Here is a 55188-nt window from a genome sequence, read left to right as displayed (position 1 = left end):
TTGACCATGCCGTTCGCGGCTTCGGGACGGCCGCGGCGTCCTGGCAACTCCCGTCGAGTCCGGCCCGAAGCCGACATTCGTTCCTGGCGCCGATGCCGCACCGCGGCGTCTCGAGACCGGCCATTCAAGCATTGTGCGGCATTTCCGAGGTGTGAAGGTCTTCTGAGCGAACTTCTCTTCCGATCGCCGAATCCGCAGCCTTCACCGCGCCCGGCATCCGCGAAGCGCAGTTCTTACGACGCCGATCCGTCGGCTTAGGGTCCAGACCCATTGATTTCGGGCGGTTCGCGTGATTCAGGCCTCGCAAGGAGACCTGACCGATGAGCAACCTCCACTGGCTGTCCGAAGCGCAAATGGAGCGCCTGAAGCCATTCTTTCCGAAGAGCCATGGCAACAGGGCCAGAACGGCCGGGCCGATGCGCGGCCCCGTGCGTTGCTACAGCAAATCCTGCAGCACCGGAATCAGCGGCAGATCGGCCGGGGGCATCGGGAAATCGCGCAGATCCCGCGCATGCGCCCATTTCAGTACCTGACCCTCGCGGGGCTGGGGCTGGCCCTGCCATTTGCGGCAGGCAAACAGCGGCATCAGCAGATGGAAATCTTCATAGGAATGGCTCGCGAAGCTCAGCGGCGCGAGGCAACTTTCCCAGGTGTCGATGCCAAGCTCTTCCTTCAGCTCGCGCTTCAGCGCGGCCTCGGGGGTCTCGCCCGGCTCGATCTTGCCGCCGGGAAATTCCCAAAGGCCCGCCATGGCCTTGCCCGCGGGGCGTTGGGCGAGAAGAACCCGCCCATCCGCATCGATCAGGGCCACGGCGGCCACGAGGACAATCTTCACGACCGGTAATCCGCGTTGATCTCGATGTAGCGCTTGGTGAAGTCGCAGGTCCAGACCGTCGAGGCGCCCTTGCCAAGGCCCAGATCCACCCCGATGACCAGCTCCTCACGGGTCATGTAGGCGGCACCCACCTCTTCTGCATAGCTTTCGGCGACCCAGCCCTTTTCGGCGACGAGGATCTCGCCAAAGCGGATCGACAGAAGATCGCGGTCGGCCCTGGCGCCCGACTTGCCAACGGCCATCACGATCCGGCCCCAGTTCGGGTCCTCGCCCGCGATGGCGGTCTTGACCAGCGGCGAATTGGCGATCGACATCGCCACCTTGCGGGCATCGGCCGGGCTGGCCGCGCCGGTCACCGCGACCTCGACGAACTTGGTCGCGCCCTCGCCATCCTTCACCACCTGATGGGCCAGATCCAGCATCACGCCCTTCAGCGCCTCCTGGAAGGCGCGCCCGGCCGAGCTGCGCAGATCGGTGATCTCGGGCACCTTCGACTTGCCGGTAGCCGCGACGATCAGCGTGTCCGAGGTCGAGGTGTCGCCATCGACGGTGATGCAGTTGAAGGTCTCGTCGGTCAGCTTGCCCAGCATCTTCTGTAGAAGCGGCTGGCCGATCTTCGCATCGGTGAAGATGTAGACCAGCATCGTCGCCATGTCGGGCGCGATCATGCCGGAGCCCTTGGCGATGCCCGCGATGCGGATCTGCTGTCCGTCGATCTCGACCGTGGCGGTCGCGCCCTTCGGGAAGGTGTCGGTGGTCATGATCGCCCGCGCGGCCAGCGGCAGCGCCTCGGGCGACAGCCGCGCCGCCAGATCGCCCAGAACCGCCGAGATCCGCTCATGCGGCAGCGGCTCGCCGATCACGCCGGTCGAGGCGGTGAAGACCCGCGCCTCTGGCACAGCGGCGGCCTCGGCCGCGGCGGCACAAAGCGCCGAGACGGCCCCGGCCCCGGCGGCGCCGGTGAAGGCGTTGGAATTGCCCGAATTCACCAGAATCGCCGCGCCCTGTTTCTGTCCGGGCTTGGCCGCGATCTTGGCCTCGCAGTCCAGAACCGGCGCCGAGCGCGTCGCCGACCGGGTAAAGACGCCGGCCACGGCCGTGCCGGGGGCCAGCCGGGCCAGCATCACGTCAAGCCGCCCCTTGTAGCGCACCCCGGCCTCGGCCGCCGCGAATTCGGCACCCTCGATCACCGGCAGCGCCGGGAACCCGGCCTCGGGGGCGAGCGGCGAGATCACCGGCGTCTTGGCGGGAACCTTTTCGGCAACCGCCACCAGCTGCGCCCGCAGGCGTTCGATCTCGCGCTTCAGCGGCTTGATCTTGGCCTTTTTCTTCTTGGTCTCGCCCGTATCGACCTTGTTCTTCTTGTCCTTGGCCATCTGTCCCTCTTGGATTGGCACCTATTGGTCGAGCAGCGACTGGTCTTTCAGGATCGCCGGGTCGACCTCGATCTCGTTCCGGGTGACGTCTGCCTCTTCGGTGTATTTTTCAAGCGCCTGCTCCATCGCCTCGCGCTGGATCCTCTGCACCAGATCGCCGCGGACATCGTCCAGCGCCGGGGCGTCTTTCAACCGGCTTTCGTAAAGCTTGATGACGTGCCACCCGAACTGGGTCTGCACCGGGGCCGAAACCTCGCCCGGATTCATCGCAACCACGGCCTCCTCGAAGGGCTGGACCATCATCCCTTCCGAGAACCAGCCCAGATCGCCGCCATTCGGACCAGAGGGACCGGTGGATTTCTCCTTGGCGAGTTCGGCGAAATCGGCACCGTTCGCCAGCTCGGTCTCGATCGCCTTCGCCTCGTCCTCGGTTTCCACCAGGATATGCGCGGCATGGTATTCGTTGATCGGATGCGCGGCTCCATAGGCCGCGTCATAGGCGGCCTGCACCGCCTCGTCGGTCACGGCCTCTTCCGCGACGCGCGACAGCGCCTCGCCCGCCACGAAGGACCGGCGTTCGTTTTCAAGCGCGAGGCTCGCGCCCTTCGAGAGGTCCGTCCCGATGGCCTCGCCCACCGCGGTCTGGCGGATCAGCTGGTCGAGCACCGCCTGATACAGCACGTCGTCGGGAAGCTGCTGATAGTCGGGCGGAAGCTGGGCGCGCAGCACGATCATGTGCCCGATGGTGATCTCCTGATTGCCCACCCGCGCGACGACCGTGTCGGGGCCGATATCCGCGGCCAGCGCGGGCAGCGCCATCCCCGCCGCGAGGGTCAGCGCGGCAAGCGGTTTGAGGGCAAATGTCATGGGGCTCTCCTTCTCGCCGGGCACTTGGCGGCGTTGACACCATTCCGGCCTCCCCTTACATCGCAACTGGTTCTCGGGGTCGGCCTTATTTCCTTGGCCACTTCTATTGCCGCATTCTCAGGCGGGCAAGCGGTCCGTCGTACAAGATCCTGTCAGATACGCATCCGCGCGGAGAGAACATGCTGGGCATCGGAACACTCACCCGTAAGGTCTTCGGGACCCGGAACGACCGGCTGGTCAAGAAGGTGCGCCCGCTGGTCGCCCGGATCAACGCGCTGGAGCCCGAGTTTCAGGCGCTGGACGACGACGGGCTGAAGGCCAAGACCGCGGAATTCCGCCGCCGGGTCGCCGAGGGCGAGGCGCTGGACGACATCCTGCCCGAGGCCTTCGCCAACTGCCGCGAGGGCGCGCGCCGGGCGCTGGGGCTGCGGGCCTTCGACGTGCAGCTGGTGGGCGGGATCTTCCTGCACCGGGGCAATATCGCCGAGATGAAGACCGGCGAGGGCAAGACGCTGGTCGCGACCTTCCCGGCCTATCTGAACGCGCTGACCGGCGAGGGCGTGCATATCGTCACCGTCAACGACTATCTGGCCAAGCGCGACGCCGAGTGGATGGGCAAGGTCTATGCCATGCTCGGCATGACCACGGGCGTCGTCTATCCGTGGCAGCCCGAACCCGAAAAGCGCGCGGCCTACCGCGCCGACATCACCTACGGCACGAACAACGAGCTGGGCTTCGACTACCTGCGCGACAACATGAAGTCCGAGCTGAAGGACATGGCCCAGCGCGGGCATTATTACGCCATCGTCGACGAGGTCGACTCGATCCTGATCGACGAGGCGCGCACGCCGCTGATCATCTCGGGGCCGAGCCAGGACCGGTCCGAGCTGTACATGACCCTCGACAAGGTCGTGCCCGACCTGACCGACGAGCATTACAAGCTCGACGAAAAGATGCGCAACGTGACCTTCACCGAAGAAGGCAACGAGTTCATGGAGAAGCGGCTCCATGAAATGGGCATCCTGCCCGAGGGGCAGTCGATGTACGACCCCGAAAGCACGACCATCGTCCACCACGCCCAGCAGGCGCTGAAGGCGCACAAGATGTTCCTGAAGGACAAGGAATACATCGTGCGCGACGGCGAGGTGATGCTGATCGACGAATTCACCGGGAGGATGATGCGCGGGCGGCGGCTGTCCGACGGGCTGCACCAGGCCATCGAGGCCAAGGAAGGCGTCCAGATCCAGCCCGAGAACGTGACCCTGGCCTCGGTCACCTTCCAGAACTATTTCCGGCTGTACGACAAGCTTGCGGGCATGACCGGGACGGCCGCGACCGAGGCCGAGGAATTCATGCAGATCTACGGGCTTGGCGTGGTCGAGATCCCGACCAACCGCCCCATCGCCCGGATCGACGAGCATGACGCCGTCTACCGCACCGCAACCGAGAAATACGCGGCCATCGTCGAGTCGATCAAGGACGCCCACGGGCGCGGCCAGCCGGTTCTGGTCGGCACCACCTCGATCGAGAAATCCGAGATGCTGTCGGACATGCTCAAGACACAGGGCATCCCGCATAACGTCCTGAACGCGCGTCACCACGAACAGGAAGCCCAGATCGTGGCCGATGCGGGCCGCTTCGGCGCGGTCACCATCGCCACCAACATGGCCGGGCGCGGCACCGACATCCAGCTGGGCGGCAATGCCGAGATGAAGGTCATGGAGGCGCTCGACGCCGACCCGACCGCCCATCCCGACGCGGTGCGCGCGCGCATCGAGGCCGAGCATGCCGAAGAAAAACAGAAGGTGCTCGAGGCCGGCGGTCTTTACGTGCTGGGCACCGAACGCCACGAATCCCGCCGGATCGACAACCAGCTGCGCGGCCGCTCGGGCCGTCAGGGCGATCCGGGCCGGTCCTATTTCTTCCTGTCGCTGGAAGACGACTTGATGCGGATCTTCGGGTCGGAACGGCTGGACAAGGTGCTGTCGACGCTGGGAATGAAGGATGGCGAGGCGATCATCCACCCCTGGGTGAACAAGTCGCTCGAGAAGGCCCAGGCCAAGGTCGAGGGCCGCAACTTCGATATCCGCAAGCAGTTGCTGAAATTCGACGACGTGATGAACGACCAGCGCAAGGTCATTTTCGGCCAGCGCCGCGAGATCATGGAAGCGGACGACCTGTCGGATATCGTGCAGGACATGCGCCACGAGGTGATCGACGATCTGGTCGAGACCCATATCCCGCCGCGGTCCTATGCCGATCAATGGGATGCCGAGGGCCTGCAGCGCGCGGTGGCCGAGTCGCTGAACCTCGATCTGCCGATCGTGGACTGGGCCGACGAAGAGGGCGTCGACGACGAGACCATCGCCGAACGGATCGCCGATGCCTCGGACAAGGCGATGGCCTCGAAGGCGGCGCAATTCGGCCCCGAGGCGATGCGTAACATCGAAAAACAGATGTTGCTGCAGACCATCGACACCAAGTGGCGCGAACATCTGCTTAAGCTCGAACACCTGCGCTCGGTCATCGGCTTCCGCGGCTACGCCCAGCGCGACCCGCTGAACGAATACAAGACCGAGAGCTTCGCGCTGTTCGAATCGATGCTGAACAGCCTGCGCGAGGATGTGACCAAGAAACTCGGACAGATCCGGCCGCTGACCGAAGACGAGCGGAACGAGATGATCCGCCAACTGGCCGAACAGCAGGCCCGGCTGGCCGAGGCGACGGCACAGGCCCAGCCCTCGCATGCCGACGCGCCTGCGGACGGGACCGAACCCGCCCCGGCGGCGCTGGCCTCTGCGGCCCCCGGTTTCGACGAGAGCCGCCCCGAGACCTGGGGCAACCCGAACCGCAACGATCCCTGCCCCTGCGGGTCGGGCAAGAAGTTCAAGCATTGCCACGGTCAGCTGGTCTAGGACCGGCGGCCGTCCGGCGGCCCTGTTGAAATCGGCGCCGCCAGCCCCGACACTCGGGCCCGACAAAGGCAATGCGGTCCGGTTGAACATGCGCTGTCTGCCCGGCATCCTGCTTTGCGCGGCGCTGTGCCTTCCGGTCGCCCGGCCCGCCCTGGCCGGGGACGTGACGCTGATGTCGCGCGACGGCGCGGTCGAGATCGGCGGCCACCTGCTGGACTTCGACGGCGGGACCTATCGGCTCGACACGATCTATGGCCCGCTCGCGGTCAACGCCGATGCCGTGACCTGCAAGGGCGCCGCCTGTCCCGGCGCCGAGGCGCGTGTCGCCCGGTTCGCGCTTTCGGGGACGCCAGCGCTGGGCGCTGTCGCGATGCCCGCCCTGATCGAGGGCTTCGCTGCCGCACGCGGGATGACGGTCGAGCGGGCTGCCGACGGGCGGCGGGGTCTGTTCCGGCTGCGCGACCCGGACGACGGGACGCTGCGTGCCGAAATCGCCCTGACCACCGGCAGCACCGGCGAGGGCTTTGCCGATCTTCTGACCGGCGGCGCCGATATCGCAATGGCCGACCGCGCCATCCTGCCCGAAGAGGTCGCCCATGGACGCGAAGCCGGGCTTGGAGACCTTTCCGCAAGCCACCGCCGCCGGCTGATCGCGCTCGACGCCATCGTGCCGGTGGTGGCCCCAGACCCCCGGATGGGGGACCCCGGGCGCGGCCTTACGCTTGAAACCCTCCGCGGGCTGCTGACCGGCGAGATCGTCGACTGGTCCCGGATCGGCGGGGCGGAAGCCCCGGTGACGCCCCATCTGCCGCGGCCCGGCGCAGGGCTCGGCCGGACCCCCGAGGCGCGGCTTCTGGAGGGACAGGCGCCGGGTTCTTCGGCGCGCCAGCACGCCGATGCGGCGGCGGTCTCGGGGGCGGTGGCGGCCGACCCGATGGGGGTCGGACTGACCCGGCTCTCGGCGCTCGGCGGCGCGGTTCAGGTGCCGCTGGCCGCCGGATGCGGCACCCGGCTTCTGGCCTCGCGCCAAGGCATCAAGACCGGCGACTACCCTTTCGTGGTGCCGCTTTTCCTTTACCTCGGCGCACCGCAGCTGCCGTCGCTTGCCGGGGCCTTCCTCGACTATCTTGCCACGCCCGCGGCCCAGATCGCGATGCGACGGGCGGGCTTTGCCGATCTCATGCGCGAGGAAATCCCGCTTGCCCGGCAAGGCGACCGGCTGGCCCTGGCCATCGCCGAGGCCGCGCCCGGGTCCGGTCTGGCAGAGTTGCAGCGGATGATGTCGGTTCTGCGCGGCGCGGTGCGCCTGACCGAAACCGTCCGCCCCGGCCCCGAAACGGACGAAGCCCTGTCGCAGTCTGGGATCGAGGCTCTGGCGCGGGCGCTGGAAGCCGGAACCTTCGACGGCCACACCCTGATCCTTGCGGGCTTTGCCGATGGCGGGGACGGTCCCGATGCCGACCGCGCGCTGGCCCGAAAGGACGCCGAGGCCGTGCGGGACGCCCTGCGTGCCGCGGCGACGGCCGCCGATTTCGGCCGGGTCCGGCTGGAAGTTGTGGCATTCGGCGCCCTGCTGCCGCTGGCCTGCACGGGCGGGCTGCCCGAAGACCGGCTGCCCGAAGCGATGGCACACCGGCTCAATCGCCGGGTCGAGATCTGGCTGCGCTAGGGCTCCCCCCGGGCCGAATTGCGACGATTCCGCCGCAGGCCGATGCGGGCCCGCGTCACATGGATGTTGCACGAACCGGGTATCCGGTTCCGAATGGAGTCTACATCATGGGTCCCGCTATGGAATGTCGCACCATATTTATTTCTGACATCCATCTGGGAACGCGCGGATGTCAGGCCGGGATGCTTCTCGATTTCCTGTCGCATCACAGCGCCGAGCGGATCTTTCTGGTGGGCGACATTGTCGATGGCTGGCGGCTCGAACGCACCTGGCACTGGCCCCAGACCCATAACGACCTGGTGCAGGAAATCCTGGCCCGCGCCCGGAGCGGGGTCGAGATCGTCTACATCCCGGGCAATCACGACGAGATGCTGCGTGCCTATCTGGGCACCCATTTCGGCGGCATCGAGGTCAAGCGCCAGGCCGTCCATGTGGCGGCCGACGGGCGGCGCTATCTGATCACCCATGGCGACCAGTTCGATTCGATCGTCATGCACGCCAAGTGGCTGGCGCATCTGGGCGACCGGGCCTACGGGGCGGCGCTGGGGCTGAACACCCTTCTGAACCGGGCGCGGCGGATCTGGGGCGGGCCCTACTGGTCGCTGTCGAACTGGGCCAAGCAGCAGGTCAAGCAGGCCGTCAACTACATCAGCGAATACGAAAACGTGCTGGCCGCCGAGGCCCGCCGGGGCGGGTATGACGGCATCGTCTGCGGCCATATCCACAAGGCCGAGCTGTCGACCGTCGACGGGCTCGCCTATGTCAATTGCGGCGACTGGGTCGAAAGCTGTACCGCCGTGATCGAGCATCCCGACGGCCGGTTCGAGCTGATCGACTGGGCGGCCGAGATGCGGGCCCGGGCATTGCACCGCGACCGTCTGCGCCTGCTGGGCGGGCGTCGCCGCAGCCAGGACCGCGAGGCAGCATGAGCGATATCTCTGTTCCCCCCGCATCGGTCGAAGCCCAGCTCGGCGCGGCCGTCCACCAGAACCGTGCCCTCTCCGCCACGGGCCTGCTGGAACGGGCCTTCTCGCGGCTTTTTCAGGGGCTGGTCTATGTTCAGATCTGGGAGGACCCGGTCGCCGACATGGCGGCGCTGGATCTGGCAGAGGGCGACCGGGTGGTCTGCATCGCCTCGGGCGGCTGCAACGTCATGTCCTATCTCACCCGGCGCCCGGCCGAAGTGGCCGCGGTCGATCTGTCGCCCGCCCATGTCGCGCTTTTGAGCCTCAAGCGCGCGGCGGCGCTGCACCTGCCGGATCAGGCGGCGTTCTTCACCTTCTTCGGCGCGGCCGACCGCCAGTCGAACGTCCGGGCCTATGACAGGTATCTGGCACCGCATCTGGACGCGGCATCCCGGGCCTGGTGGGAGGGTCGGGTGTTCGGCCGCCGCCGGATCGAAATCTTCGCGCGCGGCGCCTATCGCCATGGCCTGCTGGGCCGGTTCCTCGGCGCGGCCGGGCTGGTGGCGCGGCTGGGCGGGGTCGATTTCGACCGGCTTCTTGCGGCCCAAAGCCTGGAGGATCAGCGCCGCTTCTTCGAAACCGAGGTCGGCCCGCTTTTCGACCGGCCGCTGGTCCGCGCGCTGGCGCGGCGGCGGGCGGCGCTGTTCGGGCTGGGCATTCCGCCCGCCCAGCACGACAAGCTGGCCGCCGATGGCGGTGGCGACGTGATCCCGGTGCTGCGCGAACGCGTGCGCAAGCTTTTCTGCGACTTTCCCGTGGCCGAAAACTACTTCATCTGGCAGGCCTGCAAACGGCGCTATGGCGGGGTCGCAGGAGGCGCGGTACCGCCTTACCTCGACCCCGCCGCCTTCGAAACGGTGCGCGCGATGGCCGGACGCGTCTCGGTCAGGAACCGCTCGGTCACCGACTATCTGGCCGAACGCCCCGCGGGGTCGGTCGACTGCGCGGTGCTGCTCGATGCGCAGGACTGGATGACCGATGCCCAGCTGACCGCGCTCTGGACCGAACTGACCCGGGCCGCGGCGCCGGGCGCGCGGGTGCTGTTCCGGACCGGCGGCGAACCCGACATCCTGCCCGGCCGGGTGCCCGACGCGATCCTGGGGCGCTGGACCTATGACACCGGGGCGTCGCGCCGCGGCTCGGCTGAAGACAGGTCGGCGATCTACGGGGCGGTCCATCTTTACCGGCTCCGGGGCTGACCCGATGACCGATACGCCCGAGCACGCGGCATTGATGGATGCGACCTACCGGCATCAGCGGCTGATCTACGATGCGACCCGGGCCTGGTTCCTGCTGGGCCGCGACCGGCTGATCGCCGATCTCGCCCCACCCCCAAAGGGCCGGGTGCTGGAGATTGCCTGCGGCACCGGCCGGAACCTCGCCCGGATCGGCGCGCGCTATCCCGGCCGGCGGCTGTTCGGGCTCGACATCTCGCGCGAGATGCTGCGCACCGCCTCGGCCCGGCTGAACGGTCGGGCGCTGCTGGCCGAGGGCGACGCGCGCCGCTTCGATCCCGAATCGCTGTTCGGCACCGGCGCATTCGACCGGATCGCAATTTCCTACGCGCTTTCGATGATACCCGACTGGCCCGAGGCGATCCGCGAAGCCGTGCGCCATCTGGCCCCGGGCGGTACGCTGCACATCGTCGATTTTCACGATCAGGCGGGACTGCCAGAGGCTTTCGGAAAGGGGCTTCGGGCCTGGCTTGCGCGGTTCCATGTGGAGCCCCGCACCGACCTCGCCGGGGTCGTGGGTCGCATCGCGGCCGAGACCGGCGGCGAGGCAACCCATCGCGTGCTCTTCCGCGGCTATGCCCAGATCGCCGTCATCCGGCAAACGTCCCGGGGCCTTCGCTGAGGATCGGCGCCGCGCCTTCTTCGCGCTGTGCCCTCGACGCCAGCGTCAAGGCGCAGGAAGCCAGCAGGCAAGGAACCGTGTGGCGGACCACAACCGAATCCGTCCTTGCCGGATTCCGGATGCCTCGATCCCGGGCGCCGTCGCCAGTTGCCGCTCGAACCGAAACCGCCCCATAAGGCGACCGCGCGGTTTCTCGTCGACCTCCCGCAGCGCGCCGTACCCGGTGGTCTGGCCCCAGCTGCCGCGCGGCTTTCTGATGCTCGGAGTGGATCCGGAGCGAGTGTCTCGATGGATGCCCTATTGAAGGGTCTCGTGGACCGAGGAGCGCTCGGCGCGGCCGCAAATGGCCTGATGCCGTGAAGGCGCGGATCCGTGGCCAAAACCCTGCGCCCGGTGTGACCGTGGCCGCTGTGGCGCGTCAGCACGGCGTCGAGGCGCCCGGTGATCGACTTGGCGGCCCCTGGCCCGGCCGGGCAAGCTCGTGCTGGCAGCCCCGGAAGACGAAGTCGAGTTCGCGGCAATATGGGTCGCGACCAAGCCTGTGGACTATCGCAAAGGGCACGACGGGCTGGCGGTGCCGGTGAAGAACGGGTTTTCGAGCTGCGGCCGGTCTTTGATGCGCTGATGGCGGATTGAAGCGCTCGTCCAAGCTCTTTAGGGACGCGACCCGCGCCCCGGTGCTCGGCCCGGGGCGGCGGAGAGCGAAAACCGGTGCTTCCTGGACCCTGGAACGGGACGAGCGTCCATCAGGCGGCGGGGCACCGCCCGGTGTAGCCTCCTGCTCTGCAGCGGGACGCGGTGGCCAACAGGCCGAGCGCATCCTGCAAGGTTCTGGTGGCGCCCCGCAGGAGGACAGCTATCCCGGTTACACCTGGATCCCGAGATCAGGCTGGCTATCCTTGGGTGTGTGCCAGGCGCAGGCTGGTGAAGATCGCCGGGACCGGCTCCGCACCAATCGCCGAGAATGCACACAGCGCATTGGTGGGCTCTATCGCATCGCATCCCCGGCCTCGATCCCACTGCGCGTCTCGCCGCAAGACACGTGCGTTCGGTGCCGTCCATCGGCGACTTCGAGGAAGGACCCTCCAAGCATCGCGCCCCTGTCCCGAGGCAGTCGCCCCTCGGCGCAAGGCCGACCCGCATCGCGAGATACTGCAACGGCCTCCGCCTGTTCCTGACCGTTGGCCGGATCGAGCTTGACAACACCACCGTCGAACGCCCCATCGGTCTGAACCCGAGGACAGCCCTCTTTGTCGGCCATGACGCAGAGGCCCAGATCTGGGCGGCCATCGCGTCGCTGATCGAGACCCGCCACTTGCACCCGGTCGACCCGCGCGGGTGCCCTTCGCGATATCTCCGCCAATTGCCATCATCTCACGATACACTTGCCTTTCTTCTCAGGCAGATGCCCCGGTTTCAGGCGCGCGGGACGGGTCGCCTGATTTTCGGGTCCGTTCTTCAGAAGCGCACAGTCCGGTCGGCCGATGCGGTTGGCCAGCGCGATGGCGGCCTGTTCGGGCTTTTTGCGCTCTGTGATCATCCACAGCCAGTCCTCGCCCGGTTCTCCTCGGCGGCGCGCACCGACCGGGGCAATGGTGCCGAGAAAAAGCAGGCGCCGCGAATCCCGGTTGCCCGTCTTCAAGATCCGGCCCAGCCGCCCCTTGCCACCGGTGGAATGCGGTTTCGGTGTGAGGCCGATCCGGGCAGCCAGGTCCCGACCCGACCTGAAGCCCGACGCCTCCCGCAGCGCCGCCACCAGCGCGCTGGCCGTGATCCTGTCGATGCCGGGGATCGTCCGAGGGCGCTGCGCGGCGTCGTTCGCCTTGGCGTCAGCGTGGATATCTGCGATCAGCCGCGCGATCTTCTCCTGTGTTCCGACCGACCCGTCGGCCGGCAGTGTCAGCGCCTCGCGCGCCGACACCGGAACGTCGGCCCGGTCGCAGGCCGCAATCAGCCGGTCGGCATTGTAGATACCCTTCGCCACTACAATCCCGGATCCGCCCGGATCGCGTTCACGGTCAGGGTCCGCTGGCGGACGAGGAACTCCCGCGCCTTGTGGCCCATCAGAAGGTCCCGCCTCTCCTCGGCTTTCACCGGATCGAAGTGCATCGACAGCCAAGACACCGCCCCGCAGATCGACTCCGCATCCGCCTTGTCGGTCTTTCCTCTCTTCACATAGCCCTTGACGCAGGACGGCTGCATCAGCCGATCCCCGTGCCCGAGCTTCGTCAATTCCCGCGCCCAGCAGCGCGCGCTGGCACAGTCTTCCATGCCGACCAAACTGTCCGGCAGGTTGTGAAAGACCTCCAGCATCCGACCGCGCCGAAGCTGACGGCGCGAGACCGAGCTTCCCTTCATCGTCGACACCGTGGAACTGAAAAACACTCTTCGCCAGATCGACCCCGATCGTGCCACGCCCGCTCGTGGATAGCTCCCCTCATTGGTGACTTTTCACAGCACCCAATGTGGCACATTGCGATGCCGGGAGCGGGCGCCATCCTCTTGGTCAATGGCGGGCATGGATCTCTTCACGAGGCGTATGCTCAGGGCATCGCGACACGGCCCGTCGATCGCCTCGGCAAGGCGAAGGGCATGTCGGGGATAAGCAGAAACCAGGTCTCGCGGCTCTGCGAAAAGATCGACGGCAAGATGAAGGCGTGCCTGAACCGCCCCCTCGAAGGTGACTGGCCTTGTCCCTGGATCAACGCCACCTCCCTCACGGCGCACCGGGGCGAGCGGATCGTGTCGGTTGCCGGCATCATTGTCATCGGGGTGAGCACCGACCGACAGATCGAGGTTCCGGGCTTGCCAACAGGTATATCCGAGGTCGACCGATCTGGACCGAATTCTTGCGCAAGCTCACAAGGCGTGGTCTGCGCGGCGCAACGCTGTCGATCTTGGATGCCCATGCGGGCATCAAGACCGCCATCTCCAAGGTTCTCAGCGCCACCTGGCGGCGCTGCCGCATCCATTTCCAGCGCAACGCCTTTCTGCCCTTGCCGGAACAAGCGGGCGTCTCGGCTTTCATCGCCACCGCCTTTGCCCGGACACTGACGACGCGGTCACCCCGCAGCGGCGCGCAGTCGCCGATCAGCTCCAGCCCAAAGTGCCCAAGTTCGCCACCATCATGGACGAGGCCGAGCATGACGTCCTGGCCCGCATGTCTTTCCCCAAGGCCCATCGGGCACGGCTGGACTCGACAAACCCGATCGAGAGACTGAACGCCGAGATCAAGCGTCGCACCCAGATTGTCGGTATCTTCTCCGACTATCAAGCCGTGGTCCGCCTGGTCGGCGCCCTGCCGCCGGGGCAGAATGATAACGCGCCATCCAGCGTACCCGATCCGTAACGCCAGCAATGATAGCACCTTAGGCGATCATTCCGTCATCGGCCTGCCTGCCGTGACATCCCGATCAAGCAGGCCCGCACCGAGCATCACGGCCAGGACCGGCGCGAAATACAGAATGCCTCGGGACAGAGGATCACGATACTGGGATCACCGGACGACAAAATCCGCATGCAAAGCCCCAGCTGCCTTGATGCTCTTGAGAATGTCGATCATGTCGCGCGGAGAAACCCCCAAGGCGTTCAGCCCCGCGACCACTTCTGACAAAGATGTTCCTTCGTTGATCTCGGCCAGACCCGTTCCCGGATCTTCTTCAATTTCCGCCCTGGTCCGCGGGACGACCACGGTCTGCCCTTGCGCGAAGGGGTTCGGCTGAATGACCAGTGGCTCTTCCTGCACGCGCAACGTAAGATTCCCTTGAGACACCGCCACGCGAGAAATGCGTACGTCTTCCCCCATCACGATGGTCCCCGATCGTTGGTCGACCACGACCGTCGCCTTCTGCTGAGGCTCGACCATGATCCCCTCGATGCGTTGCAGAGCATGGGCAGGCGACGCCGCGCGGGTTGCACCAATGTCAAGCACGACGGTGCCCGAATCGACCATGCGTGCAACACCGCGGCCGTAATCATTGTTGATCGCGGCTTCGATCCGCCCCGCCGTGGTAAAGTCGGGGTTGCGCAGCGCCAAGCGCAGGCGATTGAGCGACCCGAAATCGAAATCGATTTCACGCTCGACCCGCGCACCCGAAGGGATAACGCCCGACGTCGGAACGCCTTCGACGACCTTCGCGCCGTCGCCCTCCGCAGAAGCGCCGCCAGCGATCACGGCCCCTTGCGACACCGCATAGATCTGACCGTCGGCCGCGTTCAGCGGCGTCATCACCAAAGTGCCGCCCAAAAGGCTTTTGGCATCGCCGATGGCCGAAACGGTCACGTCGATCTGAGACCCGGCGCGGGCAAAGGGCGGCAGGCTGGCGGTGACCAGAACCGCTGCGACGTTCTTGGGCCGGAACTGCTCTCCGGTAACGTTAACGCCAAGCCGTTCGAGAATGTTGGACATGATCTCTTCGGTGAAAGGCGCATTTCGGATCCCGTCGCCGGTCCCGTTGAGACCGACGACGAGGCCGTATCCGACCAGATCATTGCCCCGAACCCCATCGAACTCCACCAGATCCTTGATACGGATCGGCGCCGAAAAGGCCGGAAAGGCAAGAAGAAGGGTGGCGAGAAGAAGGGTCAGGCGGCTGATCATGACATGTAGTTCGTGAAGCTGAGGCGCGCCAGGCGTGCCGTGACCGTGTAGAGCGTATCGATCTGGGATTCGACGGCTTCCATCTGGGTGGCGGTTTCATAGGGATCGACGCCAAGAACGCCTTCGCGGGCAAGCAACAGCATTGTCCGATTGGCACTGTTTTCGGTTTCGATCGATTCGATCTTTTCCTGGCGGACACCAAGCAGCGCCCGAAGGTCGGTCAGGGCACTGTCGGCTGTCAGAAGGCCTTCGCCCGCAGATTCCGCCAGAAGCGACCGCTGCACCGGGTTCCCGGAAAGGAGCGCCGGGTCCGCCAGAAGTGCACCGGTCGCCAGGGACTTCAGCACATCGCGGATGGCCGGGTCCGTGGCGGTGATGTCAAGGCGAACGGTCTCTGTTTCGTTGAGGCGAACCGTCCCGACTGCGGTTGTCGAGCCCTGATAGGCAACAGTGTCGAAACCGCCGGGTGTATTGAACCAGTTGTCGATTGCCGTTTCGATGTCGGTGACGCTGGTCAGGCCGCTGATCGCGGTCCCAATCGACGACAGGATCGTATCGGCACTTGCCAGCGCCGGCGAGTCGGTCGCATCGCCAGCGAACAACGACCGCCCGGCAAATCGCGTGTTCAGAGCGGCAACAACCTGACGGAACTGTTCTTCCGCCTCCTGACCCGCCGCGGCGATCATGTTTTCGTGCTGACCCGACGAACCGCTGATCAGGGTCGCCCCTATGTCCTTCGCCGTATCGCTGAGAATCCCCAGCGCCGCCTGCATGACGTCGGCCGTCGATTTGGTTTCGGAGGTGGCTAGGTCATAGGCGTCTAGCATCGTCAAGCTGCGCTCGATTGCACCGAGAGGGCGGAAATCGCCCCGCACCCGGGCCGCCGGATCAGAGGTTACCCCGCTGACCATTTCCTCCGCCAGCCGTGTGAATTGCGCCTTGACCTCGGCATTACGCGTGCGAAGTCCGAGGCTTTGCGCCAGATCTCCCATAGAGATTAAAGACATGACTCAAAGCTCCATCAACAGGTTGATCAGTTCGTCAATCGTCTTCATGACCTTCGCGTTGGCGGCGTACGCCTCTTCGAAGAGCATCAGCATCTGCAGTTCGTGGTCCGTGTCGACACCGTCGGCGAGTTCAGCTTCCCGAAGCGTCGCGGCACGGGCCGTGCTGAAAGTGGACTGGTCGATGGCCGATTGCGCGCGAACCGAGATGCCGGACACCACTTCGGACGCGAGATCGGCCATGGTGAAGGCCTGAGTCGTGTAAGAACCGGAGCTTGGGGTGCGGCTGGCTGTCAGGGCATCGGACATCGAATTGAGCAGGCTCGCATCTCCAACCGAGCCCGCCGACCCGGCCATCAGCCCGCTGCGGAGCCGCCAGAGCGCACCGCCCTGATCCGGGTCGACAAGGGCGTTCACGCCGATCCGCGTGGACAGTCCGGTCTCCGCATTGGGATCGGAAACAAGGTCGAAGGCGGCCCCGAAATTGGTGAAGAGACCCGCATCGGTCGCCCCAAGCGAGGCGTCGACCGCCGGATCCTGAAAACGTTCGATCAGGTCGCGCGTGAGCGCGTCGAGATCGGTCTGCGCCTGGACCGCGGTGACGTCACGCTGTTCGAACAGGGCTTCTAGACTGCCGCCGCCCATCGCCGCGTAGGTGCCCGACACCTTGACGGGTTTGCCGTTCATGTAGAGGCCATTGAGGGCCCCGCCTTCGACCGTCATTTGGGGAACGATCACGCCAGCGCTTGAGAAGGAGAATTCGGCCGGAGGGCCGTCAATCAGGGCAGCGCCGTTCTCGGTGTAAAGAGCCACCATGCCATTGTCGCGCGGGATCTCCCGGATCGGGACGATCTCGGCCAACTTGTCGATCAGGATCTGGCGTTGATCGACAAGCGCGTTGGCGTTGTTGTTGTAGGAATATTGCTTGCAGATCTCGGTGTTGAGCTCGGCGATCTGCTGAAGCGTATCGTTCAGGGTCTGCACGGTCGAAGCGATGCCGGATTCCGCATCCATCCGCGATTGCTGGATGGCATCGGCCGCATCGTTGATCCTGCCGGTGAGACTTTGGGCTGCCGAAAGCACGGTTGCAAGCCGGGCATCGCTGTCAGGTCGGCTGGCCGCGGCGGTAAGCGCGGATTCGAAGGCGGCAATGCTGCCGGAAATCGAATCGGCGCTGTCTGCCGTTCCAAAGGCGGCCTCAAGCTTCGAGAGACCGTCGGCGCGGGTTTCGGCCTCGGCCGAGGCCGCATCTGCGAAGCGCCGGTCGCCGATCAGCTGCTGGTTCACGTCGCGGCGCACCCCCACGACCTTCACACCGCTGCCCGACGTCGAGACGGTGTTCGGCGTGGTTTCCAGAACGCGCCGGCCATAGCCTTCGGTCAGCGCGTTCGATACGTTCGACGAAACGACCTGGGCACCGCGGGAAGCGGCATTGAGGCCGGATAGGGCGTTGGCCAGGCTCGCGCTCAGGCTCATGTGTCACCTCCTCTTCCCGCCGCCGGGACAGATTACCGTTTGATGTTAGTCGTTTCCTGGAGCATCTCGTCGACGGTCTGGATCACCTTCGCGTTCGACGAATAGGCCCTTTGGGTCTGGATCAGTTCGGTCAGTTCGCCGGCGACATCGGTCGCCGATTCCTCAAGCGCATAGCTCACCACATCGCCGGTCGGGCCGTCGCCGGCATCCCACATGAAGAACGAGCCGCTGGTGTCGGACTGGCTGTAGCATTGGTTGTCATGGGTATAGAGGCCGTTCGGGTTCGACACGTCGACGATCGGAACCTGATACAGCGTGCGGGTAATCCCGGTGTCGAAGTTGGCGCGGACGAACCCGTTCGAGTCGATCTCGATCGAGGTCATGTTGCCGACCGGGAAACCGTTCTTGGTGATGCTGGTGGGCGCGAAGCTGTCCGACAGCTGGGTCGTGATCGACCGGCTCTGGAAGGCGCCGATATTGATCGACATCGTGTCCGCGTTGGGGCCGACCTGCACCGTCAGGATACCGGTCGCCGGATCCCAGGCGCCGCCAGTATTGTCGGTCACGCTCAACAACGTGCCGCCATAGGTCTGGCTGTCGTCGAAGACGAGATCGTAATCGCCCACCACCGCGCCGGTGGCCGAGTCGGTCAGCTGCATGTTCCAGGTGTTGGACAGGCCCGCGACCGACGTATCGGGCGTATAGACGATGTCGATGCTTTGCGAGGTGCCGAGGTTGTCGAAATACTCGACCGACAGGGTCAGCGGATCGCCCGTCGCAGAGGCCGAGTTGAAGGCCGTCTCGGTCGCGGGCAGGTTGACGCCGAGGGTCATTTCCGTCGTCGGTTCGGTCGCGAACTGGTTGGTCTGGATCTGGATCGGCACCAGGTCGTCGGTCGTGTCGCGGGAATAGGACGGGATCGTGCCGCTGGCATCGGCGGGCCAGCCCATCAGGACGAGCCCGGTCGAGGTTTTCAGATACCCATCCTCGTCCGTGCGGAACGACCCGGTCGTGGTCATGTACATGGTGTAGTTGCCGACGTTCGAGATCAGCTCGGACTCGGTCATCACCGGCAGGAAGCCCCGGCCGCGCACCGCGAGGTCGGTCGCGTTGGCCGTGGTCAGAAGCGCCCCGGACTGGTCGATCATCCGGGTGGTCGTGGTCCGGACGCCGCCCGCGGAGTAGCTTCCGCGCGACCCGTTGATCACCATAGAATGAAAATCGGCCTCTGCCGTCTTGTAGCCATAGGTCGAGGAGTTCGCGATGTTGTCGGAAATCGTCGCCAAGCGAGTGGCGTTCGCCGCGAGACCGGCGACGCTTGCGTTGAGCGAGGAAGAAATCGTCATTTGGGGGCGCCTCTTTGCTGCTGTTCCCGTCAGGCCAGAGGTACGATCCTTGTCTTTAACGCGGCCCTAACATTCAAAATTTTCTTTAGTTTCTCAGATCCGACCTCAGCAGCGTCAGTTCGATCCGGTTGTTGCGCACCGCCATTGGCCGCGAAACCGCGGGTTTCCGGTCGGCAAAGCCGGTGACACGCTCGATCCGGGCCGGGGCCACGCCTTGGTCCTCCAGCATCTTGCGCACCGTCTGCGCACGGAGAGTCGAGATGTCCCAGACCGGATTGTTCAGCAGAACGACGGGGCGGGCGCTGACATGACCGGCGACCGACACCTTGTTGCGCACCACGCCGAAGGCGCCGCCGATCACCTCGGTCAGCTGTTCGAGGATCTCGGTCGGACGATCGTTCGCATCGAAAAGCGGGACCCCCTCGATATCGAACAGCTCGATGATCAGCCCCTCATCGGTGAGTCGCGTCACGATGTGCCGCATCATCTGCTCGCTCAGGATCGTCTCGCCGCTTTTGCCGTTGATCATGTCCTCAAGCTTCTTGAGAGCCTGGGTCTCGGCCTCGGCATCGGCGGAATTGGTTCCCTTGTCGTCTTTCTGCTCGACCGGGCCGCTGCCGATCTCGCCCTTCGCCTGACGGTCGGGCGAGGGGCTGGGCTGGGTCGCCCCGGTGCCCCGCTGGATCAGCGTTTCCTCGGAAAAGATCGATTCGCCGCCGAAAGCGCCTTCGCCGCCCCCGGACACACGGTTCACCGGAATTGTCGGATTGAAGTAATCCGCAATGCCCTTTCGCTGTTTCTCTGTCGTCGCGTTCAACAGCCACATCAGCAGAAAGAAAGCCATCATCGCCGTGACGAAATCCGCATACGCGACCTTCCAGGCACCGCCATGATGCCCGCCGCCACCGACAACCTTCTTTCGTTTGATGATGACCGGCGCGTTGGTTCCAACGGCCATAGCACCACCTCGATTCACCCGCCCCCAGCTTTAGAACGCGGACATGAACAGGGACTTAACCCGCAAAAATGGCATAAATCGGGAGAGAAAAACCGAGACGTCGGGAATTGCGAAACAACCGCAGCAGCATTTCCTGTCCGGGCTCCAAAGGGCCGGATGGCGGGTGCCGGGGCACGCTTCGGACACTACGGGCCAATTTCCGGCCTGCTTGCGCACCGCTGGCCGCGCGCTGCCGCAGAACGGAGGGCCGTGCCGGCTAACGGGCGATCTCGATGCGGACCGGAACGCGTCCGCTCTTGAGAAGAGCGCCGAACTCCCCGTCGAAGGCGCCAAGCCGGACAAGCCGCGAGGGGGCGCCGAAGGGTTTGACGAAAATCGCAAGATTGCCCCACGGGGCATAGGTCGTGATATCGCCCGGGCGCGCGGCAAGGCGGGCAGGCGCCCCGTGGGGCCGAAGCTTTCGCGGCAGATCCGACACCTTCTCGCGGCCGCGATAATCGCTCAGTGTCACCTCCTTGGGCCGCGGCGCAGCGAAGGGCGTGTCGTCCAGCGTGGCGGGCAGCACCGCGTCTCCGGCAATTAAAGTGATCCTGGTCATGTCTCGGGGCTTGCCTTCCTGCGGGATGTGGACCCAGGACCGGCCGCATCTTGCGCGTCGCGGTCCTGGGGAAAGGACCTGCGGGCAGATACGCAGAGGATGAGCCCCTGCGTGCTGCTTGCGCACATGGCGGGCTCTCATGGATGCGGCCGGGGGACCGTGCCGGTCAGGCGGCGGTCATGTCGATGACATGGCGATAGCGCGCCTGCCGGTTGACCAGCTTCTCATAGGAATCGGCGATCTGGGCTGGCGTGATCATCTCGCAGATGGCCGCGATGCCGGGACGGGCGGCGACGTTGATCACCGCCTGGGTTTCGGCGATGCCGCCGATCATCGAGCCGGCAAGGCTCTGGCGGCCAAAGCCCATCGGCATGCCCGGCGCGCCCTAGACCAGAAACAGCGCACCGATATTGACCCGCGTCTTGCCCAGATTCAGCAGGTTGAGGAACTGCTGCATCGGATAGGCGACCGGCACGGTCGCCACCATCAGATCGAAGCTGCCCGTATTCCGCGCCATCGCGGCCTCGTCCGACCACAGATAGGCCTCGACCGCGCCAAAGCCCCTTTCATCGGCGATCTTGTCTTCCGAAGTGGAAAAGACCACGACCTCGGACCCCTTGGCGGCGGCAAGCTTCACCGCCATATGGCCGAGCCCGCCCATGCCGATCACGCCGATTCTCTCGCCGGGTTTCAGATCCCACAGGTTGATCGGCGAGAAGGTGGTGATACCGGCGCACAGAAGCCGCGCGGCGCCCGGCAGGTCGCCCCCCGGCGGAATGCGTCGGGCCAAGTCTTCCTTCACGACGATCCTCTTCGAAAAGCCGCCATAGGTGACCCCGCCCAGGAGCTTGTCTTCGGACCCGTAGGTAAAGGTGGTGCCGTTCAGGCAGTTATGCCTGCGGCCCGCCATGCGTTTTCCCGCGCCCCGCCCGACCCATGCCGGAGACTCCGATTGCACCGATCCGAGCAAGGAGGCCCCCGCAGTGAAACGGCCCCTGGCTGTTGGCGCTCGTTCTGGCGGCCCCGATGGCAGGATAATGATTGGCCTCATGAGCACAGATCATATATCGCGAACGCATCCGTCATGATCGACGATCCGCAGATCCGGTCCTCTCACATGCTTCGCGAAAACATCACCGACCTCGTCGCGCTTGCCGCCGTCGCGGAAGAACGCAGCTTCACCAAGGCCGCTGCGCGGCTGAACGTGTCGCAATCGGCGCTGAGCCACACCATCAAGGGGCTCGAGGCGCGGCTTGGCCTGCGGCTGCTGACCCGCACAACCCGGTCGGTCGCGCCGACGCTCGAGGGCGAAGACCTGCTGGCGACGCTGACCCCGTGCTTCGAGAAGATCGAGGCACGGCTGATGGCGCTGAACGAGTCCCGCGACACGCCGACCGGGACCGTGCGCATCGTCGCGGTCGAATATGCCATCGAGTCGCTGCTTTGGCCCAAGCTGTCGCCCATGCTGAAGAAATACCCCTCGGTCAATATCGAGCTGGTGATGGATTACGGCTATACCGATCTCGCCAGTTCGCAATGCGATGCGGGCGTGCGCTATGGCGAGCAGGTCAGCGAGGGCATGATCTCGATGCGGATCGGCCCCGACGAACGGATGGTCTGCATCGGCGCGCCCGATTACTTCGCCGGGGCCGGGGTGCCGGAAACTCCGCAGGACCTGACCGGGCATCGTTGCGTGAACCTGCGCCTCTCGACCCATGGCGCGCTTTATGCCTGGGAATTCGAAGAGGCCGACGGCACCGAGATCCGGGTCAAGGTCCAGGGTCAGGTCTGCTTCAACACCGTCAACCCGGTGCTGCGCGCCGCGGTGGACGGGCACGGTCTGGCGCTCGTCCCCGAACGGCTGGCGGCCGATCATCTGGCGGCGGGTCGGCTGGTCACCTGTCTCGAAGACTACTCGCCTTGTTTTCCCGGCTTCCACCTCTACTACCCCAGTCGGCAACGGCCGTCCTCCGCGTTCGACGCGGTTCTGGAGGCCCTCAGGGACCGCGGATAGGGGCCTATGAATATGCCGCATAAGTGCCGTGACGAGTCCGGGCATTAAGCCCGGCCCGGATGGCGCCACATCTGCCGGGTGAACTGGACTTTCCCGACAGGAGCGCCTCATGCCCCCCCATATCGCCGCGGCGGCCCTTGCCGTGATCTCGTCCGCTGCGGCCACCGACGGTGCAGGCCTCCGGCTGCCCGAGGCGGTCGGCCGCGTTCCCCCCGCGCTCCGTTTCCCCCGCGCTCGAGGCCTATTCGAAGACCGATCTCGTCGGGCCGGTCTGGACCGGCGCAGAGCTTTCGCTGCGCGACCGCGCGCTTGTCACCTTCGCGGCGCTGATGACCCGGCACGAGACCGACACCCTGCAACGCCATGTCACGCTGGCACTCGACGTGGGCGTGACCCCGGCCGAGCTGTCCGAGACGATCACCCATCTGGCCCTCTATACCGGCCGGGGCAACGCCATCGCCGCAACCGAGGCCGCCGCGCCGGTCTTTGCCGCGCACGGTATCGCCCCCGCAGACCTGCCCGCGGTCGATCCCGACCTGCTGCCGCTGGACGAAGAGGCCGAAGCCGCGCGCGAGACCCCGGTGCGCGGCACCTTCGGCAATGTCAGCACGGGCGGCGCCGACACCACGCGCAAGCTTCTGTTTCGCGACCTCTGGCTGCGCCCCGACCTCGCGCCCCGACCTCGCGCCCCGGGACCGCAGCATGGTGACCGTCGCGGCGCTGATCGCGGCGGGCCGGCCCGAGCAGATAACCTTCCATCTCGACCGCGCGATGGATAACGGCCTGACCCAGGCCGAGGCCGGCGCGATCCTGTCGCATCCTGCCTTCCATGCCGGCTGGCCCAGGGTCTTGTCGGCACTGCCGGTGGCGAAGGCCGTCTTCGAAAGCCGCAACCGGGAGCGCCCGCGCGACTGCAGGAGCGGACCATGAGGATCGGCATTCCCGAACCGGGGCATATGAGCGGCGGGCGCGGGCGGCTCTGGGCCGCCTGCGGTCACGAGGTCGTTTTCGCACGGTCCCGCGACCCGGACCTGCCCGGCCCCTCTCGCCCGGGACGAAAACGCGATGCTGTTTGGCCCGGATGCGGCCCCGCATCCGACGGTCCAGGGCGACGATACCGGGGCCACGGACATCGCCGCCGACCTGATCCGCGCCATCGGCTTCAAGCCCCTCGATGCGGGCGGATTGCGGACCGGCCGGTTCGCGGCCCCCTTCGCCTTGGGGACCGCAGCACGCGCCTGCATTCAGCCCGGCGGCGCGGCCCTGATCTGCCGTTTCGACAGTCTGCGCGGCTGATTCCCGCGCCCATTCAAAGGAGAAAGACCATGAAAATCATCCGCTCGGGCAGCAATGCCTCGATGAAAGGCCCCGAGGACTGGTTCACCGGCACCGTCCGCGTCGACATGCTGTTCCAGGCCGAAGAGCCCGGCCGCACCGGCGGCAGCCATGTGACCTTCGAACCCGGCGCGCGGATCGCCTGGCACACTCATCCCGCCGGGCAGACCCTCATCATCACCTTCGGCCGCGGTCGTGTGCAGCGCGAGGGCGGCCCGGTGGAAGAGGTCAGCCAGGGCGATGTCGTCTGGTTCCCGGCGGGCGACAAGCACTGGCACGGGGCCGCGGCGGAAACCGCGATGAGCCATATCGCCATCCAGCAAAGCATCGACGGATCGCCCGTCACCTGGTTGGAGAAAGTCGCCGACGCCGACTACAACGGCTGACCCGACCGCGGCCGGGCGTCTAGACCTCAGGCGGCGGGCAGGACGGCGCGTCGGGCTGGCGCGGGCACGCATCGGTGACCGGCGTCCGAGTGGGCGCAAGGCCGATCCAGTCGGCCACGGCCGCCTGATCGAACCCCGCCATCCGCGCCTCGCCCACCTGCATCAGCGGCCGACGGATCAGCAGCGGATCGGCCAGCATCAGGTCCATCGCCTCGGCCTCGCTCAGCGCCTCGGGCCGGATCTCGCCCGACTTGACGCGCGGCGCGCTGGCGTTGACCCACTCGGCGACCGGCCGGTCGCCGAAGAAGGGGCGCAAGGTTTCTGCCGTCCATCCGGCGCTCAGGATGTCGCGACGGTCAAGCGCGTGGCCCGAGGCCGTCAGAACCGCCCGCTGCCGCGCATTGCCGACACAGCCCGGCTTCTCATAGAAGATCACTTGGGCCATCGCCGTCACCGATCCCTTCGCCTCACGCCATGCTCCGCCGCCGGAAGGCCAGCTGCCGCAGCGCCGGCGGCAGGAACAGCGCCAGCCCGACCACGGTCGCCCCGGTATCGGGTGCGACCAGCAGCAGCGCCGCGATCACCAGCAGGATCCTCTCGGCCCAGTGCAGCGGCGCGAACAGCCAGTTCGACACCGCAGCCGCCAGCGCCCAGATCCCCATCACCGCCCCGAAGGCGGCCAGGAAGAAGGCCGACCAGGTGAAGCCGTCGGTCACCAGCAGCAGCGCGGGCTGGAAGGCAAAGACGAAGGGTACCAGCACCTTGCCCATCCCCAACCGGAACGCGGTATTCCCGGCCTTGAAGGCGTTTGCCCCGGCGATCCCGGACGCGGCATAGGCGGCCATCGCCACAGGTGGCGTGATGTCGGCCAGAACGCCGTAATAGAAGACAAAGAAATGCGCCACCAGCGGCTGCACCCCCAGCAGGCCGAGGATCGGCGCGGCCACCGCCACCATGATGATGTAATTGGCCGTCGTGGGAATGCCGCAGCCCATCAGGATGCAGACCACCGCCGTCAGCATCAGCGTGAACAAGAGCGTCAGCGTCGGCACCGTCATCAGCTCGACCGGCAGCACCGCCAGCCAGCCATGGACGTCATTGGCCCAGCCGCTGGCGACGCCGGTCACCATATAGGCGATCTTGAAGCCGACGCCGGTCAGGGTCACGACCCCGATCACCACGCCCACCAGCGCCGCAGCGGCGGTGACCGCCAGCGACTGGCGCGCGCCCAGCACAAAGCCTTCCCAGACCTCGTAGGCGGCGGCCCGGACCCCGTCGACCAGCCCGGATGCCAGAACCTTCTGGATCAAAAGCACGCCGATGCAGGCGGTGATCGACCAGAAGGCGGCGGCAAAGGGCGTACGTCCCGACAGCAGGATCGCGATCAGCAGGATCAGCGGCAGGACCGACAGCCAGCCCTTGCGGAACACCCGCCACGCGTTGGGCAGCTCGGACGGGTGCAGGCCCCGCAGGCCGAGGCGGCGCGCCTCGAGATGAACCTGCACCAGCACGCCGAAGAAATGCATGAAGGCAGGCACAAGCGCCGCGGTCAGGATCGTGGTCAGCGGCACGCCCAGATATTCGATCATCAGGAAGGCGACCGCGCCCATCACCGGCGGCGTGATCTGCCCGCCGGTGGACGAGGCCGCCTCGACCGCGGCGGCGAAGTGACGGGGATAGCCGATCCGGATCATCGCCGGGATGGTCAGCGCGCCGGTGGTCACCGTATTGGCGATGGACGAGCCCGAGATCGACCCCAACAAGGCCGAGGACACAACCGAGACCTTGGCCGGACCGCCAGCATAGCGCCCGGCCAGCGCCGAGGCGATATCGATGAAAAGCTGCCCCAGCCCGATCCGCGAAGCCATCACCCCGAACAGAACGAAGTGGAACACATAGGTCGCGATTACGCCCAGCGCGGTGCCGTAGATCCCCTGCGAGGTCAGATAGAGGTGGTTGACGATGTTCGACCAGCTTGCGCCGGGATGAACCAGGATACCGGGCATCGAGCGGCCGAAATAGGCATAGGCGATGAACAGGATCGCGATCACCGGCAAGGGCCAGCCCATCGAGCGGCGCACGGCCTCCAGCAGCACGACGATCAGGATGGTGCCCATCGCGATATCGACGGGCAAAGGGTTGCCCACCCGGAACGCCAGATCGGCATAGATCCAGGGCACGTACAGCGCCGCGACCAGACCGGCACCGGCCAGGATCCAGTCGATCAGCGGCATGCCCCAGGGGGCCAGAGGTCCGGGGCGCACCTCTCGTCGGCCGAAGGCCGAGAAGCTGAGAAAGACCAGCAGCAACGTCACCCCCATATGCAACCCGCGATGGGTCGTCGCCGGGGGAATGCCGAAACCGGCCGTGTAATAGTGATAGCAGGACAGCAGGAACATGATCGCCGCGGCCAGCATCGCCAGCGGCCGCGCCACTGTCCGGAACCGCATCTCGGGATCGAACTTCTCTTCCAGCGCCTTCAGATCCTCGGCGCTGAGCGTCTCGGTTGCCGTGCCTTGCGCCGTTTCAGTCCGGTTCTCGGTCATGCTTGCCCACCCTGTCTTTTAAACGGAAAGGGCCGCGAGCGTGCCGCGGCCCCACCCCGATCAGATGCGCCGCGCAAATCGCGCCGCGCGGTTCGCGATCACTGGATCAGACCCGCTTCGCGATAGAAGCGTTCCGCACCCGGATGCAGCGGGATGCCGACACCGTCAAGAGCGGTCTCCGCGGTGATCAGCTTGCCCTTGGAATGACCCGCATCCAGAAGCTTGCGGGTATTCTCGTTCCACAGCGCCTTGGTGATGCCGTAGATCAGGTCGTCGGGCTGGCTGGCGCTGGTCACCCATTGCGCGCCCACCGACAGGGTCTGCGTGTCTTCGTCCACGCCCTCATAGGTGCCGCCCGGCACCGTATTGGACGCGAAGAAGCTGTAGGTTTCGCAGATCGTCGGCACGTCCTCGCAGGAGATCGGCACCAGGGTCACCGCATGCTGGCTGGCCAGCTCGGCGATGGCGCCCGCCGGATAGCCGCCGACGAAGAAGAAGGCGTCCATCGCGCCGTCGCGCATCCGGTCCGCGGCCTGATCGGGCTTCAGGAACTCGGCGGTGACGTCGCTTTCCGAGAGGCCGTAGCCTTCGAGGATGATCCGCGCATCGACCAGCGTACCCGAGCCCGGCTCGTCCAGCGACACCCGCTTGCCCTTCAGATCGGCGACGCTCTTGATCCCCGAGTCGGCGTCGGCCACCAGGTGGATGCTTTCGGGATAGAGGTTGGCGATGGCGCGCAGGCTTTCGACCGCGGGCTTGCCCTCCCAGATCCCGGTGCCGGAATGGGCCCAGGAGGCGACGTCGGACTGGGCGAAGCCCGATTCCAGCGTGCCCCCGGCGATGCCGTTGATGTTCGCGACCGAGCCGTTCGAGGAGAGCGCCGAGGCCACCAGGCCCGGCACGCCGCACGAGCCGCCCTCTTCGCACGACCGCGACCCGGGCGGGTTCGAGATGGCATTCGCCAGCAGCCCGCCGATCGGATAGTAGGTGCCCGCCGTGCCGCCGGTGCCGATCCGGAAGAACGACATATCCTGCGCCGAGGCAGCCGCCGCCGTCACCGTCAGCGCGACCGAGGCACCTGCAAGGAGTGTACTGAATTTCATGATGTGGCCCTTTCTTTCCCTGATGGCATTCCGTTGGCCATAGTGCACTCTATCTGCCGCGGGGTCTTTGGCAACCGCCGATCCGCGCGAAAACCGGCAGCCAGGGACTCGATGCGGTCAGCGTAATCAGCGCTCGCCCGCCTTGACCCGATGCCGGAAAGCCCGCCTCGTCCTCGGAGTCACATTTTTCGACTCATGGCCCCGGGCAGGCAAGGCCCATGGCAATTCTTGCAGGATGCTCGCCCAATTTGCCCGATTTTTGCGCAAATCCCCGCAGCTTGCCCCAAAATAGCCGGACTGCGCCGTCCGCCCCGAAACGGGGTCAGCCAGTGCGCGGGTTCTCTGTCGAGTGACGTCGACAGGCACCGTCAGATCGGGACCAACGCGGTGCCCGGGCAGACCCGCGCACCGCGCGAATGAGCCTTCCGGACAGGAACCAAAACTCCGGCGAACCGATCCGAGCCTCGATCTGACAATCCAGCCGGACCCGGAAGACCCGGAACCGGCAGAAAGCCTGAGGTCGCTGCAGGAAAAGCTGGCGCAGACTTGAGCCGTCACGCGGACATGCTGTGGGCAGGGCCTTTACCAGAGGACCCTATGGGCGCACACCCTGGTGGCAACGGCGCTGTCGGCAAGGGGGCGGTCAGCGCGGCCTCGTCGTCAAACACCTCGACCGTGCCCAGCGCACGCAGAAGGGATGCGACCGTGCCGGATCCGGCTTGGGTCGGCACCACGGCTGCGGTCAGATCCAAAAGCCTCGCCTCGCCCAGTCTTCCCGGATCGCTTTGGCCAGCTCGTTGGCAATGAACAGGTTCGGCGTCTTCGCCGCCTGACGATGAACCGGACGCAGGAAGACAAGGGCCTCCGCGGCGGTTTCCGTCCGGTTCCGACAGGCCCCAAGGCTTTCCATCCTTTGGGTCTGTTTCCCGGGTCGATGGCCGTTCAGCCTTTGGGCAAGCCCGGGCCCGGGTCGTCCAGCCGGTCCAGCCATGACCGCCGCTCTGCCTCGACCTTGGCAAGGAAGCCGCGGTTTTCCCTGCGGAACCGTTCCGCATAGTCGAGGTTCTGCGCGGTCCCGATCTTTTCATGCCGGGACGATGGCGGTGCATCGTCGGGCAGGCCCGGATACCCGCACCAGTTGGCCATCAGCTCGACCAGCTGGCGCGGCGGGATTGCGGTGATCCGCTCGTAGGACAGCCTGAGGGGGGCGATCCGGTAGGTCCTGAGACAGTTCTCAGTGCACTGTTCGGCAGCCAGAATGTGTCTCAACCAGTATTTTATCGTACTCCGGTCATAGGCAAAGCCAGCCTCGGCCCTGCGCCGCGTCTCGCCATCGGAATCCGCCGTGTGACCCACCTGCGTCTGCACCATCTTGGCCAGCGACACCGCCTGAGCCACGATATCCTCTCGGATCAGCCAGACGCTCGCGGCGTCGGCGAAGGCTGCAAAGAACTGATCGGGATCGTCAAAGACCGCATGCAGCTGGTGCGAGGTGATCTTGAAGCTGAGGCTGCCTTGCCGTACGGGAAACCGCCGCGCCATCTCTACATATTCGGTCAGAGTCCGGGCTCCGAAATACCGCGCGTTCTGCGGCATGAAGCTCGGATTGAAAAGCTCGTGCCCAATCCCCAGGCACCCGGTCGCTTCGAGCAGCGAGGCCAGCCAGCTCGACCCCGACCGCGGTGTGAAATGGATCAGCAACGTGCGTTCCGCCTTCTCCCGGCGGGCGCCCGCAATCCGGCGTTTGGCACTTTCCTCGTCATCCGGCGCAAAGATGTCCGACAGGGCCGGTTTCACAGTTATGGGCATGGGACCCGCGGGGGCGGGGTGGGTCGTCGTTCCGGTCCGGCCGATCGTCATGCAGTCAGTTCTTTCCTCTCTGCGGGCCTGTCGCTCGGCGGCGGCGCCAGAAGTCGGGCGGCAAGCTCTGTGGGGGCGATGTCGCGCGGCAGAAGATGTCCGTTCGGGGCGCCGCGCAGCGCATCGGCCTGCCCGCCGAAGTCAAAAGCAAAAACCGGCAGCCCGGTGGCAAGGCATTCGTGGGTCGCATAGGAAAAGGTCTCGGGACAAACCGACGGGATCAGCCAGCGCCCGACCCCATAGGCTTCTGCCAGATCCGAAATCTCTTCGCGCCGGTAGCGACCAATGACCCGTATGCCGCGATGGGCGTAGGCCTCGTCCAGCTTTCCGATCACAACGATGTCCATCCGCACGCCCGGTGCCGCCGCGAGGTCGCGCAAGACAGCGGCCCCCTTCTCGAACCCGATGCTGCCAAGCACGCCCAAAACCGGGCGCGCGCGGGGCGCAGGCTGCACCGGGCGGGGCAGGAACGCGAGCGGGTGCGACCGAAGCGCAAGTCTCGGGGCGAGGTCAGGCCAGGCGCGGGCGACCAGCGTTCGGGAAGACGGCGAGAACACCTCGATGGTCTCGGCCCGCGCGGCCAGCGCGTGCCAGCGGCCCCGCCAGTCGGAAATGCGGGCAGGCCACGTCTCGTCTATGGCGGCAAGCCGCTCATAGCAGGCCTGGCACCGCTCGGCCCCGGGCAGGTCGCAGAACCGGCCGTCATGGCCCAGGAGGTTACGGGATGGGCACAGCGGAAAATAGTCGTGAAACACCATCCGGAAGCGGTCCTCTGCGCCCAGAGAAATCGCAGCCACCTCGGCCAGATCCAGCGGCGCGCGCGCGCCGACAAGGCAGGAATAGACCAAGGTCTTGCGGCCCGCAGCGCCAAGATAGCCGCCCAGTTCGGCCAGCGGAAGGACGGCCCGGGTCTGACCCGCCGCACGATAAAGCTCGACCGCCACGGTTTCCGGTTCGGGACCGTCCCGCAGCACCAGGGCCGAACCGCCCTCGTCCAGATCGCGGGCGATCCGGTCCTGCAGCCAGTGTTCGCCCCCCCCGCCCAGGCGATGACCCAGATAGACCGGCAGCGGCGCCTCGGTCCCCGCACGGGCAAGGCCCAGCGCAAGCCGCGGACCGACCAAAGGGTCCTTGCGTATGAAATCCGCCACGGACGCATCATAGGCCGGATACCGGTCATTGATCAGTCGCGATGCCGCCGCGATGCGTACCGCCTTCTCGGGTCCGAAACTGCCGCCACCGCGATGTTCGACAAAAAGATCGCCGATCAGAAGGTGGCGCCCCCCCCGTTCGCCCACCCGACGGCACCAGTCGACCTCTTCGCCATAGCCGCGCCCGAAGGCCGTATCGAACCGGGGCACCTCGTCCAGCCAGCGCCGGGACATCGCCATGCAGAACCCGACCCCGGTCGGGCTTTCGGCCCGGGCGGCCGCTGGGTTCAGCCGCTGGGCGATGGCATCCATGGCCTCTGCCTGGCCCTCGGCCAAGGGCTCGTGGCGGCAGATCACCGGAGCGGTCGCGATCTCGGCCTCGTTGCTCATCGGCGTGACCGAGGCGATCAGCGCATCGTCGAGGATCGGCCGCATCAGCCGGTCGATCCAGCCCGGCGGGACGAAGGCATCGCTGTTCAGCAGCACCACATGGCCACGGCTTTCCGCGAGGCCCCGGTTCACGCTGGCGATGAAACCGCCATTCTCGGCGTTGCGCAACAAAAGGGTGCCGGGCCGGGCGCGCGCGAAAGCGTCCAGCATCGGCGCGATGGACGGGTCTGTCGAGGCGTCGTCGATCGCGATCACCCGATGCTCAGGCGGCGTGTTCCGCGCCAGATGCTCCAGACAGACGCGCAGATCGTCCGCGGCGTTGAAGACCGGCAGAACGATGTCGGCGGGGGGCGCAGGCCTCGGCGGCGCGGCCGCTGCGAAAAGCCCGGGTACGACCTCTGGCCCAGCCTCTGAGGCCGGGCGCAGACGCAGCAAAAACGCCTCGATCGGGTCGCCCGCCTTGGTATCGCCCCGGAAGAGAAACCGGGCAAGGTTACCCCCAAAGAGAAACGGGACACGGCAAAAGTCGACGACGGTGCGCACCGTTGCCAATGGCGAGAACCGGGGCGGCGGCAGCCGGACCGTCAGAAGCGGCAGTCCCGCGCCCTCCACCCAGAGCAGCCTGTGTCCTGTCAGCCGCAGATCGAACGCCTGATCTTCCGTACCGCTTTTGGCCAGGTCGACACGGGCGGTCTCGCTTCGGATCGTGACCGGCACCCTGGAACGGCCGCGCACATGCAGCACGCCGTCGCGCAACGCCACCGTCTCGATCACGCCCTCGCCGCCCCCAAGTGGACGGTTCACCGTAAATTCCGTGCGCAACCGGCAAAGATAGGCCGCGCGGATGGTCCGCGACACAAGCGTCGCCCGCCGCCCCGCCCGCACCGTCTTGCCACCAGGCAGATGCAGCTTCGCGAAAGGCCGCTTTTCGCCCGCGACGCGCAGATGTACCGCCCGGTGGCCGATGGCTGCAGCGGTTCCGCCATCCAGACGGAACTCGAACGCGCCAGAAAGACCCGATGGCGCCGGACGGTCCGCCGTTGCGGTCATCAGCACCCGGCCGCCAGACACAAGCTCCAGGTCCAGCGGTTCGCCGCCGCCTGCCATCCGCCACGCCCGACCTGCGATCCGTTTGACCGTCACCGCCTCGATCGCGAAATCGATCGGATCGGCGGTCCCACCGACACGCCATCGCAAGGAGATCACCGGAGATCCTGCCGAGGAAAACGCAGTACGGCCACGCACTCCAGATCAGATCGAGCCCGCAAGTCCATGCACGCGCCTTCCCGCATAAGATTAGCGACCGGTGCACATTTCTATTGTTGCGAAATCGGCCCTGTCAACCACGGGTCCGGCGTGGCGCGGGCCGGTCACGCGTTCCCCCCGAACGCATGGGTCTGGCCTGCGGTTTCTGGCGGCACGCTGGCCAAGTCCATATCGCATAAGCTAGATTGGCCGCATGGCTACCTCGCGAATGGCCGCCGCGCGGCGGGTATTGCTGCATCTTCTCTGGTCCAGACTGCAGGGCCGGCGAGGCATGCGCCGCATTCGGGTCGCGCCTTCCGAAACGATCCGGATCGCAACGCTGGCCCGCGACGGGGTCGTCAGCCTCGAGGCGCAGGCCACGCGCCCGGCCCGCATCGGCACCGAGGCCGCGACGCGGCACGTCGAGCCCGGGGACGGCCCGGTGCGGCTCACCCTGCCCGGACGGCGGCATCTGGTCTGGCAGATCGAGGGCGCGCCCGCGGTCGCGATTTCGCTTTATCGTCCCGACCAACGTGTCCGCGGAGCGCTCTCGGCGGTGGCGGCGCTGGCGTTTCTGCCCCTGCGGCATACAGGCGACATTGCGGCCTATTTCCTGCGTGGCGACAGCGGCGCCGGGACGCGGCTGGAACGCGCGCTGATCCCCGGAACCGAGGCCGCGTCACAGGCCCCCCCCGCCGCCGGGTCCGAAACTTCGCTGGCGGCGCGCCTTGCCGGGCTGGGAAGCGCCAAGCCGGTGCAGGTCTTCCTGGGGCACCGGTTGGGCGGCGGGGCCGAATTCTGGCTGGCCGACCGCATCGCGACCGGGCGGGCGCAAGGCAACGTGGCTCTGGTGCTGCGCGACGACCCTGCCGGGGTGCTGGCCGAGCTTCACGACAGCGGCCCGCCCCTGCATCAGCGCCTGTCGCGGACCGGGGCCGCGGCCCTGCTGTCACGGCCCGCCCGCATCCGGCTGATCTATTCCAATCTGGTGGGCGCGGCCGACCCGCTTGGGTTGCTGAACGACATGCTTGACCGGCTGCGGCCGCAGGACCGTTTCGAGCTGATCTTCCACGACTTTCTGCCGCTCTGCCCGTCCCACACGCTGATCGGGTCGGCGGGCCGGTTCTGCGGCCTGCCCGACCCCGTTCCCTGTCAGGCCTGCTACCGGAAACTGGCGGTGACCTCGGGCGCACGGCCGCCCCGGATCGAGACCTGGCGACAGGCCTGGCACCGCGCGGCAACCCGCGCCGACGAGATCGTCGTCTTTTCCGCCGACAGCGCGCGGCGCGTGGCGCGGGTCTGGCCCGATCTCGCCCCGCATCTGGTGCTGCGCCCTCACCATGTCGGCCATCTGCCGCCGCGGCTGGCACCGCCCTCGGGCCCTGCGCGGCTGGGGGTTCTGGGGCGGATCGGGCATGCCAAGGGGGCCGCTGTGCTTAAGGCGCTGGCCGCACTGCCGGACAGGGGATTTGAGATCGTGGTTCTGGGCGAGCTCGACCCCGCCTTCGCCCATCCCGGGATGACCGTTCACGGGCGCTACCGCCGGGACGAAATCGCGACCCTGGCCGCGTCCCACACCATCGGCGCCTGGTTCGTGCCCGCCATCTGGCCCGAGACCTTTTCCTATACGGTGCATGAATGTCTGGCGACGGGGCTGCCGGTGCTGACCTTCGACATCGGCGCCCAGGGCGAAACCGCCGCCGCGCACCCGAACGGACAGGTGCTGCCGCTGGACGCCAGCCCCCGGGATCTGGCCGACCGGCTGGCCGCCGCCCTGGCCGGGACCGCTCAGTCTTCGGCCGCGTCCAGCAATGAGGCCCAGAGCCTCCGCTGATGCCCCTCGGCATCGGCGGCGATCAGCGCCCGGCGGTTCGTGGCGGCCATCGCGCGGGCCGAGGCGGGGTCGTCGATCAGCCGGTCGATGGCCGCGATCCACGCCGCCGGATCGGCGCCCGGCGCCAGACAGCGGCCGCACATCGCACCGCGCGCCGCTTCGTGCCAGCTGTCGGACCCGATCACCGCCGCGCCCGCCATCGCGTATTCGCCAAGCTTGCTGGCCGAGCGCGCGGCGTTGAACCGCCGCGAGGCCAGATGCGGTACCAATCCCAGATCCAGCCGCGCCTGCCGCAGCCAGGCCAGATAAGCCGCCCAATCGAGCGCGGGCAGCACCTCGACCGCCCTGTGCCGGACGACGGCGCGCGGCAGGGCGAGATTGCCCGAAACCGTCAGCGCGAGCCCCGGCCTGCGATCCAGCAACCGCAGGAGCGGTGCCCAAAGCGGTGCCGCGTCGCGCGCATGGCTTCGCCCCATCAGCAGCCCGATCCGCCGGATCGGCGCCGAGGGGTCCAGCACCGGCATCTCGGCGACCGGCCAGGCGGGCGCGATCTCTTCCACCCGGGCGCCCGGGCGGCGCACACGCAGCGTCGCGGCCAGCTTGGGGCTTGTGGTCAGGATCGCGGTGGCCAGGGGCTCGAACCGGCGCGCTTCGGGCCATTCCAGCAGCGCGAGCTTGGCGCGATAGATCGGCGGCAGCGCCCGATCGCCGATCCCGGCGCGGATGTCGTCGTCGATCAGGTAGATCAGCCGACGATGGGGCGGCAGCGCCCGGAGCCCGGCCGCATGGCGGATCACGATCAGCGTTTCGCCTGTCGCGAAGACGGTCGGCGAAATCTGGCGAAGCGCGCCGCAGGCGATACGGTCCCGGCAGGAAAAGCCAAGATAAAGATCGGCCGTCGGCGAGAACCGTCCGGTCAGAAACGCGGGCGGCGCAGCACCGGGCGGCCTGAGAGTCATGCGCTCAGCGTCGCGCGATAGGCCGCCAGCCCGTCTTCGAGATCGTCGAAGAACCAGGCGTGGCCGTCCTGAAGTAACAGCGCGGCATTGCAGTATTTGCGCAGCGTGTCGTCGGAGTGCGAGACCATGATGATCTGCACGCGGTCGAGCCGTTCGGCAAAGGCGGCTTCGGCCTTGCGGCGGAAGGCGGCGTCGCCGACGGCGGTGATTTCATCGACCAGATAACAGTCGAAATTCGTGGCGAGGCTGACCCCCAGCGCCAGCCGGGCCTTCATCCCCGAGGAATAGGTTTCGAACGGTGCGTCGAAATAGGGGCCGAGCTCGCAGAACTCGGCCACTTCCTCGACCAGCGCATCGGTATCGGCGCCATAGATCCGGGCCACGAAGCGGGCGTTCTGACGGCCGGTCAGCGCGGGATGGAAGCCGCCGGAAAACCCCATCGGCCAGCTGACCCGGCCGATCCGCCGGATTTCGCCCCGATCAGGCCGGTGGGTGCCCGCGATCATCCGCAGGAAGGTCGACTTGCCCGCCCCGTTGCGCCCGATGATCGCGACGCGGTGCTTGCGCGGCAAGTCCAGCGTCAGGCCTCGCAGGATATGGCGCCGCCCGCCGCCCGGCAGGCGGAAGGACTTTTCGACACCGCGAAATTCCAGCATCGCTCAGCCCCGGTCGCGGACGTTGTAATAGATCAAAAGACCCGTGAAATAGACCGCCAGCGAGCAGATCAGAACCAGCAGGATCAGCAGGCCCCGCTGCGGGTAAAGACTGTCCTCGGCCAGGGTCGGCGGGATATGCACGGCCAGATAGCGGTTGGTCCGCCGGGCTTCGGCACGGGCCTGTTCCGAGGCGGCCAGCGCGGCCGTATAGGCACGCTGGGCGAATTCCAGATCGACCAGCAATTCCTCGTAGGAGCCAATGGCATCCACCAGCGAGGAGGGCCCCGAAGTCGGCCTGCCGATCCGGCGGCGTTCCTGATCGATCTGACTGCGCACGGCCTCGATCCGCCGGTCGACCCGCTTGACCCTCTGGTCCTCTTCGCCCGCGAAACTGGTGATCGTCTCGCGTTCCACCAGGGCGCTGGCCAGTTCCCCCTCCAGCGCCGCGATCACGCCCATCTGCGATTGCGCGGCCTCGGTCGGGTCGATGATGTCGTTTTCCAGCCGGAACACCCGGACCTTGCGGCGCACGTCGCGCAGCCGGACCTCGGCTTCCTCAAGGTCTTCCAGCGCGAAGCGAATCGCATCCTGACGCGCGATTCGGCTGAGATCGTCGACCATGCGCCCGCTCTGGGCCAGGATCGACTGCGCAATAGCTTCTGCATCTTCGGGCGCGAAGGCCCGGACCTGCAGCGACAGAACTCCCGTCAGCGGATCGACCGCGACCTTCACCATGCGCTGCCAGTAGTCCAGCATGTCTTCGCGCGAGGCATCGCGCTCCAGCGAGAAGACAAGATCCGACGGTTGCTTGCCGAACAGCGCGCGAAGGTCGAGATCGGCGTCGACCTGCTGCATCAGCGGCTGCGAGCGGATGAAATCGTAAAGGATCTGCGAGTCGGACCCGGAGGACGACCCGACCTGGGTGAAGACGCTGAGCGCCTCGAGCGGGTTCGAATAGTCCTCCGACCGGACCGAGAAGGCAGAGTCGGAATGGTATTGGTCGGCGGCGATCAGCCAGAGATAAAGCGCCGCCACCACTGTCGGCAGCACCACGACCACGGCAAGACCCAGGCGCATCAGCCGGTGGCGCAGGCGCGCGCGATCCTTGTCGGTTTCAGAGATCTCATGGGTGACGGATTGGCCACCCTGAATTTTCGGCACGACTTGCACGATGGCTTCCATCTGTCGGAGATATGCAAGCAATGGTAAGCATATCTGCCCCGTGCGCAATGCCGGAGGTTGAGTCGCCGCAACTCAGGACATCACATGAGATCTCAGAGTCCCGCCGCAAAACCGTCCCGGACCAATCCGTTGCAGGGGGCGTTGCGCGTCTTCGGGGCGCTGGTGATCCGCGAAATGATCACCCGCTACGGCCGGTCCCCGGGCGGATATGTCTGGGCGGTGCTGGACCCGGCCGGGATGATCGCGATCCTGGCGCTGGCCTTCTCGCAGTTCATTCACACACCACCGCTGGGCGAAAGCTTCATCCTGTTCTATGCAACCGGGTACATCCCCTTCTATGCCTATTCCGAAATCGCGAGCGTGGTCAGTTCGTCGATCTTCGTGAACCGCCAACTGATGCATTTCCCGATGGTCACGCCGCTCGACTCGGTTCTGGCGCGGTTCTTTCTGTCGTTCCTGACCGTGATCGCGGTCAGCTTCCTCGTGTTCACGACTCTTCTGGTCGTGACCGACGACCCGGTGCGGCTGTCGCTGGGGCCGCTTTTCCTGGCGCTCGGGACGGCGGCGTTTCTGGGGCTGGGCATCGGCACTTTGAACGCGGTGGTCTTTACCTTCTTCCCGCTCTGGCAACGGGTCTGGAGCATCATCAACCGGCCGCTCTTCATCCTGTCGGCGGTGTTCTTCACCTTCGAGAGCCTGCCGCGCCAGGCCCGTGACGTCCTGTGGTGGAACCCGATCATCCATCTGGTCGGAGAGGCCCGCCGCGCCTTCTATCCGATCTATCGCGGCGACTATATAATGCTGGCCTATCCGCTGGGGATCGCCGGGTTCTGCCTTCTGGTCGGCGGGTTCCTCTTGCTGCGCAACCGTAGTGCGATCATCGAGGTCTGACGGCGTATTTCGCCCGAGGCGCGCACCAATCGAGGCCATCGACTTAACGGCCCGAATCGATTCGGGTGGCCGGCTTGCCCGTCGTGACCGTCGGCGTTGCTGGCTCCGGCCCTGCACTCCGGTCGACATGATCCGCCCGATCACGGCAACCCTCGGGCGGCATGACCCCACGTCCAAGCGGAAACCGGAGCCTGGTCATCAAGTTTCTGTTTATTGGTTAATGAATTCGCGCAAAGCTTGGAATTGCCGCTGATCGAGGAAAGCACAATGATACGAACCATCCGCTTGGGAAGTTGCGTTTCGGTGCAGGGCGCTTTCGTGCTCTGCCGGGCGAATGGGCGGATCGTGGTCCGCGTCGGAACCCGCCTGTTCGAGGGCATGCCGATCGAGGCGGCGGCCTAGTCGGCCCCATTCCCCCACCCCACTCACGAGAACGAAAAGGGGCGCTCGCGGCGCCCCTTCCGTTTTCTCGCGATGTGACGTCCGCCCGGATCAGGACAGCGTGCGCACGACTTCATGACGTTCGAAGATCTCGATGACATCGCCTGCGCGGACGTCGTCGTAATTCTCGAAGGCCATGCCGCATTCCTGGCCCGACTGGACCTCGGCGACTTCGTCCTTGAAGCGTTTCAGGGTCTTCAGCGTACCTTCGTGGATCACCACGTCGTCGCGCAGCAGGCGCACTCCGGCCGACCGTCGGGCAACGCCCTCGGTGACCAGACAGCCCGCGACCTTGCCGACGCCCGAGACCTTGAAGACTTCCTTGATCTGCGCGTAGCCGATGAAGTTCTCGCGGATCTCGTTCGACAAGAGGCCCGAGGCCGCCGCCTTCACGTCGTCCACCAGATCGTAGATCACGCTGTAATAGCGCAGTTCCACGCCCTTCTGGTTCGCCGCGTTCCGCGCCGGAGCGTTGGCCCGGACGTTGAAGCCGATGATCGGCGCGCCCGAGGCTTCGGCCAGACCCACATCGGTTTCGGTGATGGCACCGACACCGGCATGCAGCACGCGCACGCGCACCTCGTCGTTGCCGATCTTTTCCATCGCCTGGACGATGGCCTCGGCAGAGCCCTGCACGTCGGCCTTCACCAGGATCGGCAGCTCGGCCACGTTGGCGTCTTCCTTGGCCTTGGCCAGAAGCTGATCCAGCGTGGTCGCGGCCCCCGCAGCGGCGCGCTTGTCCTTGGCGGCCTGCTGACGGTATTCGGCGATCTCGCGGGCCTGGGCCTCGGTCTCGACCACGTTCAGCACGTCGCCCGCTTCGGGCGTGCCGTTCAGGCCCAGCACCTCGACCGGAACCGACGGACCGGCGGATTTCACACGCTCGCCCTTGTCGTTGACCAGCGCGCGGACCTTGCCCCACTGTTCGCCCGCGACGAAGATGTCGCCCTGCTTCAGCGTGCCGTTCTGCACCAGAACAGTGGCGACAGGACCGCGGCCCACGTCAAGCTGCGCCTCGATCACCGCGCCCATGGCCTGGCGTTCGGGGTTGGCCTGAAGTTCGAGGATCTCGGCCTGCAGCGCGATGGCCTCAAGCAGCTCGTCGAGCCCCTTGCCGGTCAGCGCCGAAACCTCGACATCCTGCACCTCGCCCGACATCGCCTCGACGACGACCTCGTGCTGCAGAAGATCGGTCCGCACCTTTTGCGGGTTGGCACTGGGCTTGTCGCATTTGTTGATCGCGACGATCATCGGAACGCCCGCGGCCTTGGCGTGGTTGATCGCCTCGACCGTCTGCGGCATCACCGCGTCGTCTGCCGCGACCACCAGAACCACGATATCCGTCACCTGGGCGCCGCGCGCCCGCATCGAGGTGAAGGCGGCGTGGCCGGGCGTGTCGAGGAAGGTCAAGAGCGCCCCGCTATCGGTCATCACCTGATAGGCGCCGATATGCTGGGTGATGCCGCCAGCCTCGCCCGCGACCACCTTGGCGTCACGGATCGCATCCAGAAGCGAGGTCTTGCCGTGGTCGACATGGCCCATGATGGTGATGACCGGCGGACGCGGCTGAAGATCCTCTTCCTTGTCCTCGACCGTGTCGATCACCTGTTCCACGTCGGCATCCGACACACGGACGACCTTGTGGCCGAATTCCTCGACGATCAACTCGGCGGTATCCGCGTCGATCGACTGATTCTGGGTGACCATCATGCCCATCTGCATGAGCGACTTGACCACGTCGGCGGCACGTTCCGCCATCCGGTTGGCCAGTTCCTGCACCACGATGGTTTCCGGCACCTGCACGTCGCGCACGACCTTCTCGTGCTTGTCGGCACCGCCCATCGCCTTCTGGCGCATGCGCTCCTGCTTGCGTTTCATCGCGGCAAGCGAGCGTTGACGCCCGCCTTCGCCGCCGGTCAACGCCTGGCTGACAGTCAGCTTGCCCGAGCGGCGGTCGCCCTTGGCGGCCGTGGTCTTGCCGCGACCCGGACGGTCGTCGGCGCCTTCGCGCTCGCGGTCGACCTTGCGCGGCGACGCGGTCTTGGCCGCGGTGCGCTGTGCATCGCCATCGGCGGCGGGCGCCGCAGCACCGGCTGCAGCGGGCTTGGCCGACGCAGGCGCGGCCGCGCGTTCGGCGGCCGCCGCCTTGACCTTGGCGGCTTCCTCTTCCTCGCGCTTCCGGCGCTCTTCCTCTTCGACCTTGCGGCGCGCGGCCTCTTCGATCTCGCGCTGTTCGCGCTCCTTCGCCTCGGCTTCCTCGCGGCGGCGCTGGCGCTCTTCCTCGCGCTGACGCTCGTCTTCCGCGCGCTGGCGGGCCTCGTCGGCCTCGCGCGCCTTGGCGGCCTGAAGCGCCTTCAGCCGGCGTTCCATCTCGGCGTCGGAAATCCCGGCCGGGCGCCTGGACGGATCGCCTCCGGCATGTCCGCCCCCGGCCCCGCCGCCAGACTTGGCGGCTCCCGGCTTGGGCACGACGACGCGCTTGCGCTTGGTCTCGACGACCACGTTCTTGGTGCGGCCATGCGAGAAGCTCTGCTTCACCTGGCCGGACCGCGAACTCCCGCGCAAACCCAATGTCTTCTTGCCGTCAGTATCGTCCATAAGGTCTTCAACCCTTTCCGGGGGTCCCTCCCCCGTCTTTCTTGCGTACGCCCGAAAGCTTGGCGGCATCCTCTACTACACGTTCCGTGAGTCCGCCAGCCGCAAGCGCGCCATGTATCACATGTTCCCGACCGAAAGCCAAACCCAATTCCCGGGCCGTCAGACAGCCAATGAATCCACCTTCTTCGCGGGGCGGGCGAAGCTTGGTCTTGCCCCGTTCCGACCCGTCGCTGGCCTGGATCAGGACAACTGCCTGCCCGCTGTCCAGCCAGCCTTTCGCCTTCTCGAACCCCGCCACCGCAAGCCCGGCCTTGCGGGCCAGCGACAGGCTGTCGACCACCCGGCGCAGCAATCCCGCCTCGACCTGCTCCAGCAGATCCCCGGGCACCGCCACCTGCCGTTTCGCCGCACGCGAGAACAGGCGCTTCTTCGCCGCCTTTTCCAATGCGTCACGGTCGGCCGCGACCCACATGCCGCGGCCCGGAAGCTTGCCCAGCAAATCGGGCACCGCCTCGTCTTCGGGGCCGACCACGAACCGGATCAGCCCGGCCTTCGGCGCCACCTCGCCCGTGGCGATGCACCGCCGCTCCGGCTCGTCGGCCGATCTGCCTGCACCGCCTCGGGCCATGTCCGGTCTCCGGGGCCGGGCCTCAGGCCTCGGCCTCCTCCTCGCCGACATCCTCTTCGGCGTCGGCGTCCGGCTCCAGCTCTGACGGATCGACCCAGCCAAGCTGGACGCGCGCCGTCATCACCAGGGTCTGGGCTTCTTCCAGAGACATGTCGAACTTTTCGAGGATCCCCTCGTCCTTGACCCGCTCGCCATTGACCGAGGTCCAGCCACCGGCAAGTTCCCAGTCGGCGCAGGTCGCGAAATCCTCAAGCGTCTTGACGCCGTCGAGAGCCAAGGCCTCGATCATCTGGGGTGTCAGGCCCTCGAAGTCAACAAGGCTGTCCTCGACACCCAGCTCGCGGGCATGTTCCAGCGCCTTGCGGTTCATCTCTTCCAGATGGTCGCGGGCCCGGGCCTGCAGTTCGCCAGCGGTATCCTCGTCGACCCCGTCGATCACCAGAAGCTCGTCGAGATCGACATAGGCGACCTCTTCGAGATTGGTGAAGCCCTCGGACACCAGCAACTGGGCAAAGAACTCGTCCAGATCCAGCGTGTCCATGAAGAGCCGGGTGCGTTCCTCGAACTCGGCCTGGCGGCGCTGGCTTTCCTCGGCCTCGGTCATGATGTCGATGTCGAGCCCGGTCAGTTGCGAGGCCAGACGCACGTTCTGGCCACGGCGGCCGATGGCGAGGCTCAGCTGTTCGTCGGGCACCACCACCTCGATCTTGCCGGCCTCTTCGTCGATCACGACCTTCGAGACCTCGGCCGGCTGCAGCGCGTTCACGAGGAAGGTCGCCTGATCCTCATTCCACGGAATGATGTCGATCTTCTCACCCTGCAGTTCGTTCACCACCGCCTGAACGCGGCTGCCGCGCATCCCGACGCAGGCCCCGACCGGATCGATCGAGTTGTCATAGGAAATGACCGCGATCTTCGCGCGCGAGCCCGGGTCGCGGGCCACGGCCTTGATCTCGATGATGCCGTCGTAGATTTCCGGCACTTCCATCTTGAACAGCTCGGCCATGAATTCCGGCGCGGTCCGGCTGAGGAAGACCTGCGGGCCGCGGGTCTCGCGGCGCACGTCCTTGATGTAGCAACGGATGCGGTCGTTCGGGCGATAGCTTTCGCGGCCGATCTTCTCGTTGCGGCGCAGGATGCCCTCGCCGCGGCCGATATCGACGATGACGTTGCCGTATTCCTCGCGCTTGACCTGACCGTTGATGATGGTGCCCGCGCGGTCCTTGAATTCCTCGTACTGGCGGTCGCGCTCGGCCTCGCGGACCTTCTGCAGGATGACCTGCTTGGCCGACTGCGCGGCGATCCGCCCCAGCTCGACCGGCGGCACCTCGTCGACCACCGTGTCGCCGATCTGCGGATCGGCCAGATACTGCTTGGCCTGCTTGACGGTCAGCTCGGCCTGATAGTTTTCCAGCGCCTCGTCCTCGACCACGGTGCGGACGCGGGTGAAGGTGGCACGGCCGGTCTTGCGGTCGATCGACACGCGAATGTCCATTTCCGAGCCGTAGCGCGACTTGGCGGCCCGGGCGAGCGACTCTTCCATCGCCTGCACGACCAGATCGGGGTCGATCATCTTCTCGCGCGCCACCGCCTCGGCGGTCTGCAACAGTTCGAGCTGGTTGGCAGAGGTAATCGCCATGTCTCAGTCCTCCTGCGGGACGGACCCGTCGTCCGTCTCGATCTCGTCAAAGTCGCTCTCGTCGATGAGGCCCGCATCCTTGCGCGCCTTCAGCATCTCGCGGATCAGCTCGTCGGTCAGCACCAGCTTGGCGTCCGACAGCCAGCCGTATTGCAGGCCGATGATCACCGGCTCTCCCTCGGGGCCTTCGATCTCGATCAGAACCTCGCCGTCCTCGACGCCCTGCAGCATGCCCTTGAAGCGGCGGCGGCCGTCGATCATCTCGGCGGTCTCCAGCTTGGCTTCGTAACCCTCCCAGGTCTCGAAGTCCTTGAGCCGGGTCAAGGGCCGGTCGATGCCGGGCGAGGACACCTCCAGCGTGTAGGCTTCCTCGATCGGGTCCTCGACATCGAGCACGGCCGAAATCGCGGTCGAGATCTTGGCGCAGTCGTCGACCTCGATCCCGCCATCGGGCCGTTCGGCCATCACCTGCAGGGTCTTGGTCTTGCCGCCCATCAGGCGGACGCGCACCAGCTCGAAGCCCATCCCCTCGATGACCGGGGTCAGGATCTCGGCCAGGCGCCGGTCGATGGCAGTCTTGGCAATGAGTTCGGACATGGGGCAGCGTTCCAGAAACAAAAAAGCGGGCCAACGGCCCGCACAAACTCATCCGGAGGAGGTTCGGGTTTGGACGCCGAACCACCGTTGTCGAGTGGCGATATACGCCTCCGGCGCCCGAAAGGCAAGAGACTGTCGCGCGGCCCCTTGGTCCGGCCTCCTCAGGCGGGCTTCCGCGCGATCAGGAACAGCACCGGCGCGCGGCCGCCCTCCGGGCGCCAGTCCTCGGCGATCTCGAACCCCGCCGCGGCGATCTCGGCCCGCAGCGCGTCGGCGGTCAGCAGGTTGAAGAGCGGCAAGAGCCCCACAGCATGGCCCGCCTTCGCGATCCAGCGGAACAGCCGCGGTGCCCCGGCCGCGCAGGCGGTCGAGGACACGAACACCCCGCCGGGTTTCAGCATCCGGTGTACGCGGACCAGCGCGCCCGCCCGATCCGGCAGCAGATGCAACACGTTATGCGCCATCACCATGTCGTAGGCGCCGGGGTTGTCGGGCATGTCCGCCAGATCGCCGACCCGGAACTCGACATTGCCGATGCCGGCTTCGGCCGCCTTCTGCCGTGCGATCCCGATCATCGCGGGGGCGCAGTCGATGGCGGTGACATGGCCCGCATGAGGGGCGTGCTTCAAGGCCGTCGTGCCGGTGCCGCAGCCGAATTCGAAGACCAGCCCCCCGGGGCCAAGATAGGCCCGCGTCATCGCCAGCTTCTTCTCATAGGCATCGGGGTCGCGGACCTGCATCCGGGCATAGCGGGGCGCCAGACGGTCCCAGAAACGGGCATTCACATGCATGAGCTACAGTCCCAGAAGTCCGGCCTGCCGCTGGACGTTGCGCATCGTGCGCACCAGTTCGGCACTGATTCCCGGCTCGGACAGGGCATGTCCGGCCATCGGCACCATCTTCAGATCGGCCCGGCTCCAGCGTTCGGCCAGCCGGAAGGCCGAGGCGGGCGGGCAAACCATGTCATAGCGGCCCTGCACGATGGTCGCCGGGATATGAGAAATCAGCGGCACGTCGTCCAGCAACTGCCCGTCGCGGTCGAGAAAGCCGCGATTGCTGAAATAGTGGTTCTCGAGCCGGGCGAAGGCGCGGGCGTAATCGGCGGGCGCCTCTCCGGCGGGGCCCTCATGCTCGATCGAGGCCAGCGCGTTTTCCCAGGCGGCCCAGGCCCGCGAATGCCGGGTTTCCATCATCATGTCGCCGGAAAACAGCCGCCGGTGATAGGCGGCGATCATGTCGGACCGCTCATCGGCCGGGATCGGATCGGAAAACCGCGCCCAGAGATCGGGCCAGAATTGACCCGCGCCGCCGCCGTAAAACCAGTCAAGCTCGGCCTGCGTCATCAGGAAGACGCCGCGCAGCGCCATGTAGGCGACCCGCTCGGGATGGGTCTGGGCATAGGCCAGCGCCAGTGTCGCGCCCCAGCTGCCGCCGAACAGCACCCAGCGCTCGATCCCCAGCTCGGCGCGGATCTTCTCGATATCCGCGATCAGATGCCAGGTGGTGTTCGAGGTCACGCTGGCATGGGGCCGCGACCGGCCGCAGCCGCGCTGATCGAACAGAACGATCCGGAATTCGGCGGGATCGAAATAGCGCCGCATCGCCGGGCTGCAGCCGCCGCCGGGGCCGCCATGCAGCACGATCACGGGAATGCCCCTCGGGTGCCCGCATTGCTCCACATAGATCCGGTGGCCGTCGCCAACCTCCAGCATCCGCTGATCGAACGGGTCGATCGGCGGGAAAAGATGCTGCGATGCGCGCTTTTGGCCTGCGGATTTGTCCATGACCCGTCTATATATCCCCGGGAACCGACCCCCCAAGGGGGTGCAGACAGAAGACAGGAACGGAGCCCGCGATGCAAGCTGCAGAGACAACCGTCGACCCTTCCGAAGTCGCGAAATTCGAGGCCATGGCCGCCGAATGGTGGGACCCGGCCGGAAAATTCAAGCCGCTGCACATGCTGAACCCCTGCCGGCTGGACTATATCACGCGCCAGATCGCCGCGGAATTCGACCGCGATCTGGCCGCTGAGGCGCCCTTCAAGGGGCTCCGGCTGCTCGATATCGGCTGCGGCGGCGGGCTTCTGTCCGAACCGATGGCACGCCTCGGCGCCGAGGTCGTGGGCGCGGATGCCGCCGAACGCAACATCCCGGTCGCGCGGATTCATGCCGAACAGTCGGGGCTGACCATCGATTACCGCCACACCACCGCCGAGGCGCTGGCCGCCGCGGGCGAACGCTTCGACGTGGTGCTGAACATGGAAGTGGTCGAGCATGTGGCCGATCCGCTGGCCTATCTGACCGCCTGCCGCGAGCTTCTGAAACCGGGCGGGCTGCATCTGTGCTCGACCATCAACCGCAACCCCAAGGCCTTCGTGATGACCATTCTGGGCGCCGAATACGTGATGCGCTGGCTGCCGAAAGGCACCCATGAATACCAGAAGTTCATCACCCCGGACGAACTGTGCGGGCTGCTGGAGCGGGCCGGACTGAAGGTGCTGGACCGCAGCGGCTTCGTCTTCAACCCGCTGACCTGGGACTGGTCGATTTCAAGCCGCGACCTGTCGGTGAACTACGTCACCGCCGCGCGCAAGCCAGCCTGACGCCTTGCGGGGGCGGCCCGGCCGCCCCTAGCCTTCCAGCTTCTGCCGAAGCATCCTCAGGACCGGCAGCGCCGCTTTCAGCCGGTCCTCGCCGATATCGGCGACAGCCTCGGCCAGGACCGGCGCCACCGCCTGGATCGCGGCCTCGCGCGCGGACCGGCCGGACGGGCTGATAGACACCATCTTGCGCCGCGCATCGTCCCAGTCGGGCCGGATATGCACATGCCCGGCCCATTCCAGCCGGGTCAGCGTGTTGGTCATCGCCCCCCGGGTGACGTGAAACGCCGCGGCCAGCTGTGCCGGGCTGCGTTCCTCATTCAGCCGTGCCAGATGGTTCAGCACCGAAAAATGGCTGATTTCCATGCCCTTGGGCAAGGCCTTCGAGATCCGGTTCCGCGCCAGCTGATCGGCCATGAAAATCTCGCTGAACAGCGTCACGACCAGGCTCTCGCTGATCTCGCTCACGGCGCCTCGAAGTCCCGGTCGTGGAAGATCGAGGGCACCCGGGCCCGGGCCCGGACGACCTCCTCGCGGTCGAGATCGACATAGACGATGCCGGGCGCCTCGCCGCCATCGGCTAGCACCTCGCCCCAGGGCGACACCGCCAGGCTGTGCCCGTGGGTGCGCCGCGGCCGCCCTTCGGCCGCCGGATGCAGCCCGCATTGCGCGGGTGCCAGCACGTAGCAGCCATTCTCGATGGCCCGGGCGCGCAACAGCGGCTCCCAATGGGCGGCGCCGGTCACCGGCGAAAAGGCGGCGGGCACGGTCAGGATCTCGGCCCCGGCATGGGCCAGCGCGCGGAACAGATGCGGAAAGCGCAGGTCGTAGCAGATCGCCAGCCCCATCGTGCCGAAGGGCGTCGGCGCCACCACCGCGCGCGTCCCGGGCCGGTAGCCGTCGGATTCGCGGAAGGTCTCGGTCTCGCTGATCTCGACATCGAACATGTGGATCTTGTCATAGCGCGCCGCGATCGCGCCGCCCGGCCCGATCAGGAAGGACCGGTTGGCAAAGCGTCCGTCGGGGTCCGAAGTCTTCAGCCCGAGCGACCCGATCAGCAGCCAGACCCCAAGCGACGCGGCCTCTTGCCGCAGCGCCGCCAGCGTCGGGTCGTCTGCCTCTTCTTTCAGCACCTCGTTCTGCCGGACCCGGCTGGGCGACAGGCAGTTGGTCACTTCGGGTGTCAGGATCAGATCGGCGCCGCCCGCCACCGCCTCGTGCATCGACTCGCGCACCAGACCGATATTCTCGTCCGGCAGGTCCGAGGAGGTCAGCTGGATCAGTGCCGCGCGCATCGGCCTATCCTGCCAGCAGCGGGTCGAGCTTGCCCGCGCGGTCAAGCTCGTAAAGATCGTCGCAACCGCCGACATGGGTCTCGCCGACGAAGATCTGCGGCACGGTATAGCCGCCATTGGCGCGTTCCATCATCTCCTGGCGGAGACCCGGATCGGCGGTCACGTCGAGCTCGGCGTAGGACACGCCCTTGCTGTCCAGCAGCCGCTTGGCGGCGTGGCAGTACCCGCAGCTGGACGTCGTGTAGATTTCAACCGGTTGCATCGCGGCTCCTGAGGTTTTGCCGAGACTATAGGTCTTTACTCGGCTTTCGCAACGCGGGCCAGGACCAGCACCCGGACCTCGGCCGCCCCCGCCGCCAGACAGGCTCCGGCCGCAGCGCCGAGTGTCGCGCCCGAGGTCATCACGTCGTCGATCAGCAACACCGTCCGGCCCGGAAGCCGGTCGCGATGGCGCGGCGCGACCGCCATCGCCCCGGCCTGGTTCGCGGCCCGGGCCTCGGCGGTCATGCCTTCCTGCGGGCGGGTGGCGCGAATGCGGACCAGCAGATCGGGGCAATGCTCGGCCCCCGTGCCCTCGGCCACGACCCGCGACAGCAGCGCCGACTGGTTGTAGCGCCGCCGCAGAAGCCGCCAGCGATGCAGCGGCACCGGCGCGACCAGCAGCCCCGGACCGAGGATCGGCCGCCCGGCGCGCAGCATCCAGCCCGCCGCGGCCCGGGCCAGGTCGGTCCGGTCGCCATGCTTGAAGGCCAGCACCAGCCCGCGCGCCCGCCCGCGGTACAGCAGCGCCGCCCGCCCCCGGCTCCAGGGACGGGGCCCGGCCAGACAGTCGTCGCACAAGACCGGATCGCCGGTATCCTCGCCGGGCAAGGGCACCCCGCAGGCATCGCAGACCAGACCCGTCACGAAGTCGAGCTCGCCCCAGCAGCGGGCGCACAGCGCATGGTCGCTTTCGACCGGCTCGCCGCAGGCAATGCAGCGCGGCGGGTAGATGAGTCGCAGGGCGCTTTGCAACATCGGCCTCGTCCCCTACATAGCGCCGGGCAACCTGCCGGAGCCAAGATGACCCGACCGCCCGACCTGACCGACCGCCATGCCCTGGCGCTGCACCGCGCGCGGGCCCTCAGGGCGGGGCCCGCGCTGTTCCTGCACGAGGCAGCGGCCGCCGAGATCAAGGAGAGGCTGAACGAGGTTAACAGAACCTTTACGGCCCCGGCCGTCGTGACCCCGTTCGAAAAGCCCTGGGCCGAAATCCTGCCATCGGCGCGGCTGGTGGCCGCCGACGAGACCCTGACGCTTGACCCCGGCGCGCACGATCTCGTGATTCACGCTCTGGCGCTGCACTGGTCGAACGACCCGGTCGGCCAGCTGATCCAGTGCCGCCGCGCGCTGAAACCCGACGGGCTGTTCCTGGGGGTTCTGTTCGGCGGCCGCAGCCTGCACGAGCTGCGCGGCGCGATGGCCGAAGCCGAGACCGCCATTCTGGGCGGACTGTCGCCCCGGGTGCTGCCGATGGCCGAAATCCGCGACGCGGGCGGGCTGCTGCAACGCGCCGGGCTGGCCCTTCCCGTCGCAGACTGTGCTGAAATATCGTTATCTTACAAGGATCTCCACCGCCTGATGCACGACCTGCGCGCGATGGGCGAGACCAATTCTCTGGCCGCGCGCCACCGCCGCCCCGCGCCGCGCCGACTGTTCGACGAGGCCGCGCGGCGCTATGCGGAAATCCATACCATGCCGGATGGCCGCATCCCCGCGACGGTCGAAATGATCTACCTTGCCGGGTGGGCGCCTGCGGAAACCCAACCGCAGGCATTGAAACCCGGCTCGGCGCGCATGCGCCTGGCCGACGCACTGGGCGCGCACACGCCGCGCCCGGGGTCCGGCGACAGCGGCAGTTCCGATTGACCTGCGTTCCAATCTGTATATTTCCGGGAGGATTGAGAGTTTGAGGCTCGACAGACGCGATACCGGGACCAAGGCGATGTTTGATTCCAACCAAGACGGGCGGAAACCCGCGGCTTCCGGTCTGACCGAGACACGGCCCCTGCACGGGCCCGACGATCACCCGCTGGTGCCTCCGGCGCGCGTGGGTGTGCTGCTGGCCAATCTGGGCACACCGGACGGCTATGACTACTGGTCGATGCGCCGGTATCTGAACGAATTCCTGTCCGACAAGCGGGTGATCGACTATTCGCCCTGGGTCTGGCAGCCGCTTCTGCAGCTGGTGGTGCTGACCAAGCGGCCCTTCGCGTCCGGCGAGAACTACCGGTCGATCTGGAATCACGAGGCCGACGAAAGCCCGCTGATGACGATCACCAAGTCGCAGACCGCCAAGCTGGCCGCCGAGCTGAAGGCGACCTATGGCGACCGCGTCGTGGTCGATTTCTGCATGCGCTACGGCAACCCCTCGACCCGTGCCCGGGTCCGGTCGCTGCTGGAAAAGGGCTGTCAGAAGATCCTGTTCTTCCCGCTGTACCCGCAATATTCCGGCACCACCTCGGCCACCGCCTGCGACAGCTTCTTCAAGGCGTTGATGGACGAGAAATGGCAGCCCGACGTGCGCACCGTCAGCACCTATTTCGACGACCCGCTTTACATCTCGGCGCTGGCCGCCTCGGTCGAGCGGGCCTATGCCGCGGCCGAGCACGAACCCGACATCCTGGTCTGCTCCTATCACGGGGTGCCGCAGCGCTATCTGACCGAGGGCGACCCCTATCACTGCCATTGCCTCAAGACGACGCGGCTGCTGAAGGAACGGCTCGGCTGGGATGACAGCCGCATCACCACGACCTTCCAGTCGCGCTTCGGCCCCGAGGAATGGCTGCAGCCCTATACCGTCGAAGAGGTGGCCCGGCTGGCACAGGCCGGCAAGAAGCGCATCGCGGTGATCGCGCCCGCCTTCTCGGCCGATTGCATCGAGACGCTTGAGGAGATCAACGAGGAGATCTGCGAGAGCTTCGAGGAGGCGGGCGGCGAGAAGTTCACCTACATTCCCTGCCTCAACGACGACGACGCCCATATCCGGGCGCTGGGCGAGATCGTGAAGTCCAATCTGCGCGGCTGGGCCGACTGAGTCGCCCTGCCGCCGCGGCTGCGCCCCGGTCGCTTGGACAGCAGACAACAAAAAAGGCGGTGGCTCCCGGCCACCGCCTTTTTCGTGTCCTTGCGGACTGATCTCAGTTCGACGCGACGGCGGCGATGAGGATCAGGGCCAGAACCGGCACCAGGATGCCTTGGGCCGAGGACGAGGTGTCCTGAGCGATCACTTCCGGCTCGATCATCGGCTCGGAGTAGCCGCCGGCGAAGGCGGAGGTGGCGGCAACCGCGAAGGCGGCGGCAAGGGCGATTTTCTTCATCTGTCTCTCCTGTAACAGCAGCGCAGGGACTCTCCCCTTCGCGGCATCCTACACATGTATTTTCTCTGTAAGGGATGGGCCCGGATGCTTGCAATCGACCGCAGCGGCCTGCCCCAAAGACGTCCGCGATGTCGTCAAATTAGCAACACCTGAGCCCCCACCTTGGCGAGGCCGAAAAGCTCGGCGATGTGCTCGTTGTAAAGACCGATGCAGCCGTTCGAGGACCGGCGCCCGATCTTGCGCGTGTCATGGGTGCCATGGATCCGGTAATAGGTCCACCCCAGATAAAGCGCGTGGGTTCCCAGCGGGTTGTCCGGACCCGGCGGCACATAGTCCGGCCATTCGGGGTTGCGCTGCTTCATCGCAGGGGTCGGCCGCCAGTCCGGCCCCTCGACCTTGCGCACGACGCTGGTGCGGCCGCGCCGGGTCAGGTCTTCGGACAGCGGCACAGAGGTCGGGTACAGCTTGTAGATCGAGCCGTCCTCCGACCAGAAATGCAGCGCGCGCGAGGTGGTGTCCACCAGGATCGCGCCGTTCTTCAGGTTTGAGAAATAGGGATGCCAGTCGAGCGCCCGGAAGCTCGAGATGTTGCGGCGCACCATGTCGGTCAGATCGGGCTCTATCTCGGTGGTGTTGGCGAGGGCAGGTCCCGCGGTCACGGCAAGGGCCGTGCCGGCGAGGAAATGGCGGCGGGTAAGGCCGCGGGTCGAACGGGTCGTCATCTTGCGCTCCGAATGTCGCGTCTTTTCTGGAAGTTCGGCCTGACCATAAGGTTACCCATCGGGCGGAGCAATTCAAACCGGCGTCACTCCTGGCAGATCGCCGCGCGAAGGGTTTGAACACGCCTGCGCAAGCGGCTAAAGACCAAAAGACCGACTCTTGGGGTTTTTCTTATGATACGACCGGCTTTGGGCCTCGTGGCCGTTCTTTTCGCGCTCTCCGCCTGCTCGACAGGGGGAGAGGTTCGCATCGGTCCCGACGGCAAGCCTCTGCCGACGGTCTACCGGATCTCGCGGTCCGACCAGGGCAAGATCCAGTACCGGATGCTCGACTCGATCAATGCGCTGCGCCAGGCGCGGGGCCTCACGCCGCTCGAGCTCGATTCGCGGCTGAACGCCGCGGCCGCCACCCATTCGCGCGACATGTCGGTGCAGAACCGGCCCTGGCATTTCGGCTCGGACGGGTCGTCACCGCTCGACCGGGTGGCCCGGGCGGGCTATCAGGGCCAATTGCGCGGCGAGGACATCTCGGAGACCTACGAGACCGAACTCGAGACGCTGGCCGCCTGGATGGAGGAATCCGATACCCGGAACATCATCCTCGATCCGCAGGCGACCGATCTGGGCTTCGCCTTCTATCAGGAAATGAACGGCAAGATCTGGTGGACGCTGGTCACCGGACAGCGCACCACCGCCGGGTCCGGCGCCTGACCCCGGCGTCGGCGGGGCCGCAAGGTCCCGCCTCGCGGCGCGGCGATCAGGGGAAGATGTCGATCACCGTGCCGTCGCGCACCATCGCATAGATGTCCTCCATCTCGGCATCGGTGACCGAGATGCACCCGGCCGTCCAGTCGCCCTTGCGGCGCCGGTTCTTGCGGGCGCGCCCGTGAATGAAGATGTCGCCGCCGGGTTTCCTGCCCAGCGCCTTGGCCTCTTCGATATCGGCCTCGTTCGGATAGGAAATCCCGATCGACAGGTGGAACTCGCTGTCGGGGTTGCGGCGGTCGATGTGATAGCGCCCCTCCGGCGTCTTGCCGTCGCCCTCGATCTGCTTGTCGCCGACCGGGGCATAGCCCAGCGAGATGCGGTAGGCCTTCAGCACCTGATCGTGGTGCAGCAGGTACAGCGCCCGCTGCCCCTTCATCACCACGACCCGGGTGACCTCGGGGCCGTCATAGGTCTTGAACTTCGAACTGCAGCCCGCAAGGGCCGCCATGGCGGTCAGCGTCAGAAACGCGCGTCGGTCGATCATTGGGGTCTGCTCGCGCCCTTGATGTTTCGAACCAGTCTAGCGCAAGCGTTGGACGGCCAAAAGCGCGATCAGCGCGAGAACTGCGCCGCCAGCTCGACATGGCCCGACCAGCGGAACTGGTCGACCGGCTGCACCCAGTCCAGCCGGAATCCGCCGGAACAGAGCCGTTTCGCATCGCGCGCGAAGGTCACCGGATTGCACGAGACCATCGCCACCCGGGCCAGATCCGCCCGGGCGATCTCGGCGCATTGCGCCTCGGCCCCGGCGCGCGGCGGGTCGATGACCACGGCCTCGACCCGGGCCAGTTCGACGGGCAGAAGCGGGCGGCGGAAAAGATCGCGCGCCTCGGTCGTGACCCGTTTCAGCCCCGGCGCGCCGCGCCAGCCCCGGTCGAGCGCGGCCAGCATCGCGGCCGAGCCCTCGACCGCCTGCACCTCGGCGGTCTCGGCCAGCGGCAGCGCGAAGGTGCCCGCCCCGGCGAACAGGTCGGCGACCTTGCGCGCCCCGTCCAGCGCCTCGCGCACCGCCTGGGTCAGCGCCGCCTGTCCCGCCTCTGTCGCCTGCAGGAAGGCACCCGCAGGCGGCACGACATGGGCCCGGCCCATCGCCTGACGGGGCGGACGGCGTTCGGCCAGCTGCTCGCCGTTCCAGCTCAGCCGCGCCAGATCGTGGGTTTCGGCCAGGGCCGCCAGGTCGATCCGCAGCGCGGTGTCCAGCGGTTTCGCCTCGGCCACCGCCATGTCGACCCCGTCTTCCGACCGTGTCACCGTGATCGCCAGCGCCCCCTTGCGCGAAGCGCCCAGAAGGGTCGCGGCGGCAGCGGCGGGCAGCGCCGCCATCAGATCGGGATGCAGCAACCTGCAATCCGGGATCTCGGTCACCACGTCCGAGGCACGGGCGTGAAAGCCCACCAGTACGCCCTTCTTGGTACGCCGCCCGGCCAGCACCGCGCGGCGGCGGCTGGCGGGCGGCGAGGTCAGGATCGGCCGCACCGGCGCCTCGAGCCCCTGCCCCGCAAGCGCCCGTTCGACGACCTGCGTCTTCCAGCCCGCCACGAAGGCGTCGGACCCGTGCTGCAGCGCGCAGCCGCCGCAAGACGCGAAATGGCGGCAGGGCGGCCGCACCCGGTCGGCGACCGGCGTCACGATCCGCGGCCGGGCGATGCGGCCGTTATCGGCCTCGCCCTCGACCTCTTCTCCGGGCAGCGCCAAGGCCACGGTCAGACCGTCGCCGGTCAGCCCCTCGCCCTTCAGCGACAGCCTCTCGATCCGATGGCTCACTCGGCCGCCTCCGTTCCGATGAAGCCGCCCGACTGCCGCGCCCAGAACCGGGCGTAAAGCCCGTCCTTCGCCAGCAAGGCGGCATGGGTCCCGTCCTCGGCGATGTGGCCGCCGTCCAGAACCACGATCCGGTCCATATGGGCGATGGTCGACAGCCGGTGCGCGATGGCGATCACGGTCTTGCCCTCCATCACCCCGTAAAGCGTCTTCTGGATCACCGCCTCGACCTCGGAATCGAGCGCCGAGGTCGCCTCGTCCAGCACCAGGATCGGCGCGTCCTTGAGGATCACCCGGGCCAGCGCCACCCGCTGCCGCTGACCGCCCGACAGCTTGACGCCGCGCTCGCCGACATGGGCGTCATAGCCGCGCCGCCCGTCGGGGTCCTGCAGATCGAGGATGAAGTCATGTGCCTCGGCGTGCTTCGCGGCCGCGATCATCTCGTCCTCGCTGGCTTCGGGGCGGCCATAAAGGATGTTGTCGCGCACCGACCGATGCATCAGGCTTGCATCCTGGCTGACCATTCCGATCTGGCGGCGCAGGCTTTCCTGGGTGACACGGGTGATGTCCTGCCCGTCGATCAGGATCTGCCCGCCCTCGGGGTCGTAGAACCGCAAAAGCAGCTTGACGAGGGTCGATTTCCCGGCGCCCGAACGGCCCACGAGCCCGACCTTTTCGCCCGGTTTCAGCACCAGATCGATCCGGTCGAGCCCGCCCGAGCCGCGCCCGTAATGGTGGGTCAGCGCGCGCATCTCGATCCGGCCCT

Annotated in this window: 57 protein-coding genes and 3 pseudogenes (2 of these 60 only partly in view); 22 read left to right on the top strand and 38 right to left on the bottom strand. The window is 66.7% G+C overall.

The features are described 5' to 3' along the window. The 4 genes from EV657_RS05620 to EV657_RS05600 form a co-directional block, all read right to left on the bottom strand. Positions 1 to 8, bottom strand: the 5' portion of a protein-coding gene (locus tag EV657_RS05620; RefSeq protein WP_243837494.1) for a tyrosine-type recombinase/integrase. The gene continues 640 nt to the left of window position 1, outside the view; the window shows 8 of its 648 coding nt (coding positions 1–8); its start codon is at positions 6 to 8; the stop codon falls past the left edge of the window. Between the two features lie 428 nt (positions 9 to 436). Continuing rightward, positions 437 to 835: an 8-oxo-dGTP diphosphatase MutT gene (gene mutT / locus EV657_RS05610; RefSeq protein ID WP_075784204.1), complete on the bottom strand. Its 399-nt coding sequence runs from the start codon at positions 833 to 835 to the stop codon at positions 437 to 439. Next, the gene (gene argJ, locus EV657_RS05605) at positions 832 to 2211 is read right to left on the bottom strand and encodes a bifunctional glutamate N-acetyltransferase/amino-acid acetyltransferase ArgJ (RefSeq protein ID WP_134077364.1); all 1380 of its coding nucleotides are present in this window, start codon (positions 2209 to 2211) and stop codon (positions 832 to 834) included. Before argJ ends, mutT begins: the two co-directional genes overlap by 4 nt. A 21-nt stretch (positions 2212 to 2232) precedes the next feature. Continuing rightward, positions 2233 to 3078 (bottom strand): peptidylprolyl isomerase, encoded by an 846-nt coding sequence (locus EV657_RS05600; protein ID WP_113669427.1) that lies wholly within the window; start codon positions 3076 to 3078, stop codon positions 2233 to 2235. Positions 3079 to 3257: 179 nt separating this feature from the next. On the opposite strand from EV657_RS05600, the gene secA reads away from it, so the two are divergent. The 7 genes and pseudogenes from secA to EV657_RS22670 all read left to right on the top strand — a co-directional run. Then, on the top strand, positions 3258 to 5993 hold the full coding sequence (secA, locus tag EV657_RS05595) for a preprotein translocase subunit SecA (protein WP_134077363.1): 2736 nt from the start codon (positions 3258 to 3260) through the stop codon (positions 5991 to 5993). Between the two features lie 88 nt (positions 5994 to 6081). Continuing rightward, positions 6082 to 7662 (top strand): substrate-binding domain-containing protein, encoded by a 1581-nt coding sequence (locus EV657_RS05590; RefSeq protein ID WP_134077362.1) that lies wholly within the window; start codon positions 6082 to 6084, stop codon positions 7660 to 7662. Positions 7663 to 7721: 59 nt separating this feature from the next. Beyond that, positions 7722 to 8591: a UDP-2,3-diacylglucosamine diphosphatase gene (locus tag EV657_RS05585; RefSeq protein ID WP_341800917.1), complete on the top strand. Its 870-nt coding sequence runs from the start codon at positions 7722 to 7724 to the stop codon at positions 8589 to 8591. Beyond that, positions 8588 to 9826 carry a BtaA family protein gene (locus EV657_RS05580; RefSeq protein WP_134077361.1) on the top strand — a complete coding sequence of 413 codons (1239 nt, stop codon included), beginning with the start codon at positions 8588 to 8590 and terminating at the stop codon, positions 9824 to 9826. Before EV657_RS05585 ends, EV657_RS05580 begins: the two co-directional genes overlap by 4 nt. Positions 9827 to 9830: 4 nt before the next feature. Next, complete coding sequence (locus EV657_RS05575; RefSeq protein ID WP_075784198.1) at positions 9831 to 10484, top strand: class I SAM-dependent methyltransferase; 654 nt, start codon at positions 9831 to 9833, stop codon at positions 10482 to 10484. A 632-nt stretch (positions 10485 to 11116) separates the two neighbouring features. After that, a pseudogene (locus EV657_RS22675) lies at positions 11117 to 11395 on the top strand (IS66 family transposase); the annotation flags it as partial. A 53-nt stretch (positions 11396 to 11448) separates the two neighbouring features. Next, a pseudogene (locus EV657_RS22670) lies at positions 11449 to 11748 on the top strand (IS66 family transposase); the annotation flags it as partial. A gap of 105 nt (positions 11749 to 11853) precedes the next feature. On the opposite strand, the gene EV657_RS22130 reads toward EV657_RS22670, so the two are convergent. Both EV657_RS22130 and EV657_RS22125 read right to left on the bottom strand, forming a co-directional pair. Next, on the bottom strand, positions 11854 to 12405 hold the full coding sequence (locus EV657_RS22130) for a transposase (protein WP_243837492.1): 552 nt from the start codon (positions 12403 to 12405) through the stop codon (positions 11854 to 11856). Positions 12406 to 12467: 62 nt separating this feature from the next. Then, the gene (locus EV657_RS22125) at positions 12468 to 12797 is read right to left on the bottom strand and encodes a hypothetical protein (protein ID WP_243837491.1); all 330 of its coding nucleotides are present in this window, start codon (positions 12795 to 12797) and stop codon (positions 12468 to 12470) included. Between the two features lie 150 nt (positions 12798 to 12947). Here EV657_RS22125 and EV657_RS22665 point away from each other — a divergent pair. The 3 genes and pseudogenes from EV657_RS22665 to EV657_RS22510 all read left to right on the top strand — a co-directional run. Then, positions 12948 to 13241 (top strand): annotated as a pseudogene (locus EV657_RS22665) (transposase); the annotation flags it as partial. Beyond that, positions 13175 to 13705, top strand: a complete 531-nt coding sequence (locus EV657_RS22660; RefSeq protein WP_425057246.1) for a transposase — start codon at positions 13175 to 13177, stop codon at positions 13703 to 13705. The pseudogene EV657_RS22665 and the gene EV657_RS22660, both read left to right, overlap by 67 nt. Next, positions 13591 to 13833 (top strand): transposase, encoded by a 243-nt coding sequence (locus EV657_RS22510; protein ID WP_075784195.1) that lies wholly within the window; start codon positions 13591 to 13593, stop codon positions 13831 to 13833. The genes EV657_RS22660 and EV657_RS22510 overlap by 115 nt, the downstream gene beginning before the upstream one ends. A 147-nt stretch (positions 13834 to 13980) precedes the next feature. On the opposite strand, the gene EV657_RS05540 is transcribed toward EV657_RS22510, so the two are convergent. From EV657_RS05540 to EV657_RS05505, 8 genes are all read right to left on the bottom strand, one after another. Beyond that, positions 13981 to 15084, bottom strand: coding sequence for a flagellar basal body P-ring protein FlgI (locus EV657_RS05540; RefSeq protein WP_134077357.1), 1104 nt, complete (start codon positions 15082 to 15084; stop codon positions 13981 to 13983). Next, positions 15081 to 16091, bottom strand: coding sequence for a flagellin (locus EV657_RS05535; RefSeq protein ID WP_134077356.1), 1011 nt, complete (start codon positions 16089 to 16091; stop codon positions 15081 to 15083). The genes EV657_RS05540 and EV657_RS05535 overlap by 4 nt, the downstream gene beginning before the upstream one ends. A gap of 3 nt (positions 16092 to 16094) precedes the next feature. After that, a complete protein-coding gene (gene flgK, locus EV657_RS05530; protein ID WP_075784192.1) occupies positions 16095 to 17564 on the bottom strand; it encodes a flagellar hook-associated protein FlgK in 1470 nt (489 codons plus the stop codon). 32 nt (positions 17565 to 17596) lie between these two features. Beyond that, positions 17597 to 18910, bottom strand: a complete 1314-nt coding sequence (locus EV657_RS05525; RefSeq protein ID WP_075784191.1) for a flagellar hook protein FlgE — start codon at positions 18908 to 18910, stop codon at positions 17597 to 17599. 85 nt (positions 18911 to 18995) lie between these two features. Further along, positions 18996 to 19868: an OmpA/MotB family protein gene (locus tag EV657_RS05520; RefSeq protein WP_075784190.1), complete on the bottom strand. Its 873-nt coding sequence runs from the start codon at positions 19866 to 19868 to the stop codon at positions 18996 to 18998. Between the two features lie 256 nt (positions 19869 to 20124). Continuing rightward, entirely contained in the window at positions 20125 to 20466 is a 342-nt protein-coding gene (locus tag EV657_RS05515) for a cyclophilin-like fold protein (protein ID WP_113669436.1), read from the bottom strand. Positions 20467 to 20632: 166 nt separating this feature from the next. After that, positions 20633 to 20839 carry a hypothetical protein gene (locus tag EV657_RS05510; protein WP_113669437.1) on the bottom strand — a complete coding sequence of 69 codons (207 nt, stop codon included), beginning with the start codon at positions 20837 to 20839 and terminating at the stop codon, positions 20633 to 20635. 12 nt (positions 20840 to 20851) lie between these two features. Continuing rightward, entirely contained in the window at positions 20852 to 21376 is a 525-nt protein-coding gene (locus tag EV657_RS05505) for a zinc-binding dehydrogenase (RefSeq protein WP_165828097.1), read from the bottom strand. Between the two features lie 174 nt (positions 21377 to 21550). Between EV657_RS05505 and EV657_RS05500 the strand changes: the two genes are divergently transcribed. The 5 genes from EV657_RS05500 (at position 21551) to EV657_RS05485 (ending at position 24201) form a co-directional block, all read left to right on the top strand. Next, a complete protein-coding gene (locus EV657_RS05500) occupies positions 21551 to 22480 on the top strand; it encodes a LysR family transcriptional regulator (protein ID WP_243627871.1) in 930 nt (309 codons plus the stop codon). Between the two features lie 170 nt (positions 22481 to 22650). After that, positions 22651 to 23259, top strand: a complete 609-nt coding sequence (locus EV657_RS05495; RefSeq protein WP_243837490.1) for a carboxymuconolactone decarboxylase family protein — start codon at positions 22651 to 22653, stop codon at positions 23257 to 23259. Continuing rightward, a complete protein-coding gene (locus tag EV657_RS22120) occupies positions 23183 to 23410 on the top strand; it encodes a carboxymuconolactone decarboxylase family protein (RefSeq protein WP_243837489.1) in 228 nt (75 codons plus the stop codon). The genes EV657_RS05495 and EV657_RS22120 overlap by 77 nt, the downstream gene beginning before the upstream one ends. A 135-nt stretch (positions 23411 to 23545) precedes the next feature. After that, complete coding sequence (locus tag EV657_RS05490) at positions 23546 to 23776, top strand: hypothetical protein (RefSeq protein ID WP_134077355.1); 231 nt, start codon at positions 23546 to 23548, stop codon at positions 23774 to 23776. 29 nt (positions 23777 to 23805) lie between these two features. Then, the gene (locus EV657_RS05485) at positions 23806 to 24201 is read left to right on the top strand and encodes a (R)-mandelonitrile lyase (RefSeq protein WP_134077354.1); all 396 of its coding nucleotides are present in this window, start codon (positions 23806 to 23808) and stop codon (positions 24199 to 24201) included. Positions 24202 to 24220: 19 nt separating this feature from the next. Here EV657_RS05485 and EV657_RS05480 read toward each other — a convergent pair whose 3' ends face one another. The 6 genes from EV657_RS05480 to EV657_RS05460 all read right to left on the bottom strand — a co-directional run bounded on the left by EV657_RS05480 (position 24221) and on the right by EV657_RS05460 (position 32457). Beyond that, complete coding sequence (locus EV657_RS05480; protein WP_134077353.1) at positions 24221 to 24646, bottom strand: ArsC/Spx/MgsR family protein; 426 nt, start codon at positions 24644 to 24646, stop codon at positions 24221 to 24223. 22 nt (positions 24647 to 24668) lie between these two features. Continuing rightward, the gene (locus EV657_RS05475) at positions 24669 to 26747 is read right to left on the bottom strand and encodes a TRAP transporter permease (RefSeq protein WP_075784183.1); all 2079 of its coding nucleotides are present in this window, start codon (positions 26745 to 26747) and stop codon (positions 24669 to 24671) included. A gap of 98 nt (positions 26748 to 26845) precedes the next feature. Then, complete coding sequence (locus tag EV657_RS05470; protein ID WP_113669442.1) at positions 26846 to 27850, bottom strand: TAXI family TRAP transporter solute-binding subunit; 1005 nt, start codon at positions 27848 to 27850, stop codon at positions 26846 to 26848. 742 nt (positions 27851 to 28592) lie between these two features. After that, a complete protein-coding gene (locus EV657_RS21465; protein ID WP_166673650.1) occupies positions 28593 to 28760 on the bottom strand; it encodes a hypothetical protein in 168 nt (55 codons plus the stop codon). 32 nt (positions 28761 to 28792) lie between these two features. Further along, entirely contained in the window at positions 28793 to 29710 is a 918-nt protein-coding gene (locus tag EV657_RS05465) for a Stf0 family sulfotransferase (protein WP_113669443.1), read from the bottom strand. Continuing rightward, positions 29707 to 32457, bottom strand: a complete 2751-nt coding sequence (locus EV657_RS05460) for a glycosyltransferase family 2 protein (protein ID WP_134077352.1) — start codon at positions 32455 to 32457, stop codon at positions 29707 to 29709. Before EV657_RS05460 ends, EV657_RS05465 begins: the two co-directional genes overlap by 4 nt. 331 nt (positions 32458 to 32788) lie before the next feature. Between EV657_RS05460 and EV657_RS05455 the strand changes: the two genes are divergently transcribed. Further along, positions 32789 to 34330 carry a glycosyltransferase gene (locus EV657_RS05455; protein ID WP_113669445.1) on the top strand — a complete coding sequence of 514 codons (1542 nt, stop codon included), beginning with the start codon at positions 32789 to 32791 and terminating at the stop codon, positions 34328 to 34330. Here EV657_RS05455 and EV657_RS05450 read toward each other — a convergent pair. From EV657_RS05450 to EV657_RS05440, 3 genes are read right to left on the bottom strand one after another with little or no spacing between them, the layout of a single operon-like run. Continuing rightward, positions 34285 to 35289 carry a glycosyltransferase family protein gene (locus tag EV657_RS05450; RefSeq protein ID WP_134077350.1) on the bottom strand — a complete coding sequence of 335 codons (1005 nt, stop codon included), beginning with the start codon at positions 35287 to 35289 and terminating at the stop codon, positions 34285 to 34287. The genes EV657_RS05455 and EV657_RS05450 overlap by 46 nt on opposite strands. Next, positions 35286 to 35945, bottom strand: a complete 660-nt coding sequence (locus EV657_RS05445; RefSeq protein WP_075784177.1) for an ABC transporter ATP-binding protein — start codon at positions 35943 to 35945, stop codon at positions 35286 to 35288. Before EV657_RS05445 ends, EV657_RS05450 begins: the two co-directional genes overlap by 4 nt. A 3-nt stretch (positions 35946 to 35948) precedes the next feature. Further along, complete coding sequence (locus EV657_RS05440) at positions 35949 to 37115, bottom strand: KpsE/RkpR family capsule polysaccharide export protein (RefSeq protein ID WP_166673649.1); 1167 nt, start codon at positions 37113 to 37115, stop codon at positions 35949 to 35951. 96 nt (positions 37116 to 37211) lie between these two features. Here EV657_RS05440 and EV657_RS05435 point away from each other — a divergent pair, with 96 nt between their 5' ends. Together EV657_RS05435 and EV657_RS22505 are read left to right on the top strand one after the other, a co-directional pair. Next, positions 37212 to 38018 (top strand): ABC transporter permease, encoded by an 807-nt coding sequence (locus EV657_RS05435; protein ID WP_075784176.1) that lies wholly within the window; start codon positions 37212 to 37214, stop codon positions 38016 to 38018. A 267-nt stretch (positions 38019 to 38285) separates the two neighbouring features. Further along, the gene (locus tag EV657_RS22505; RefSeq protein WP_256359749.1) at positions 38286 to 38420 is read left to right on the top strand and encodes a hypothetical protein; all 135 of its coding nucleotides are present in this window, start codon (positions 38286 to 38288) and stop codon (positions 38418 to 38420) included. A gap of 90 nt (positions 38421 to 38510) precedes the next feature. On the opposite strand, the gene infB is transcribed toward EV657_RS22505, so the two are convergent. From infB to pip, 6 genes are all read right to left on the bottom strand, one after another. Then, positions 38511 to 41057, bottom strand: coding sequence for a translation initiation factor IF-2 (infB, locus tag EV657_RS05430; RefSeq protein WP_113669448.1), 2547 nt, complete (start codon positions 41055 to 41057; stop codon positions 38511 to 38513). 7 nt (positions 41058 to 41064) lie between these two features. Beyond that, positions 41065 to 41685, bottom strand: coding sequence for an RNA-binding protein (locus EV657_RS05425; RefSeq protein WP_113669449.1), 621 nt, complete (start codon positions 41683 to 41685; stop codon positions 41065 to 41067). A gap of 22 nt (positions 41686 to 41707) precedes the next feature. Next, positions 41708 to 43324, bottom strand: a complete 1617-nt coding sequence (nusA, locus tag EV657_RS05420) for a transcription termination factor NusA (protein WP_075784173.1) — start codon at positions 43322 to 43324, stop codon at positions 41708 to 41710. Between the two features lie 3 nt (positions 43325 to 43327). Beyond that, on the bottom strand, positions 43328 to 43921 hold the full coding sequence (rimP, locus tag EV657_RS05415) for a ribosome maturation factor RimP (RefSeq protein ID WP_113669450.1): 594 nt from the start codon (positions 43919 to 43921) through the stop codon (positions 43328 to 43330). A 161-nt stretch (positions 43922 to 44082) separates the two neighbouring features. Next, the gene (locus EV657_RS05410; protein ID WP_113669451.1) at positions 44083 to 44712 is read right to left on the bottom strand and encodes a class I SAM-dependent methyltransferase; all 630 of its coding nucleotides are present in this window, start codon (positions 44710 to 44712) and stop codon (positions 44083 to 44085) included. Between the two features lie 3 nt (positions 44713 to 44715). After that, positions 44716 to 45705, bottom strand: coding sequence for a prolyl aminopeptidase (gene pip, locus EV657_RS05405; RefSeq protein WP_134077349.1), 990 nt, complete (start codon positions 45703 to 45705; stop codon positions 44716 to 44718). A gap of 71 nt (positions 45706 to 45776) precedes the next feature. On the opposite strand from pip, the gene ubiG reads away from it, so the two are divergent. Beyond that, entirely contained in the window at positions 45777 to 46523 is a 747-nt protein-coding gene (gene ubiG / locus EV657_RS05400; RefSeq protein WP_075784169.1) for a bifunctional 2-polyprenyl-6-hydroxyphenol methylase/3-demethylubiquinol 3-O-methyltransferase UbiG, read from the top strand. 27 nt (positions 46524 to 46550) lie between these two features. Here ubiG and EV657_RS05395 read toward each other — a convergent pair whose 3' ends face one another. Genes EV657_RS05395 through EV657_RS05380 form a run of 4 tightly spaced genes read right to left on the bottom strand, consistent with a single transcriptional unit; the run spans position 46551 to position 48832 of the window. After that, the gene (locus EV657_RS05395) at positions 46551 to 46937 is read right to left on the bottom strand and encodes a MarR family winged helix-turn-helix transcriptional regulator (RefSeq protein WP_237399701.1); all 387 of its coding nucleotides are present in this window, start codon (positions 46935 to 46937) and stop codon (positions 46551 to 46553) included. Between the two features lie 47 nt (positions 46938 to 46984). After that, positions 46985 to 47815 (bottom strand): carbon-nitrogen hydrolase family protein, encoded by an 831-nt coding sequence (locus EV657_RS05390; protein WP_134077348.1) that lies wholly within the window; start codon positions 47813 to 47815, stop codon positions 46985 to 46987. A 4-nt stretch (positions 47816 to 47819) separates the two neighbouring features. Further along, positions 47820 to 48077 (bottom strand): glutaredoxin 3, encoded by a 258-nt coding sequence (gene grxC / locus EV657_RS05385; RefSeq protein ID WP_113669454.1) that lies wholly within the window; start codon positions 48075 to 48077, stop codon positions 47820 to 47822. 35 nt (positions 48078 to 48112) lie between these two features. Further along, entirely contained in the window at positions 48113 to 48832 is a 720-nt protein-coding gene (locus EV657_RS05380) for a double zinc ribbon domain-containing protein (protein WP_134077347.1), read from the bottom strand. A gap of 45 nt (positions 48833 to 48877) precedes the next feature. Between EV657_RS05380 and EV657_RS05375 the strand changes: the two genes are divergently transcribed. After that, positions 48878 to 49723: a methyltransferase domain-containing protein gene (locus EV657_RS05375; protein WP_134077346.1), complete on the top strand. Its 846-nt coding sequence runs from the start codon at positions 48878 to 48880 to the stop codon at positions 49721 to 49723. 76 nt (positions 49724 to 49799) lie between these two features. Further along, positions 49800 to 50891 (top strand): ferrochelatase, encoded by a 1092-nt coding sequence (hemH, locus tag EV657_RS05370; protein ID WP_208323232.1) that lies wholly within the window; start codon positions 49800 to 49802, stop codon positions 50889 to 50891. Positions 50892 to 50994: 103 nt separating this feature from the next. Here hemH and EV657_RS05365 read toward each other — a convergent pair whose 3' ends face one another. Together EV657_RS05365 and EV657_RS05360 are read right to left on the bottom strand one after the other, a co-directional pair. Then, positions 50995 to 51174, bottom strand: coding sequence for a hypothetical protein (locus EV657_RS05365; RefSeq protein ID WP_075784163.1), 180 nt, complete (start codon positions 51172 to 51174; stop codon positions 50995 to 50997). Positions 51175 to 51308: 134 nt separating this feature from the next. Beyond that, positions 51309 to 51896, bottom strand: coding sequence for a L,D-transpeptidase (locus EV657_RS05360; protein ID WP_075784162.1), 588 nt, complete (start codon positions 51894 to 51896; stop codon positions 51309 to 51311). A 171-nt stretch (positions 51897 to 52067) separates the two neighbouring features. On the opposite strand from EV657_RS05360, the gene dalA reads away from it, so the two are divergent. Continuing rightward, positions 52068 to 52604 (top strand): divisome-associated lipoprotein DalA, encoded by a 537-nt coding sequence (gene dalA, locus EV657_RS05355; RefSeq protein ID WP_113669456.1) that lies wholly within the window; start codon positions 52068 to 52070, stop codon positions 52602 to 52604. Between the two features lie 46 nt (positions 52605 to 52650). Here dalA and EV657_RS05350 read toward each other — a convergent pair whose 3' ends face one another. The 3 genes from EV657_RS05350 to EV657_RS05340 all read right to left on the bottom strand — a co-directional run. Beyond that, the gene (locus EV657_RS05350; RefSeq protein ID WP_113669457.1) at positions 52651 to 53145 is read right to left on the bottom strand and encodes a L,D-transpeptidase family protein; all 495 of its coding nucleotides are present in this window, start codon (positions 53143 to 53145) and stop codon (positions 52651 to 52653) included. A 68-nt stretch (positions 53146 to 53213) separates the two neighbouring features. Then, positions 53214 to 54425, bottom strand: a complete 1212-nt coding sequence (locus EV657_RS05345) for a class I SAM-dependent RNA methyltransferase (RefSeq protein ID WP_134077345.1) — start codon at positions 54423 to 54425, stop codon at positions 53214 to 53216. After that, on the bottom strand, positions 54422 to 55188 hold the end of the coding sequence (locus tag EV657_RS05340; RefSeq protein ID WP_134077344.1) for an ABC transporter ATP-binding protein. The gene runs 1075 nt beyond the window's last position; only the last 767 of its 1842 coding nucleotides appear in the window; the start codon falls outside the window, past its right edge; the stop codon is at positions 54422 to 54424. The genes EV657_RS05345 and EV657_RS05340 overlap by 4 nt, the downstream gene beginning before the upstream one ends.

This window comes from Rhodovulum visakhapatnamense (assembly GCF_004365965.1).
GTDB lineage: Bacteria > Pseudomonadota > Alphaproteobacteria > Rhodobacterales > Rhodobacteraceae > Rhodovulum > Rhodovulum visakhapatnamense.
The sequence above is the reverse complement of the archived record's forward strand: the minus strand, read 5'-3'. Positions and strand labels throughout refer to the sequence as shown.

Excerpts from the sequence above, each read along its gene's own strand:
- argJ (WP_134077364.1), bottom strand. The coding sequence starts at position 2,211 with ATGGCCAAGGACAAGAAGAACAAGGTCGATACGGGCGAGACCAAGAAG.
- EV657_RS05600 (WP_113669427.1), bottom strand. The coding sequence starts at position 3,078 with ATGACATTTGCCCTCAAACCGCTTGCCGCGCTGACCCTCGCGGCGGGG.
- secA (WP_134077363.1), top strand. The coding sequence starts at position 3,258 with ATGCTGGGCATCGGAACACTCACCCGTAAGGTCTTCGGGACCCGGAAC.
- EV657_RS05590 (WP_134077362.1), top strand. The coding sequence starts at position 6,082 with ATGCGCTGTCTGCCCGGCATCCTGCTTTGCGCGGCGCTGTGCCTTCCG.
- EV657_RS05585 (WP_341800917.1), top strand. The coding sequence starts at position 7,722 with ATGGATGTTGCACGAACCGGGTATCCGGTTCCGAATGGAGTCTACATC.
- EV657_RS05580 (WP_134077361.1), top strand. The coding sequence starts at position 8,588 with ATGAGCGATATCTCTGTTCCCCCCGCATCGGTCGAAGCCCAGCTCGGC.
- EV657_RS05575 (WP_075784198.1), top strand. The coding sequence starts at position 9,831 with ATGACCGATACGCCCGAGCACGCGGCATTGATGGATGCGACCTACCGG.
- EV657_RS22125 (WP_243837491.1), bottom strand. The coding sequence starts at position 12,797 with ATGCTGGAGGTCTTTCACAACCTGCCGGACAGTTTGGTCGGCATGGAA.
- EV657_RS05540 (WP_134077357.1), bottom strand. The coding sequence starts at position 15,084 with ATGATCAGCCGCCTGACCCTTCTTCTCGCCACCCTTCTTCTTGCCTTT.
- EV657_RS05535 (WP_134077356.1), bottom strand. The coding sequence starts at position 16,091 with ATGTCTTTAATCTCTATGGGAGATCTGGCGCAAAGCCTCGGACTTCGC.
- flgK (WP_075784192.1), bottom strand. The coding sequence starts at position 17,564 with ATGAGCCTGAGCGCGAGCCTGGCCAACGCCCTATCCGGCCTCAATGCC.
- EV657_RS05525 (WP_075784191.1), bottom strand. The coding sequence starts at position 18,910 with ATGACGATTTCTTCCTCGCTCAACGCAAGCGTCGCCGGTCTCGCGGCG.
- EV657_RS05520 (WP_075784190.1), bottom strand. The coding sequence starts at position 19,868 with ATGGCCGTTGGAACCAACGCGCCGGTCATCATCAAACGAAAGAAGGTT.
- EV657_RS05515 (WP_113669436.1), bottom strand. The coding sequence starts at position 20,466 with ATGACCAGGATCACTTTAATTGCCGGAGACGCGGTGCTGCCCGCCACG.
- EV657_RS05510 (WP_113669437.1), bottom strand. The coding sequence starts at position 20,839 with ATGCCGATGGGCTTTGGCCGCCAGAGCCTTGCCGGCTCGATGATCGGC.
- EV657_RS05505 (WP_165828097.1), bottom strand. The coding sequence starts at position 21,376 with ATGGCGGGCCGCAGGCATAACTGCCTGAACGGCACCACCTTTACCTAC.
- EV657_RS05500 (WP_243627871.1), top strand. The coding sequence starts at position 21,551 with ATGATCGACGATCCGCAGATCCGGTCCTCTCACATGCTTCGCGAAAAC.
- EV657_RS22120 (WP_243837489.1), top strand. The coding sequence starts at position 23,183 with ATGGTGACCGTCGCGGCGCTGATCGCGGCGGGCCGGCCCGAGCAGATA.
- EV657_RS05490 (WP_134077355.1), top strand. The coding sequence starts at position 23,546 with ATGCTGTTTGGCCCGGATGCGGCCCCGCATCCGACGGTCCAGGGCGAC.
- EV657_RS05485 (WP_134077354.1), top strand. The coding sequence starts at position 23,806 with ATGAAAATCATCCGCTCGGGCAGCAATGCCTCGATGAAAGGCCCCGAG.
- EV657_RS05480 (WP_134077353.1), bottom strand. The coding sequence starts at position 24,646 with ATGGCCCAAGTGATCTTCTATGAGAAGCCGGGCTGTGTCGGCAATGCG.
- EV657_RS05475 (WP_075784183.1), bottom strand. The coding sequence starts at position 26,747 with ATGACCGAGAACCGGACTGAAACGGCGCAAGGCACGGCAACCGAGACG.
- EV657_RS05470 (WP_113669442.1), bottom strand. The coding sequence starts at position 27,850 with ATGAAATTCAGTACACTCCTTGCAGGTGCCTCGGTCGCGCTGACGGTG.
- EV657_RS21465 (WP_166673650.1), bottom strand. The coding sequence starts at position 28,760 with ATGGAAAGCCTTGGGGCCTGTCGGAACCGGACGGAAACCGCCGCGGAG.
- EV657_RS05465 (WP_113669443.1), bottom strand. The coding sequence starts at position 29,710 with ATGACGATCGGCCGGACCGGAACGACGACCCACCCCGCCCCCGCGGGT.
- EV657_RS05455 (WP_113669445.1), top strand. The coding sequence starts at position 32,789 with ATGCGCCGCATTCGGGTCGCGCCTTCCGAAACGATCCGGATCGCAACG.
- EV657_RS05450 (WP_134077350.1), bottom strand. The coding sequence starts at position 35,289 with ATGACTCTCAGGCCGCCCGGTGCTGCGCCGCCCGCGTTTCTGACCGGA.
- EV657_RS05445 (WP_075784177.1), bottom strand. The coding sequence starts at position 35,945 with ATGCTGGAATTTCGCGGTGTCGAAAAGTCCTTCCGCCTGCCGGGCGGC.
- EV657_RS05435 (WP_075784176.1), top strand. The coding sequence starts at position 37,212 with ATGAGATCTCAGAGTCCCGCCGCAAAACCGTCCCGGACCAATCCGTTG.
- EV657_RS22505 (WP_256359749.1), top strand. The coding sequence starts at position 38,286 with ATGATACGAACCATCCGCTTGGGAAGTTGCGTTTCGGTGCAGGGCGCT.
- infB (WP_113669448.1), bottom strand. The coding sequence starts at position 41,057 with ATGGACGATACTGACGGCAAGAAGACATTGGGTTTGCGCGGGAGTTCG.
- EV657_RS05425 (WP_113669449.1), bottom strand. The coding sequence starts at position 41,685 with ATGGCCCGAGGCGGTGCAGGCAGATCGGCCGACGAGCCGGAGCGGCGG.
- nusA (WP_075784173.1), bottom strand. The coding sequence starts at position 43,324 with ATGGCGATTACCTCTGCCAACCAGCTCGAACTGTTGCAGACCGCCGAG.
- rimP (WP_113669450.1), bottom strand. The coding sequence starts at position 43,921 with ATGTCCGAACTCATTGCCAAGACTGCCATCGACCGGCGCCTGGCCGAG.
- EV657_RS05410 (WP_113669451.1), bottom strand. The coding sequence starts at position 44,712 with ATGCATGTGAATGCCCGTTTCTGGGACCGTCTGGCGCCCCGCTATGCC.
- pip (WP_134077349.1), bottom strand. The coding sequence starts at position 45,705 with ATGGACAAATCCGCAGGCCAAAAGCGCGCATCGCAGCATCTTTTCCCG.
- ubiG (WP_075784169.1), top strand. The coding sequence starts at position 45,777 with ATGCAAGCTGCAGAGACAACCGTCGACCCTTCCGAAGTCGCGAAATTC.
- EV657_RS05395 (WP_237399701.1), bottom strand. The coding sequence starts at position 46,937 with ATGGCCGATCAGCTGGCGCGGAACCGGATCTCGAAGGCCTTGCCCAAG.
- EV657_RS05390 (WP_134077348.1), bottom strand. The coding sequence starts at position 47,815 with ATGCGCGCGGCACTGATCCAGCTGACCTCCTCGGACCTGCCGGACGAG.
- grxC (WP_113669454.1), bottom strand. The coding sequence starts at position 48,077 with ATGCAACCGGTTGAAATCTACACGACGTCCAGCTGCGGGTACTGCCAC.
- EV657_RS05380 (WP_134077347.1), bottom strand. The coding sequence starts at position 48,832 with ATGTTGCAAAGCGCCCTGCGACTCATCTACCCGCCGCGCTGCATTGCC.
- EV657_RS05375 (WP_134077346.1), top strand. The coding sequence starts at position 48,878 with ATGACCCGACCGCCCGACCTGACCGACCGCCATGCCCTGGCGCTGCAC.
- hemH (WP_208323232.1), top strand. The coding sequence starts at position 49,800 with ATGTTTGATTCCAACCAAGACGGGCGGAAACCCGCGGCTTCCGGTCTG.
- EV657_RS05365 (WP_075784163.1), bottom strand. The coding sequence starts at position 51,174 with ATGAAGAAAATCGCCCTTGCCGCCGCCTTCGCGGTTGCCGCCACCTCC.
- EV657_RS05360 (WP_075784162.1), bottom strand. The coding sequence starts at position 51,896 with ATGACGACCCGTTCGACCCGCGGCCTTACCCGCCGCCATTTCCTCGCC.
- dalA (WP_113669456.1), top strand. The coding sequence starts at position 52,068 with ATGATACGACCGGCTTTGGGCCTCGTGGCCGTTCTTTTCGCGCTCTCC.
- EV657_RS05350 (WP_113669457.1), bottom strand. The coding sequence starts at position 53,145 with ATGATCGACCGACGCGCGTTTCTGACGCTGACCGCCATGGCGGCCCTT.